Annotated in this window: 53 protein-coding genes and 1 tRNA gene (2 of these 54 cut by a window edge); 25 read left to right on the top strand and 29 right to left on the bottom strand. The window is 61.3% G+C overall.

The window, feature by feature from the left end:
* Positions 1-693 carry the start of a PAS-domain containing protein gene (locus tag ACMU_RS01620; RefSeq protein ID WP_035255489.1) on the bottom strand. The gene continues 882 nt to the left of window position 1, outside the view, so only the first 693 of its 1,575 coding nucleotides appear in the window; the start codon lies at positions 691-693; its stop codon lies beyond the left edge, outside the window.
* A 94-nt stretch (positions 694-787) separates the two neighbouring features.
* The gene (gene regB, locus ACMU_RS01615) at positions 788-2,158 is read right to left on the bottom strand and encodes a sensor histidine kinase RegB (protein WP_035255488.1); all 1,371 of its coding nucleotides are present in this window, start codon (positions 2,156-2,158) and stop codon (positions 788-790) included.
* Positions 2,159-2,251: 93 nt separating this feature from the next.
* Here regB and ACMU_RS01610 point away from each other — a divergent pair, with 93 nt between their 5' ends.
* The 3 genes from ACMU_RS01610 (at position 2,252) to ACMU_RS01600 (ending at position 3,805) form a co-directional block, all read left to right on the top strand.
* Positions 2,252-2,878: an SCO family protein gene (locus ACMU_RS01610; protein WP_035256049.1), complete on the top strand. Its 627-nt coding sequence runs from the start codon at positions 2,252-2,254 to the stop codon at positions 2,876-2,878.
* Between the two features lie 76 nt (positions 2,879-2,954).
* Entirely contained in the window at positions 2,955-3,506 is a 552-nt protein-coding gene (locus ACMU_RS01605) for an ActR/PrrA/RegA family redox response regulator transcription factor (RefSeq protein WP_035255487.1), read from the top strand.
* The gene (locus tag ACMU_RS01600) at positions 3,503-3,805 is read left to right on the top strand and encodes a hypothetical protein (protein WP_035255485.1); all 303 of its coding nucleotides are present in this window, start codon (positions 3,503-3,505) and stop codon (positions 3,803-3,805) included. Before ACMU_RS01605 ends, ACMU_RS01600 begins: the two co-directional genes overlap by 4 nt.
* On the opposite strand, the gene ACMU_RS01595 is transcribed toward ACMU_RS01600, so the two are convergent.
* Together ACMU_RS01595 and ACMU_RS01590 are read right to left on the bottom strand one after the other, a co-directional pair.
* On the bottom strand, positions 3,802-4,281 hold the full coding sequence (locus ACMU_RS01595) for a GNAT family N-acetyltransferase (RefSeq protein WP_035255483.1): 480 nt from the start codon (positions 4,279-4,281) through the stop codon (positions 3,802-3,804). The two genes, ACMU_RS01600 and ACMU_RS01595, sit on opposite strands and share 4 nt — an antisense overlap.
* On the bottom strand, positions 4,278-4,874 hold the full coding sequence (locus ACMU_RS01590) for an HD domain-containing protein (protein WP_035255481.1): 597 nt from the start codon (positions 4,872-4,874) through the stop codon (positions 4,278-4,280). The genes ACMU_RS01595 and ACMU_RS01590 overlap by 4 nt, the downstream gene beginning before the upstream one ends.
* A gap of 222 nt (positions 4,875-5,096) precedes the next feature.
* On the opposite strand from ACMU_RS01590, the gene ACMU_RS01585 reads away from it, so the two are divergent.
* Entirely contained in the window at positions 5,097-5,408 is a 312-nt protein-coding gene (locus ACMU_RS01585) for a hypothetical protein (RefSeq protein WP_035255479.1), read from the top strand.
* Between the two features lie 78 nt (positions 5,409-5,486).
* Positions 5,487-6,872, top strand: coding sequence for an adenosylhomocysteinase (gene ahcY / locus ACMU_RS01580; RefSeq protein ID WP_035255478.1), 1,386 nt, complete (start codon positions 5,487-5,489; stop codon positions 6,870-6,872).
* Positions 6,873-6,930: 58 nt separating this feature from the next.
* On the opposite strand, the gene ACMU_RS01575 is transcribed toward ahcY, so the two are convergent.
* Entirely contained in the window at positions 6,931-7,167 is a 237-nt protein-coding gene (locus tag ACMU_RS01575; RefSeq protein WP_152544475.1) for a hypothetical protein, read from the bottom strand.
* Positions 7,168-7,378: 211 nt separating this feature from the next.
* Positions 7,379-8,020 carry a glutathione S-transferase family protein gene (locus tag ACMU_RS01570; protein ID WP_035256047.1) on the bottom strand — a complete coding sequence of 214 codons (642 nt, stop codon included), beginning with the start codon at positions 8,018-8,020 and terminating at the stop codon, positions 7,379-7,381.
* A 211-nt stretch (positions 8,021-8,231) separates the two neighbouring features.
* Between ACMU_RS01570 and ACMU_RS01565 the strand changes: the two genes are divergently transcribed.
* Positions 8,232-8,573 (top strand): DUF2853 family protein, encoded by a 342-nt coding sequence (locus tag ACMU_RS01565; protein ID WP_035255476.1) that lies wholly within the window; start codon positions 8,232-8,234, stop codon positions 8,571-8,573.
* A gap of 171 nt (positions 8,574-8,744) precedes the next feature.
* Here ACMU_RS01565 and ACMU_RS01560 read toward each other — a convergent pair whose 3' ends face one another.
* From ACMU_RS01560 to tsaD, 5 genes are read right to left on the bottom strand one after another with little or no spacing between them, the layout of a single operon-like run.
* Positions 8,745-9,140, bottom strand: a complete 396-nt coding sequence (locus ACMU_RS01560; RefSeq protein ID WP_035255474.1) for a DUF1761 domain-containing protein — start codon at positions 9,138-9,140, stop codon at positions 8,745-8,747.
* 57 nt (positions 9,141-9,197) lie between these two features.
* Positions 9,198-9,617, bottom strand: a complete 420-nt coding sequence (locus ACMU_RS01555) for an EVE domain-containing protein (RefSeq protein WP_035255472.1) — start codon at positions 9,615-9,617, stop codon at positions 9,198-9,200.
* Positions 9,617-9,889: a YciI family protein gene (locus ACMU_RS01550; protein ID WP_035255471.1), complete on the bottom strand. Its 273-nt coding sequence runs from the start codon at positions 9,887-9,889 to the stop codon at positions 9,617-9,619. Before ACMU_RS01550 ends, ACMU_RS01555 begins: the two co-directional genes overlap by 1 nt.
* Complete coding sequence (locus tag ACMU_RS01545) at positions 9,890-10,840, bottom strand: NAD(P)H-dependent glycerol-3-phosphate dehydrogenase (RefSeq protein ID WP_236626164.1); 951 nt, start codon at positions 10,838-10,840, stop codon at positions 9,890-9,892.
* A complete protein-coding gene (gene tsaD, locus ACMU_RS01540) occupies positions 10,837-11,922 on the bottom strand; it encodes a tRNA (adenosine(37)-N6)-threonylcarbamoyltransferase complex transferase subunit TsaD (RefSeq protein ID WP_035255469.1) in 1,086 nt (361 codons plus the stop codon). The genes ACMU_RS01545 and tsaD overlap by 4 nt, the downstream gene beginning before the upstream one ends.
* 81 nt (positions 11,923-12,003) lie before the next feature.
* On the opposite strand from tsaD, the gene ACMU_RS01535 reads away from it, so the two are divergent.
* The 4 genes from ACMU_RS01535 to ACMU_RS01520 all read left to right on the top strand — a co-directional run bounded on the left by ACMU_RS01535 (position 12,004) and on the right by ACMU_RS01520 (position 16,557).
* Positions 12,004-12,732 (top strand): uroporphyrinogen-III synthase, encoded by a 729-nt coding sequence (locus ACMU_RS01535; RefSeq protein WP_051587782.1) that lies wholly within the window; start codon positions 12,004-12,006, stop codon positions 12,730-12,732.
* 44 nt (positions 12,733-12,776) lie between these two features.
* Complete coding sequence (locus tag ACMU_RS01530) at positions 12,777-14,030, top strand: COG4223 family protein (protein ID WP_152544474.1); 1,254 nt, start codon at positions 12,777-12,779, stop codon at positions 14,028-14,030.
* Positions 14,031-14,041: 11 nt separating this feature from the next.
* On the top strand, positions 14,042-15,592 hold the full coding sequence (locus ACMU_RS01525) for a heme biosynthesis protein HemY (protein ID WP_035255467.1): 1,551 nt from the start codon (positions 14,042-14,044) through the stop codon (positions 15,590-15,592).
* 101 nt (positions 15,593-15,693) lie between these two features.
* Positions 15,694-16,557: an SDR family oxidoreductase gene (locus tag ACMU_RS01520; protein WP_035255465.1), complete on the top strand. Its 864-nt coding sequence runs from the start codon at positions 15,694-15,696 to the stop codon at positions 16,555-16,557.
* On the opposite strand, the gene iolG is transcribed toward ACMU_RS01520, so the two are convergent.
* Both iolG and ACMU_RS01510 read right to left on the bottom strand, forming a co-directional pair.
* Positions 16,547-17,533 (bottom strand): inositol 2-dehydrogenase, encoded by a 987-nt coding sequence (gene iolG / locus ACMU_RS01515; RefSeq protein WP_035255463.1) that lies wholly within the window; start codon positions 17,531-17,533, stop codon positions 16,547-16,549. The two genes, ACMU_RS01520 and iolG, sit on opposite strands and share 11 nt — an antisense overlap.
* Position 17,534: 1 nt before the next feature.
* Complete coding sequence (locus ACMU_RS01510) at positions 17,535-18,665, bottom strand: Gfo/Idh/MocA family protein (RefSeq protein ID WP_035255462.1); 1,131 nt, start codon at positions 18,663-18,665, stop codon at positions 17,535-17,537.
* Positions 18,666-18,767: 102 nt separating this feature from the next.
* On the opposite strand from ACMU_RS01510, the gene ACMU_RS01505 reads away from it, so the two are divergent.
* From ACMU_RS01505 to iolB, 9 genes are all read left to right on the top strand, one after another.
* The gene (locus ACMU_RS01505; protein ID WP_035255461.1) at positions 18,768-19,589 is read left to right on the top strand and encodes a MurR/RpiR family transcriptional regulator; all 822 of its coding nucleotides are present in this window, start codon (positions 18,768-18,770) and stop codon (positions 19,587-19,589) included.
* Between the two features lie 122 nt (positions 19,590-19,711).
* A complete protein-coding gene (locus ACMU_RS01500; protein WP_035255460.1) occupies positions 19,712-20,659 on the top strand; it encodes a sugar ABC transporter substrate-binding protein in 948 nt (315 codons plus the stop codon).
* A gap of 79 nt (positions 20,660-20,738) precedes the next feature.
* The gene (locus ACMU_RS01495) at positions 20,739-21,863 is read left to right on the top strand and encodes an ABC transporter permease (protein ID WP_035255459.1); all 1,125 of its coding nucleotides are present in this window, start codon (positions 20,739-20,741) and stop codon (positions 21,861-21,863) included.
* 1 nt (position 21,864) lies between these two features.
* On the top strand, positions 21,865-22,641 hold the full coding sequence (locus ACMU_RS01490) for an ATP-binding cassette domain-containing protein (protein WP_035255457.1): 777 nt from the start codon (positions 21,865-21,867) through the stop codon (positions 22,639-22,641).
* Entirely contained in the window at positions 22,638-24,563 is a 1,926-nt protein-coding gene (locus tag ACMU_RS01485) for a bifunctional 5-dehydro-2-deoxygluconokinase/5-dehydro-2-deoxyphosphogluconate aldolase (protein WP_035255455.1), read from the top strand. The genes ACMU_RS01490 and ACMU_RS01485 overlap by 4 nt, the downstream gene beginning before the upstream one ends.
* Positions 24,560-26,386 carry a 3D-(3,5/4)-trihydroxycyclohexane-1,2-dione acylhydrolase (decyclizing) gene (iolD, locus tag ACMU_RS01480; protein WP_035255452.1) on the top strand — a complete coding sequence of 609 codons (1,827 nt, stop codon included), beginning with the start codon at positions 24,560-24,562 and terminating at the stop codon, positions 26,384-26,386. The genes ACMU_RS01485 and iolD overlap by 4 nt, the downstream gene beginning before the upstream one ends.
* A gap of 103 nt (positions 26,387-26,489) precedes the next feature.
* The gene (iolE, locus tag ACMU_RS01475; RefSeq protein WP_035255450.1) at positions 26,490-27,389 is read left to right on the top strand and encodes a myo-inosose-2 dehydratase; all 900 of its coding nucleotides are present in this window, start codon (positions 26,490-26,492) and stop codon (positions 27,387-27,389) included.
* The gene (locus ACMU_RS01470) at positions 27,389-27,586 is read left to right on the top strand and encodes a hypothetical protein (protein WP_035255449.1); all 198 of its coding nucleotides are present in this window, start codon (positions 27,389-27,391) and stop codon (positions 27,584-27,586) included. Before iolE ends, ACMU_RS01470 begins: the two co-directional genes overlap by 1 nt.
* Positions 27,579-28,400: a 5-deoxy-glucuronate isomerase gene (gene iolB, locus ACMU_RS01465; protein WP_035255448.1), complete on the top strand. Its 822-nt coding sequence runs from the start codon at positions 27,579-27,581 to the stop codon at positions 28,398-28,400. The genes ACMU_RS01470 and iolB overlap by 8 nt, the downstream gene beginning before the upstream one ends.
* A gap of 610 nt (positions 28,401-29,010) precedes the next feature.
* Here the strand turns inward: iolB and ACMU_RS01460 are convergent.
* From ACMU_RS01460 to ACMU_RS01440, 5 genes are all read right to left on the bottom strand, one after another.
* Positions 29,011-29,649, bottom strand: coding sequence for a GntR family transcriptional regulator (locus ACMU_RS01460; protein WP_051587780.1), 639 nt, complete (start codon positions 29,647-29,649; stop codon positions 29,011-29,013).
* Positions 29,650-29,667: 18 nt separating this feature from the next.
* On the bottom strand, positions 29,668-30,486 hold the full coding sequence (locus ACMU_RS01455; RefSeq protein WP_035255446.1) for a sulfite exporter TauE/SafE family protein: 819 nt from the start codon (positions 30,484-30,486) through the stop codon (positions 29,668-29,670).
* Between the two features lie 4 nt (positions 30,487-30,490).
* The gene (locus ACMU_RS01450) at positions 30,491-31,807 is read right to left on the bottom strand and encodes a TRAP transporter large permease (RefSeq protein WP_201769856.1); all 1,317 of its coding nucleotides are present in this window, start codon (positions 31,805-31,807) and stop codon (positions 30,491-30,493) included.
* Between the two features lie 8 nt (positions 31,808-31,815).
* The gene (locus tag ACMU_RS01445) at positions 31,816-32,322 is read right to left on the bottom strand and encodes a TRAP transporter small permease subunit (protein WP_051587778.1); all 507 of its coding nucleotides are present in this window, start codon (positions 32,320-32,322) and stop codon (positions 31,816-31,818) included.
* A gap of 67 nt (positions 32,323-32,389) precedes the next feature.
* A complete protein-coding gene (locus tag ACMU_RS01440; protein WP_035255440.1) occupies positions 32,390-33,460 on the bottom strand; it encodes a TRAP transporter substrate-binding protein in 1,071 nt (356 codons plus the stop codon).
* Positions 33,461-33,742: 282 nt separating this feature from the next.
* On the opposite strand from ACMU_RS01440, the gene ACMU_RS01435 reads away from it, so the two are divergent.
* Positions 33,743-34,588 carry a polysaccharide deacetylase family protein gene (locus ACMU_RS01435; protein ID WP_236626163.1) on the top strand — a complete coding sequence of 282 codons (846 nt, stop codon included), beginning with the start codon at positions 33,743-33,745 and terminating at the stop codon, positions 34,586-34,588.
* On the opposite strand, the gene ACMU_RS01430 is transcribed toward ACMU_RS01435, so the two are convergent.
* Both ACMU_RS01430 and ACMU_RS01425 read right to left on the bottom strand, forming a co-directional pair.
* Positions 34,585-36,174: a gamma-glutamyltransferase family protein gene (locus tag ACMU_RS01430; protein ID WP_328286648.1), complete on the bottom strand. Its 1,590-nt coding sequence runs from the start codon at positions 36,172-36,174 to the stop codon at positions 34,585-34,587. The two genes, ACMU_RS01435 and ACMU_RS01430, sit on opposite strands and share 4 nt — an antisense overlap.
* A 461-nt stretch (positions 36,175-36,635) precedes the next feature.
* A tRNA-Leu gene (locus ACMU_RS01425) sits at positions 36,636-36,722 on the bottom strand.
* A 145-nt stretch (positions 36,723-36,867) separates the two neighbouring features.
* On the opposite strand from ACMU_RS01425, the gene ACMU_RS01420 reads away from it, so the two are divergent.
* Positions 36,868-37,848 (top strand): complex I NDUFA9 subunit family protein, encoded by a 981-nt coding sequence (locus ACMU_RS01420; protein ID WP_035256041.1) that lies wholly within the window; start codon positions 36,868-36,870, stop codon positions 37,846-37,848.
* Here the strand turns inward: ACMU_RS01420 and ACMU_RS01415 are convergent.
* Positions 37,845-38,648 (bottom strand): undecaprenyl-diphosphate phosphatase, encoded by an 804-nt coding sequence (locus ACMU_RS01415; protein WP_035255437.1) that lies wholly within the window; start codon positions 38,646-38,648, stop codon positions 37,845-37,847. The two genes, ACMU_RS01420 and ACMU_RS01415, sit on opposite strands and share 4 nt — an antisense overlap.
* A gap of 208 nt (positions 38,649-38,856) precedes the next feature.
* Between ACMU_RS01415 and ACMU_RS01410 the strand changes: the two genes are divergently transcribed.
* The 3 genes from ACMU_RS01410 (at position 38,857) to ACMU_RS01400 (ending at position 47,043) form a co-directional block, all read left to right on the top strand.
* A complete protein-coding gene (locus ACMU_RS01410; protein WP_035255436.1) occupies positions 38,857-40,287 on the top strand; it encodes an NAD(P)-dependent oxidoreductase in 1,431 nt (476 codons plus the stop codon).
* A gap of 54 nt (positions 40,288-40,341) precedes the next feature.
* Positions 40,342-44,880, top strand: coding sequence for a glutamate synthase large subunit (gltB, locus tag ACMU_RS01405; RefSeq protein ID WP_035255435.1), 4,539 nt, complete (start codon positions 40,342-40,344; stop codon positions 44,878-44,880).
* Between the two features lie 201 nt (positions 44,881-45,081).
* The gene (locus ACMU_RS01400) at positions 45,082-47,043 is read left to right on the top strand and encodes a sensor histidine kinase (protein WP_035255434.1); all 1,962 of its coding nucleotides are present in this window, start codon (positions 45,082-45,084) and stop codon (positions 47,041-47,043) included.
* A gap of 3 nt (positions 47,044-47,046) precedes the next feature.
* Here the strand turns inward: ACMU_RS01400 and fdhF are convergent, their stop codons facing one another.
* From fdhF to ACMU_RS01385, 3 genes are read right to left on the bottom strand one after another with little or no spacing between them, the layout of a single operon-like run.
* Positions 47,047-49,773, bottom strand: coding sequence for a formate dehydrogenase subunit alpha (gene fdhF / locus ACMU_RS01395; protein ID WP_035255433.1), 2,727 nt, complete (start codon positions 49,771-49,773; stop codon positions 47,047-47,049).
* Positions 49,774-49,785: 12 nt separating this feature from the next.
* The gene (locus ACMU_RS01390; protein ID WP_035255431.1) at positions 49,786-50,163 is read right to left on the bottom strand and encodes a hypothetical protein; all 378 of its coding nucleotides are present in this window, start codon (positions 50,161-50,163) and stop codon (positions 49,786-49,788) included.
* On the bottom strand, positions 50,160-51,851 hold the full coding sequence (locus ACMU_RS01385) for an NAD(P)H-dependent oxidoreductase subunit E (protein ID WP_035256040.1): 1,692 nt from the start codon (positions 51,849-51,851) through the stop codon (positions 50,160-50,162). Before ACMU_RS01385 ends, ACMU_RS01390 begins: the two co-directional genes overlap by 4 nt.
* 109 nt (positions 51,852-51,960) lie before the next feature.
* Here ACMU_RS01385 and ACMU_RS01380 point away from each other — a divergent pair, with 109 nt between their 5' ends.
* Complete coding sequence (locus ACMU_RS01380) at positions 51,961-52,188, top strand: sulfurtransferase TusA family protein (protein WP_035256035.1); 228 nt, start codon at positions 51,961-51,963, stop codon at positions 52,186-52,188.
* On the opposite strand, the gene ACMU_RS01375 is transcribed toward ACMU_RS01380, so the two are convergent.
* The 5 genes from ACMU_RS01375 to ACMU_RS01355 all read right to left on the bottom strand — a co-directional run.
* Positions 52,185-53,762, bottom strand: a complete 1,578-nt coding sequence (locus tag ACMU_RS01375; RefSeq protein WP_328286647.1) for a molybdopterin-binding protein — start codon at positions 53,760-53,762, stop codon at positions 52,185-52,187. The genes ACMU_RS01380 and ACMU_RS01375 overlap by 4 nt on opposite strands.
* A complete protein-coding gene (gene mobB, locus ACMU_RS01370; RefSeq protein ID WP_035255429.1) occupies positions 53,759-54,250 on the bottom strand; it encodes a molybdopterin-guanine dinucleotide biosynthesis protein B in 492 nt (163 codons plus the stop codon). Before mobB ends, ACMU_RS01375 begins: the two co-directional genes overlap by 4 nt.
* Entirely contained in the window at positions 54,247-54,870 is a 624-nt protein-coding gene (mobA, locus tag ACMU_RS01365) for a molybdenum cofactor guanylyltransferase MobA (RefSeq protein WP_035255427.1), read from the bottom strand. The genes mobB and mobA overlap by 4 nt, the downstream gene beginning before the upstream one ends.
* Positions 54,867-55,739, bottom strand: coding sequence for a formate dehydrogenase accessory sulfurtransferase FdhD (locus ACMU_RS01360; protein ID WP_035255425.1), 873 nt, complete (start codon positions 55,737-55,739; stop codon positions 54,867-54,869). Before ACMU_RS01360 ends, mobA begins: the two co-directional genes overlap by 4 nt.
* A gap of 80 nt (positions 55,740-55,819) precedes the next feature.
* A protein-coding gene (locus ACMU_RS01355) for a sigma-54-dependent transcriptional regulator (RefSeq protein WP_035255424.1) crosses the window boundary here: on the bottom strand, positions 55,820-56,935 show its 3' portion. Its footprint extends 234 nt past the window's final position; 1,116 of the gene's 1,350 nt are visible here — the last part of the coding sequence; its start codon lies off the right edge, out of view; the stop codon is at positions 55,820-55,822.

Raw genomic sequence — 56,935 nt, 5'->3', positions numbered from 1 at the left:
GCGTTGCGAACCATCGGGCAGGTTCACGGCCAGTCGGCGGTGGTTTACACCGGTCGAAAATGTGCTGGGGTCGGTATCCCGGAACACGTGGGGCAGGGGCCATGTCAGCACGTCGTCGTCATCCGACATCTCAGCGGCAAGATCCAGATACGCCTGGCTTGCCCATGACACGTTTCCGGCATCATCCAGCTGCCATGCCAGAATTGGCATTTCCTGCGACAGGTCGCGCAGGGTCTGAAGCTCGGTATTCAGCGCGGCAAGGCTTTGGTCATCGATACCGGCGTCATCCTCGGCCCGCTCGCTTTCCAGCAGTGAGATGCGCGCCACACCGTTCAGCCACCGGGCCCGCAAAATGCCGGTTCCCGCGCGATCCTCCAGCACGACAAGCCCGTTTTCGGCAAGCGCGGTCATCTCGGTCAGAAAACCGGGATATCGCGGCAGGATCAGCGACAGGAATCTTTGCCAGTCGTTCAAACTGCCCTGACCAAGTTCCAGCAGACGCCGCGCACGCGGGGTGGCGTCCATCAGGACGTCGCCATCGAAAAGAAAAACGGTATCTTCGCCCATGATTTCCGGCGTGACACGTGCACGCAGAAACGGTGCCGGCAGTATCGGCAAAACCATCAACGCCGCAACAGCAGCCAAAAAAGAGACCCCAACAACTACGATCGGCACAACAAGGTTTTCAAACATCCCTAACCCTTTTTGCCCAACCCGCTTGCGTTCAAGAGTTTGGGCAGAATGGTTAATCGGCAGTTAACCCAGTACCGAAAATTGTTGGTAACCGCTAGATTCTGAACTTTTTCTTAACCGAGGTTTCGGTGTCTTCGTCTTGCACGGCGATGGCATGGCGCGGCCATGTCACGCTGACAATTGCACCTTTGCGGCCATCCACAAGGTCCGATCCGTTGGCGAAATCCAACGCGGCACCGGTTCGTTCCAGAAGTGTTTTTGCAATGAAAAGGCCCAGGCCCATACCTTCGTACCCTGGGCGTCGTCCGCTTTCACCGCGCCTGCGGCCAAGGAACGGATCGCCAATCCGGCCAAGCTCTTGCGGCGGATAGCCGGGGCCGTCGTCGGAAATGCGCATGCCGATCTCGTCGTCGCTCCAATGCGCCTCGATCCAGACATTGCGCTGGGCGAAATCAACCGCGTTCTGCACAAGGTTGCGCAGGCCGTGGATCACTTCGGGGTGGCGGTGGATCAACGGCTCGTCGGCGCGGCCGGGGTCTGACGGGCGCAGGTTGAAATGCAGTTCTTTGCCGCGCTCGCCGTGAGGCTCGGCCGCAAAGGTGATGATATCGGACAAGGGCGAGGCATGCAGGTTCTGTTCGTCCTTTCCGGCCCGCCCCATACCACGCAGGATGTCGCGGCAACGATCGGCCTGCTCGCGGATCAGGATCGCATCGTCACGCAGAACCGGTTGATCCTCCAGCTCTTCCGCCAATTCATTGCTGACCAGCTTGATCGTGGCCAGCGGCGTGCCAAGCTCATGCGCGGCGGCGGCCACCACGCCACCAATATCGGTCAGCTTCTGCTCGCGGCCCAACGCCATCTGCGTGGCCAGCAACGCGTCAGTCATCGAGTTCAGCTCGGACGTAATGCGGCTGGCATAGATCGACAGGAACACAACGCCAATGACGATGGCCATCCAGAATCCGAAGGTAAAGACATTTGGCAGGATCTGTTCCACACCGGCCGCGTCGCGCAACGGCACGAACCAGAACGCAATGGCCGAGACCATGGCCAGCGTTGCCGTTCCAAGGAACACCGTTGGCAACAGCCGCAGCGCCGCGGCCGAAATCGTGACCGGCGTCAGCACAAGCAGGCTGAACGGGTTGCTCAACCCTCCGGTCAGTGCCAGCAACGTTGCCAATTGCGCCGCATCGAACAGCAGGAACACGGTCGCCTCGCCCTCGGACAGCCGCCGGTTTTCAGGATAAACAGCGACCGAAAGAAGGTTGGCGATGATCGCGGCGCCAATCACCAACGAGCACCAACCCAGAGGGATCTGGTATTCCAGCCACAATGTTCCGGCGGCAACGGCGGTGGTTTGTCCGATGATCGCAACCCAACGCAGCGCAGTCAGCGTGCGCAGGCGAATCCACTGGTTGCGGCCTTCGGTGGAAAGGCCATCAAGGTCGATATATTCTGACATCTTCGCGAGCAGCCCCCGGTGTGGCAAGTTGAGCTCTTGTTTTACCGCGAAATTGCAGAGATCAAAGAGCGTCCCGCCAGAAAGGATATGCAAATGACCCGCCTTTATGCCTCTGTTGCCGGTGTTGCTGTGGCTGCAATGCTGGGTGCGACGGCCTATGTTGCGCTGAAACCTTCGGGCGATGACGTCTTCGCCCAATGTCGCGCGGGCTCTGTTGCCGGTGGTTCGGGCAGCATCGGCGGGCCGTTCACCCTGGTCAGCGAAACTGGCGAAACAGTGACCGATGCCGATGTGATCACCCGGCCCTCGCTTCTTTACTTTGGCTATACTTTTTGCCCGGATGTCTGCCCCGCCGACAATGTCCGCAACGCCGAGGCGGTGGACTTGTTGATCGAACAGGGCCACAAAGTGCAGCCGGTATTCATCTCTGTCGATCCCGAACGCGACACGCCCGAGGTTATGGCCGAGTTCACCGAATACATGCACGAAGACATGCTGGGCCTGACCGGCTCGCCCGAGCAGGTGAAAGCGGCCTCGACCGCGTATCGAACCTTCTATCGCAAGCAGCCTTCGGATGACGAGTTTTACCTGGTCGACCATTCGACCTTCTCGTATCTCGTTTTGCCCGAGCATGGGTTTGTTGAGTTTTTCCGCCGCGAAGAAACGCCCGAGGCGATGGCCGAGCGTATCGGATGTTTCGTGGACGCAGCTGGGGCGTAGTGTCGCGACCGTTTGACGGGTGCCGTGTGACTCCTTAGAACAAGTCTAAGGCCTTGGAAAAAGGGGAGTCATATAAATGACGGAACGCGCGCTGAATGATATCGGACCAGACCGGTCACTGCTGCTGGTTGACGATGATGAACCCTTTGTGCGCCGTCTGGCGCGCGCCATGGAAAAACGCGGGTTTGAGACGGAAACCGCCGAATCCGTGGCACAAGGCAAGGCGATTGGCACCGCGCGTCCGCCTGCTTATGCGGTGGTGGACCTGCGTCTTGAAGATGGCAATGGACTGGAAGTGGTCGAGTTGCTGCGTGAAAAGCGCCCCGATGCCCGTATCGTGGTTCTGACCGGATATGGCGCCATCGCTACGGCCGTGTCGGCGGTAAAGATGGGCGCGACGGATTACCTTGCCAAACCTGCGGATGCCAACGACATTACCGCCGCGTTGCTGTCCGTTGGCGATGCACCGCCCCCGCCCGAAAACCCGATGTCTGCAGACCGGGTCCGGTGGGAACATATTCAGCGCGTTTACGAGCTGTGTGATCGTAACGTGTCGGAAACCGCGCGGCGTTTGAACATGCATCGGCGGACTTTGCAGCGGATATTGGCCAAACGCTCGCCACGATGAGGTGGGTACTGGCGTTGCTGCTTATTGCTGGCTGCGCAACACCTCAAACGGCGCGGTTTTCAGGTGAATTGGTGCCTGTTTCATCCGGTTTCACCGTGTCTCGGACCAATGGGTTAGAGATCGGGTTTGGTCGGGCGGCAGAAGGCGCGATTGCAGCGATGGAAAAGCTGCGCGGGCCGGGTATCGTGCAGGGCACAACCTGCCGGGTGATCGTTTGGCCCGACGGATTACAGGCCCACTTTACCTCGGATTTCAGCGGCTGGAAATTGGGTGACGCCTCGGCCGGTCGCCTGTGTTAAAGCTCGTAACGCGCCAGAACCTTGTCCACCACCGTCCCGTCCTGCAGAACATGGCCGATCTTGCGGCCATATTCCTCGAACCCACGGCTTTTGTAATAGGTCAGACCACCGATGTTGTCGGTGCGAATTTCGGCACTAATCCAGCCCAAACCGGCCTTCTTGGCCACATCGCAGGTATCCCGAAACAGGGCCGATCCGATGCCCAGCCCGGTTTTGCCCACCTGTGAGAACGTGGCGATGCTGACAGCGTCTTGAGGCAATTCATCAGTGGGTTCGATCCACTGAAACCCCAAAATCTCGCCACTATCGTCCTCGGCCACGATCCAGTGGCTGCCCGGGGTTTGCATCCACATGCGCAAATCCGCGCCCGTAACAGGCTGTGTGAGGGCCGTGGTGCCACCAACGGCAATGATCGTGTTCAACAACTCGGCCATTGCACGGGTATCCAGTGCGCCGGCTTTGCGGACATGAATCATGCCATCTGTTCCATCAGCGTGGCGTGGCGGGCCGTGAACGCGTTGCGTACCTCGACAGGTGGGCGCAGATGCAGGGACAGTTCATGCACGATCTCGGGTTTTGGGCGGCCAAAGAACTTGTTCGCCTCCGCCTCGGCGAACCCGGCCAATTGCACGGCCTCTAACCATGCCGACACCTTGTCGGCCCGTTTGATCGCCGCCTTGACCGTTTTCGGAAGCTGCGCGGGCAGGCCGAACCGGATGTGGATCGCGGCGGTCAGCCGGTCATCCAGCGCGCCATAATCCGGGCCAACGGCGGCCTTCACGGGTGAAATCATGTCGCCGATCACGTATTCCGGGGCGTCATGCAAAAGCGCAGCCAACCGCCATTTGACAGGCGCGGCGGGCACCATGCGGGCATAAATCTCTTCGACCAGCAAAGAGTGCTCGGCCACGGAATAGGCGAATTCGCCCAAAGTCTGTCCGTTCCAACGAGCCACAAATGCCAGACCATGCGCGATATCTTCGATTTCGATGTCGACGGGCGTGGGATCAAGCAAATCCAATCTGCGACCAGAAAGCATGCGTTGCCATGCGCGGGGTTTTTGGGTCATCCGACAATCCAAAAGTCATGTTTTTCAATTGCCTATCCAAAAGGACATGCGGTGTAAAATGTCCACAGTTTTGTGCCGTGACGTAAAAGTGTACCAGCATTTTTTGGCTCGTTAGGGTATCATGCACATATCATAGAGTACGATCAGACCCCTGAACCCACGGCTGGACCGTTGGGAAAAGGTCCCAGCGCTCCGCCGGCACATGTCGAAAGGAGACAGCTTATGTTCAAGCGTCTATTCACCGCGGCTTTGCTGCTGGGTGTGGCCGGTACGGCACCGCCAGTGCTTGCGCAACAACTCACTTGTGCCACCCGCGATTCCGTCGCGGAACGGCTTAGCGACAAGTATAAAGAACACGTTGTGGCCGGTGGGCTGCAAAACAGTGATCGACTTGTTGAGGTATGGGCATCGCCCGAAACAGGCACTTTCACAATCATTATGACGACAGCTGAAGGTCTGTCTTGCATCGTGGCCAGCGGCACCAATTACCACCATTCAAAGCTGGCACCGGAAACCCCGGATAGCAAAAGCTGACATACTGGTGCATTGCCGCATCTGACGTCCGGTGCTAAGAGCCGATCAACGTAAATTGTTTGATCGGAGCCGGGCAAAATGGCCGCTGACTATACTGTAAAAGACATCGCTCTGGCCGAGTTCGGCCGCAAAGAGCTGGACATTGCTGAAACCGAAATGCCGGGCCTGATGGCGCTGCGCGAAGAATACGGTGAAAGCAAGCCCTTGGCCGGTGCGCGCATCGTGGGCAGCCTGCACATGACCATCCAAACCGGTGTTCTGATCGAAACGCTGGTGGCTCTGGGTGCCGATGTGCGTTGGGCGTCGTGCAACATCTTCTCTACCCAGGATCACGCGGCAGCAGCCATTGCCGCGGCAGACATTCCGGTATTCGCGATCAAGGGCCAGTCGTTGGAAGAGCACTGGGATTACCTGGACAAGTCGTTCCAGTTTCCCGAAGGCCCCAACATGATCCTGGACGATGGCGGCGACGCCACGCTGTACATCCTGCTGGGTGCACGCGCCGAGGCAGGCGAAGACCTGGGTGTGCCGACCTCGGAAGAAGAGGAAGTAATCCACGCACAAATCGCCAAACGCATGTCCGAAACCCCGGGTTGGTTCACCAAGATGCGCGATCAGATTCAGGGCGTTTCCGAGGAAACCACCACCGGCGTGCATCGTCTTTACGAACTGGTCCGCAACGGTCAGCTGCCTTTCCCCGCGATCAACGTGAATGACAGCGTGACCAAGTCCAAGTTTGACAACAAGTACGGCTGCAAGGAATCGCTGGTGGATGGCATCCGCCGCGCCACCGACACGATGATGGCCGGCAAGGTTGCCGTTGTCTGCGGGTATGGCGATGTGGGCAAAGGCTCGGCGGCTTCGCTGCGTGGCGCCGGTGCCCGCGTGAAGGTGACCGAGGTTGACCCGATTTGCGCCCTGCAGGCCGCGATGGACGGGTTCGAAGTTGTCACGCTGGAAGACGAGGCACCCAATGCCGACATCTTCATCACTACCACCGGCAACAAAGACGTGATCCGGATCGAGCATATGCGCGCGATGAAGGACATGGCGATTGTCGGCAATATTGGTCACTTTGATAACGAAATTCAGGTCGCCAGCTTGAAGAACCACAAATGGACCAACATCAAAGATCAGGTGGACATGATCGAGATGCCGTCGGGCAGCCGTATCATCTTGCTGTCCGAGGGGCGTCTGCTGAACCTCGGCAACGCCACCGGCCACCCGTCCTTCGTGATGTCGGCCAGCTTCACCAACCAGGTTCTTGCGCAGATCGAGCTGTTCACCAAAGGCGACGAATACGCCAACGAAGTTTACATCCTGCCCAAGCATCTGGATGAGAAAGTCGCGCGCCTGCATCTGAAAAAGATCGGCGTGAAACTGACAGAGCTGGACAAGGATCAGGCGGACTATATCGGTGTGAAACCAGAAGGCCCGTTCAAGCCGGAACACTACCGCTATTAAGCCGCATAGTTACGCGACAAAAGAAAAGCCCGGGCCAGTCAAGCCCGGGCTTTTTCTATCAGGCCGAAGGGCCGACGGCGATGGCAGTGGCTGTGTCGTCGCCCGGCGCAAGAACGCTTTTCAGCTTTTCTGGCGGGACGGTGGTGACAAATGCCACCAGCCCAACAGCCAAGGCAAATACAACCCCGGTGACCGTGATCAAGGCCTTCATTGAACTTGGCTTGCGTTCTTTCACAACGTCGGCAGCCGGTGCGGCCGTGGCCGTCGGCGATGCCGTGCCCAGCGGTCCGCGCATCTGCTCGATACGCTGCAATCGCTCCTTAAAAATTTCCTGGTTGGATGTCATGTCTTGTGACCCGAATGGTTGAACGGTGGTGTTAACGTCGCGTCAAGTTTTGCTGGGCAAATCGGGTCCAAATAAGGCGGAGAGGGGGCTTTTAAGTTAAGGTTTTAAGGACTTTCCGGCAAAATGGGCACAGCCTGTATAGCCAGCGCCCATTCTTTGATCAAACCAGCTGATTTAGGCGGCGATCCAGTTCAGCACCGGTTTCTGCCCACGCCGGAATCGCCGCGCCCAAACGCAGATACCAATCCATGATGTTGGGATAGTCGTCATAGGGCACAAATGACCGGGGCATCTGGCTCAGCGGTGCGGCCAGGTCGAAATCGGCCAGCGTGGGTGCGTCGCCAGCGGCAAATTGGTTTTCGGCCAGATGCGCGTCCAGAATGGCCGCAAATCGGCGCAACTCCGCCTCGGCATAAGCAACTCGCGTGGTATCGGGCGCGGCGCCGGTCAGCTTGGTCACAAAGTTTTCTTCGAAATATACCGGCGCGGACTGCCGAAAATGCTCGGCCGCCCAGAACATCCACTTTGTCACATGATGCCGTGCCTCACCTTCGGGCCACAGCGTCGTGTCGCCGGCCTTGTCGCACAAGTAGATCATGATGGCCGCGGCCTCCCACAAGACCAGATCGCCATCCACCAGCACCGGCAGCTTGCCGTTGGGGTTCAGTTTCAGCATCTCGGGCGTGTGCGATTCCTGCGCCAGCAGGTCCACCGAAACCCATTCGACGTCGATGCCCAGATGCTTGGCCACTGCGCTGACCCGCCGGCAGCTGCCTGACCGGGAATCGAAATAATACCTCATGTTTGGCTCCAATTTTTTGTCCTGCACCTCACCTGGGCGTTTGCCCGGCCAAAACAACGCGCCAATACCGGACCACTGCGATCCGAAAACGGACCAACCCAGTTCGGCCCGTTGCGGGGAACGTGGGGCGGTTTTTTTCATTTGTGGCGCGGCGGTTTTCCCTTAACGTTGCCGAAAGACGAGGGAAAATGACCATTTAGGGAGAGTGAAAATGGGCAAACGTGACGACCTGATCGCGCAGTACGCGGATGATTTGAAAAGCAAATGCGGCATGACACCGGATATGGACCTGCTAACCAAGGTTACCATCGGGTGCGGCCCGGCAATCTATAACGCCGACGCTTCTACCGTTGCCGCCACGCAGGAATCCGAGCTGGAGACCGTCAAAGACAATTTCCTGATCAAGAAACTGGGTCTGTCCGATGGTCCGGAACTGATGGAAGCCATCAATTCGGTGATCGAGACCTATGGTCGTTCCGAGCGCAACAAGTATCGCGCCGTTGTCTATTACATGCTGACCAAGCACTTCGGCAAAGAGGCCGTTTACGGCTGATAAACCGCCGGATTTAGGGCAGATTGTTCCTATTTAGAATTTGCCGAATGTCCGGGCAAAGCGTAGCCTCTAAAGGTCAGACTAGGACGGTCAGGCCCAATTGAGCTACGTGAGTGGTGCAACCACGTAGGGTGGTGAGGGGCTTCGACCGGTTCGAAGCCCCTCGTTTTTTCAAAACAATGCCAGAACCAGCCCGATGACCGCGCAGCCGATGGTGGCATAGCCGCCATCGATCAGCAGCAGATTGCGTGGGCGTCCCGAAAAACCATAGTTGGTTGCAATCCAAGGCACGACGATGAACAGACCCAGGCCCAATCCGGCGATCAGGCCCTTCACGGCACCGTCGATCCCCGCAAGTGCAAAGATATGCCGCATCATACCGGCCACAACGACGGTTGAAATAAACGCCGCAACGAACACGGCCGCGCCTGCGCCATTGGCTGGACGGCCGTTTTCGTCCGCCTCCAGACCGGCTGCTGCCATCCACGGTTTGGCCAGTACCATGTACCAAACCGATCCAAAGGCATAAGCCGCGATTGCTGCTACGATCACAGATACAATTTCCATGTTTCCTCTCCCATGGTTTTTCTGTGCCGCAACTATGCCGGGTATCGGGGAATCCGGCTAGGGGTCTATCCCTGCCATCCGGCAAATGCGTTGCCATTCGGCATCGCGGACCGGTTGCACGGAAAGGCGCGTGTTATTCACCAGAACCATGTCCGCCAGCGCGGGTTCGGTCTTGCACATGTCCAGCGTAACAGGCGTTTTCACCGGCCCAATCGCCTTGATATCCACGCATTCCCAACGCGGATCGTCGGTGGTGCTGTCGGGGTGGATCTCGGCGCAAACCTCGACAACCCCAACGATCGCCTTCTCTTTCATCGAGTGATAAAAGAACCCGCGATCGCCCAGCTTCATCTCGCGCATATTGTTGCGCGCCTGATAGTTGCGCACGCCGTCCCATTCCTCACCCGCATCGCCCTTGGCCACCTGGTCATCCCAGCTCCAGGTGTTTGGTTCTGATTTGAAAAGCCAATATGCCATCAGCCCAAAACCCGGTTCCAGGCCGAAATAGTGACGTTTTCAAACAGATCGGCCAACTTGTAGGGGTCATTTGCGGCCCAGGCTTCGGCGGCGGCCATGTCAGGCTGTTCGATTACAACAAGCGAGCCGTTCATGCCTCCGCTTTCGTCCAGAAACGGACCGGCCAGAACAACCGGAGTCGATTTCAGGTAGGCCACGTGGTCATCACGATTGGCTTTGCGCACCTCAAGGTGGCCGGGCTTGTCTTTGCAGATCACAGCAAACAGGGGCATTCATTCCTCCTTCAATGGACGGGCCAGCAACGCTTGCATGGCCTGTTGGATCGAGCAGTCGCCAGCCAGTATAGCGGCGATCATCAGGGTGATGGGCATGTCTGTGCCCGTATCCTTGGCAATCTTGGTCAGCGCCAGCGCGGTGGCGGCGCCCTCGACGGTGATGGAGTGATCGAACGTCTCGCCGCGCCCAAGGGCCAGACCAAAGCGGTAATTACGCGATTGATCTGACGTGCAGGTCAGCACAAGATCCCCCAGCCCGGAAAGCCCCGTCAAGGTCTCGGGCCGCGCGCCGCGATGCGTCGCCATACGGGTTATCTCGGCAAAGCCTCGGGTCACCACGGCCGCACGGGCGGACGGGCCCAGCCCTGCACCCATGGCAATGCCCGCGGCGATGGCAATGACATTCTTCAACGCCCCACCCAATTCGGCCCCGGTTACATCATCGGTCAGGTAAAGGCGCAACGTGTCGGTCGACAATTCAGCCTGCAACGTCTGTCCGGCGGTGCGATCCGCACATGCCAATGTCAACGCCGTCGGCAGCCCCGCGGCAATATCCACGGCAAAGCTGGGACCGGTCAGAACAGAGACTGTTTCGCCGGAAAAAGCCTCTGACAGCATCGAAGTTGGCCCACGTCCGGTGGCGATTTCGATCCCTTTGCAACAAGCAACGTGGCGCGCATTGCGAACACTGCCAGGTGCATCTTTCGTGGCAAAGGTCAGCGCTTGCGTCGGTACGGCCCACAACACGGTATCGGCCTGAACCGCTTCCAGCGGGGCAACTTCGACGGCATCCGGCAAGGTGATCCCCGGCAGTCGTGGCACGTTCCGTGTTGCCGCTATCGCCTCGACGTCGCGCCCATGCAGGGACACCATGCGCCCACCACGTGCAAGCGCGCAGGCTAAAGCGCCCCCAAAGGCGCCCGCGCCTATGACGGCTATCCGGCTCACGCCTTCGCACCCTTCTTGCCAGACCCCAGCATTGCCGGGCTGGTCTGGTCCAGCGGCCATCGAGGCCGCGCGGCAAGCGTCATGTCATCCCGCAATCCGGCCTTGAACCTTTCATACCCGGCCCACGCAATCATCGCGGCGTTGTCGGTACACAGGGCAAGCGGTGGCGCCACAAATCGCAGGCCGCGATCTGTACAGATCGTCTCTAACCCGGCGCGAATGGGCGTATTCGCGGCCACACCGCCAGCAACCGCCAGAGCGGTAATGCCTTCGCCGGCTACCTTATCCAGCGCCCTTGCGGATTTCTTCACCAGCACATCGGTCATCGCCGCTTGAAACCCGGCGCACAGATCAGCGCGATCCGAGGCACGCAGCTTGCCGCCCTGCATAACCTCGTCGCGTGCACGCAGCACAGCGGTCTTGAGCCCCGAAAAGGACATGTCGCAACCGGGACGGTCCATCAGCGGCCGGGGAAACCGAAAGCGCGCCGGATCACCCTGCGCCGCCTCGGCCTCAACCGCAGGCCCGCCCGGTTGGGGCAACGCCAAAAGGCGCGCCACCTTGTCAAAGGCCTCACCCGGGGCATCGTCGATGGTTCCGCCAAGCCGGGTGAAGTTGTCGAACCCTTCAACCAGCAGAAACTGACAATGCCCACCAGAGACCAGCAGCATAAGATAGGGAAAAGCCAACCCGTCGGTCAGTCGCGGTGTCAGGGCATGCCCGGCCAGATGGTTCACACCGACCAAGGGCAATTCCGCCCCTGCCGCCAGACCCTTGGCAAACATCACCCCCGACATGACTCCGCCGATCAGGCCCGGCCCGGCAGTCACCGCCACCGCGTTAAGCTGATGAAGGCCGGTTCCGGCCTGAAGAAGCGCCTCGCGCGCGCAGATATCCAGCTTTTCCGCATGGGCGCGGGCCGCGATTTCCGGCACAACGCCTCCAAACGCTGCGTGCAGCGCCGCCTGGTCAGCCACCACAGATGACAACACCGATGCGGCGCCGTCTGTTATCTGCAACACGGCCGCGGCCGTGTCGTCACAACTGCTTTCCAGCCCTAGAATGGTTGTGCTGCTGCTCATTGCCCCGCCGTTGCGCGCCCCTTCTCCTCGGGGTAACACCGGGGGCAGGCCGTTGCAATCCGCCACGAAAGGGCCTTTGCCTTGACCATCACGCTTCTTATCACCCGCCCCGCAGACGGCGCCCGGCGCTTCGCTGCCGGGTTTGCGGATATGGGCGGGGTGCAGGTCATCGTGTCGCCGGTGGTTGGCATTCGCTCCATCAGCGCGGCGGCCCACCTGCCCGCCGACGGTCTGTTGATCCTCGCGTCGCGTGCCGCAGTGCAGCGTGCGCAGGAGGTTTTTGTGGGGCGGCGGAACTCCGCCTACTGCATCGGGGCCGAGACAGCGCGCTTTGCGACACGATCCGGGATCGAGGTGTTGGGAACCGCGCCGACCGCGGCCCATCTTGTCGCCAAAATGCGCAACCATCCGCCCGGGAAACCCTTGCTTCATTTGCGCGGTCAGCACAGCACCGGAGCCATCGCAAAGCATCTTTCCGCCGCCGGAATTGCCTGCGATGAAACCGTCGTTTACGCCCAGATTCCGCGTGAATTGAGCCTGAAAGCGCACGAAATCCTGCAAAAGCCGTTTCCGGTCATCATGCCCCTGTTTTCGCGTTTTGCCGCACGCAGCCTGGGCGATCAGCTGCCAGCCATGCCAATTGCTCCCGCCCTTGTCGCGATCAGTCAGGGCGTCGCCGATGCGTGGTCTGGACCGTCGCCGCGCCTGACTCTGATCGCAGAGTCGCCCGATGGCGCGGCCATGCACCGCGGCGTTGCGGACGCTATTGTCGCAGTGCAGCGACTTGAGGCGGGTCCGGGCAAAAGTTAAGGTCGTGCCGACGCAGATTTCGCGCAGTTGAAAGGTTGGTTGCGGTGACGGCAGACACAAATCCCAAGGAAAACCCCGAGGAAACGCCGGAAATCCTCGATTCCGAGGCCGAAACAGGTGTCGAATCGGCTGAAGCCGACGGGCGGGCTGAAGGTGCGGTTGAAGTCGACGAGTCAGAGCCGCAAGAGCCAGCGCAAGACCGTGATGACGCAGACGTGACCGAGGATGCCGCACCGACAGAACCGGTTGCCACGGCAGAGCCCGTTGCGCCGCGCCGCCGCGGTGGTTTTCTTGGAACTGTTCTTGGTGGCGTTCTGGCCGCAGGGATCGGGTTTGCCGGTGCGCAGTATCTGGGCCCGTTGAACCTGTCGGGTGGCGATGCTGACAATGGACTGGCCGAAAAACTGGCCGCCCAGGACACCCGCCTTGCCGAAATGACACAACAGCTGGCCGCCCTGTCCGCTGCGCCGGGTGACAACGAAGTCTCCAGCGCGGCCTTGGATGCCTTGGCTACACAGCTGCAAGAAGTCAATCAGGACGTCAGCGCACAGTTGAAGGACATCACGTCCGCAACTACCAACATGGCTGTCGCGCTTGACGGGCTGGAGGGTCGTGTTTCTGCCCTTGAAAAACGCCCGGTTGCAGAAACGGCCGACCTGTCCGGCGCGGTGACTGCCTACGAGAACGAGTTGGCCCGCCTGCGCAATCAGGTACAGGCCATGCAGAACGAGGCCGAAAGCTCGGCCATTGCATTCTCGCAGCAGGCCGACCAGGCAGCCGCACGCGTCAAGGCCGCCAATGCGAACGCGGCCAAGTTGGAATCGCGTGCCGGTCTGATGCAGATCCGCGCGGCCATGGACAGCGGCGCACCCTTTGCCGACGCCGTTGCGGCGATCACGATCGTCGACGTTCCAAAGCCTTTGCAGAACCTTGCCGCCAAGGGCGTGCCAACGATGCCCGAACTTGTTGAAGCCTTCGCCGACCCGGCCCGTGAGGCCTTGGCCGAGTCGCGCCGTGTTCTGGCCGGTGGCAACGCGGCGAACCGGTTTGGCGCCTTTTTGCAGACGCAGGTTGGCGTGCGTTCAACCGTCCCGCGTGAGGGGGACAGCCCGGATGCCATCCTGTCCCGGGCCGAGGGCGCGGTGCGCGCAGGTGATCTGAGCCTTGCCCTGACCGAGCTGAAGGCCCTTCCACAAGAGGGTCAGGACGCAATGCAGCCTTGGAAGCGACTGGTTAACCAGCGCCGCAACGCCCTGAATGCCGTGACAGCGCTGGGCGACGCCCTGGCGCAGAATTAAGGGGGCTGAACATGCTCTGGACCCTTGCCAAGATCCTGATCTTTGTTGCCCTCGTTGCCGTCATCGCGATGGGCGCTGGCTTCCTTATGGAGGCCAAAGAGGGCCTGCGCATCGTTGTCGCCGGTTGGGAAGTGACCCTTGGCCCCATGCAGGCGATTATCGCCGGATTGTTGGCTTTGGCTGCTGTTTGGCTGCTGCTGCGTTTGGCCGGGCTGCTGGCGGCCCTGTTGGCGGCCTTGCCAAAATTCGTCGCCGGGGACGATACCGCGTTGAACCGGCTTATTCACGGCAACCGCAATCGTGAACAACGTGGATTCAAGGCGCTGGCTGACGGAATGATCGCGCTGGCATCTGGTGACGGGCGCGAAGCCATTGTTAAGGCCGCGCGTGCCGAACGGTTGCTGCGCCGGCCCGAGCTGACCAACCTTCTGATCGCTCAGGCGGCCGAGATTTCCGGGGATCGCACCAAGGCATTAGAGACATACAAGCGTCTGCTTGCCGATGACCGCACCCGGTTCGTCGGCGTGCGCGGGATCATGAAGCAAAAGCTGTCGGATGGTGACACAGAGACGGCGCTAAAACTGGCGGAAAAGGCATTTGCCCTGAAACCTGCCCACGCGGAAACGCAGGATGTTTTGTTGAAACTGCAAGCCGGCAATGCCGACTGGAAGGCCGCGCGCAAGACGCTGGACGCCAAGCTGCGCCACGGCCACTTGCCGCGTGATGTGCATAAACGTCGCAACGCTGTTCTGGCCCTGTCCGAGGCGCGCGATGTTCTGGCCGAGGGCGAGTCCATCGAGGCGCGGGAAACCGCGATCGAGGCAAACCGCCTGTCGCCGGATCTGATCCCCGCCGCCGTGATGGCCGCACGTGGGTATATCGAGAACGGCAAGCCGCGCTATGCCACGCGACTGGTCAAAAAGGCGTGGGAGGTGCAGCCGCATCCGGATCTGGCCGCCGCTTTTGCCGAGATTGTGCCTGATGAAACGCCTGAACAGCGTCTGGTCCGGTTCAAACCGCTGACCGCCCAGCACGAGGGGCATCCCGAAACACGCATGCTTTTGGCCGAGCTGTACGTGGCCGCCGAAGACTTCCCCGCAGCGCGCAAAGCACTGGGCGATCTGGCCGAAACCGATCCCACTTCGCGCGTACTGGCACTGATGGCTGCGGTGGAACGCGGACAAGGGGCCGAGGATCGTGTGGTGCGCGCCTGGCTGACCGCCGCGGTGACCGCGCCGCGCGGCCCGCAATGGGTCTGCGACAATTGCGGGGCCGTGCACGGCGCTTGGGCACCGGTTTGTTCAACATGCGACAGCTTTGACACGCTCACGTGGAAGACACCGCCCGAATCCAACATCGCCCTGCCGCAATCGGCGCAGATGCTGCCGCTAATCGTGGGAGAGCCGCCCGCATCGGATCTCGCAGAAATCGAAGAAGCTGACGCCGAACCGGTGGACGCTGAACCAGTAGAAGCCGACGCGGACGAGGTTGGTCCATCGGACGAGCAGGTTCCGATAATTCTTGATGCCGAACCGGCAGACAAGAATTCGCGCCCGCACTAACCGAAATTTCTTTGCCGCTTCTTGACGGAACGTCGTTTGACACCATTTTAATGACCAACGGGTCATTAAACCCATCGTCAAATTCAAGCTTGGTAAACGCCATGGAAAAAACTGCAAAAACCGTATTTGTCGCCGGGGCCACCGGCTATTTGGGCCGCTATCTTGTGGCCGAATTCCTGTCTCGGGGATGGCACGTCCGCGCGTTGGTGCGCAGCGCCCAAAGCGCCCGGATTGAAGGATTGGGTGCCAAAGACCTGATCGAAGCCCAAGCGACCGACCCCGCAACATTGAAAGGGGCCATGCAAGGCGTTGACCTTGTGGTGTCCAGCCTTGGCATCACGCGGCAAAAGGACGGGCTTGGCTATATGGATGTGGACTTTCAGGCCAACGCGAACCTTTTGAATCAGGCCATTGCTGATGGCGTGCCCCGCTTTGCTTATGTGCATGTTCTGGGCGCTGAAAAGATGGTGCATGTGCCGCTGACGCAAGCCAAGCAAGCCTTTGTAGATCTGTTGAACGCCGCACCGATCCAGGCGACCGTGGTTTCGCCATCCGGCTATTTTTCGGACATGTCCGATTTCCTTAGAATGGCCGAATCCGGGCGTGTTTGGCTCTTTGGCGACGGGCAGAAACGATTGAATCCGATCCATGGCGCTGACCTGGCTCGGGCAGTCGCCGATGCCGCGATTGCGGGGCGCCGCACCATGGATGTCGGCGGGCCCGACATTCTGACCCACAAAGAGCTGGCGCAGATGGCGTTTGAAGCGGTTGGCAAGCCAGCCCGCATCACCATGCTGCCGGATTGGATCCGCCGCTTGGTTCTGCGTGTCCTGCCTTGGGTTACGCCGCGCCATATCCATGGCCCGGCGCAGTTCTTTCTAACGGCGTTTGGCATGGACATGGTCGGCAAGGCCGTTGGCAAACATCACCTGGCCGACCATTTCGCCGAAACTGCTACAGCGTGACAACCTGCCCGGTCTGGGCCGAGGTCAAAGCGGCCTCTGCCAGTTTCAGCGCCTCCAACCCGTCCTGGCCGCTGGGCGAAAAAGCTCCACCGGTGGCCAGCGCCGCCAGAAACGCCGACAATTCGGCCTCGTACGCGGTGGTATAGCGGGTCATGAAGAAATCATGCAGCGGCGGCTTGGTGTACCCGGCGCTGGTGGCGATCTCGATATCCGCCGGGCGCTGATTCTCGGCCTGCACCATGCCGTCGGCACCGTGCACCTCGATCCGCTGATCATAGCCATAGGCCGCGCGGCGCGAGTTCAAAATGGTGGCCTGTTTGCCGCTGACGGTGGTCAGCACCACGGTGGCGGTGTCGTAATCGCCCAGATCGCGCATCGCCGGATCCACCAGAACCGCGCCGGTGGCAAAGACGCTGGCGATATCCTCGTCCAGCAGGAACCGGGCCATATCGAAATCGTGGATCGTCATGTCGCGGAAGATCCCGCCCGAGACCTTGACGTATTCCGCCGGCGGCAGGCCGGGGTCGCGGCTGGTGATGGTTACCTGTTCCACCGCGCCAATGCGACCGTCGTCGATGGCTGCCTTCAGCGCGACGAAATGCGGGTCAAACCGCCGATTGAACCCGATCATCAGCGCCGCGCCGGTTTCCTGCACCACGTTCAGGCAGTCCTTGACCCGTTGCAGGGACAAATCCACCGGCTTTTCACAGAACACCGCCTTGCCGGCGCGGGCAAACTGCTCGATCAGATCGGCATGTGTGTCGGTGGGCGTGCAGATCACCACGGCATCCACATCGTCCGACGCCGCGATCTGGTCGATATCGCGCACCTCGGCCCCGTAATCCTGCGCCAGCTTCGTGGCCGCAGCGGGAAAGGCATCGGCAACCGCCACCAGTGTCGCACCCGGCGTGCGGGCAATGGCGCGGGCGTGGACCTGGCCGATACGGCCGGCGCCCAGCAGAGCAATGTGAGACATGTCAGACCTCCTGAAGGAAAACGCGACGCCCGTCACGGGCGGATTGTGCCATGGCGTGGATGACTTTTTCAAACTCCAAGGCCGCTGTGAAATCGGGATAAGGGGGGGTGCCAGATGCGATGCCGTCCAGCAGGGCTGCGGCCTCGATGATCTTCAGGTCACCAAATCCCAACTGATGTCCCGGCGCCGGGCAGAAATTGCCGAACGGGGCGTGTTCCGGCCCGGTCAGAATGGTGCGGAACCCCTGCTGAGCTTTTGGGCCCTCGTTGGTGTAAAGCTGCAATTCGTTCATTCGCTCCTGCTCGAAACAGATCATGCCCTTGGTGCCGTGTACCTCCCACGCCAGCTTGTTCTTGCGTCCCCACGCGCTGCGCGACGAAGCAACAGAGCCATGGACGCCGTTGGCAAACCGCACCAGAGCGGTGGCGGTATCCTCGTTCTCGACCGCGCCACGCCCGGTGCCGTCGGGCAGGGGCCGGGTTTCATGGACCGTTTGCATGTCTGCGACAAGGCTGTCGATGGGTCCGCACAGGCCATAGGCCATCGAGATCAGATGGCACCCCAGATCACCCAGCGTGCCCAGCCCCGCATCGGCAATCCGCGCGCGCCAGGTCCAGGGCAGGTCGGGATCGGCCTGATAATCTTCGTCAACCCAGCCGCGGAAATGCACCACGCGGCCGATCACGTCATCGGCGATCAGGCGTTGGGCGTGCCGAAAGGCCGGGTTGTGGATGTAGTTATAGCCCACCATCGTGGTCACCCCGCGCGCCTTGGCGGCGGCCTCCATCATCCGGGCCTCGTCCAGCGTCAGCGCCATCGGCTTCTCGCACCACACATGTTTGCCAGCTTCGATAGCGGCAAGGGCCATGTCCCGGTGCATCTGGTTAGGCGTGGTGATCGACACCACGTCAATCGCCGGATCGCTGATCATTGCACGCCAATCCGCGGTGGCATTGGCAAAGCCAAACTGCACCGCCGTTGCGCGGGCTTTTTCCTCGGGCATGTCGCATAAGGTGTGCAGGGAAATTTCCTGCCCGACACCCATGACGGCCTTGACATTCCGCCACGCAAGCGCGTGGGTCTTGCCCATGAAACCGGTCCCGATCAAACCGACATTCAAAAGATTGCCCATGCGAGCCCTCCGAATCTTCTGCAAGATTGTTCTTGGAACTTTTATTCCATCTCGCCTATCCTATCTCGCAGGAATTCTGTCAACCCGAATTAGGAGACACCCATGAACAGCCGCCCCGCGCCAACCAGCATCGAGGGTTTTCACCACCGGCTTCAGGAGGTCTCGACCGATCTGCCCAAGCGTATGAAACAATGCGCGGAATACATTGCGGCCAACGCGGATCGCATCGCGGTGTCTACCGTTGCCGAGTTGGCGGAAGGCGCGGGCGTGCAGCCTTCGGCGATCATGCGGTTCTGTCAGGTCATGGGATTCGCCGGGTTTTCAGAGATGCAGCGCCTGTTCCGGACCGAGTTCGCGCCGGGTCTGCCGGATTACTCGACCCGTCTGCTAAACCTGCGTGAACGTGGGGCGGGCAGCCCCTCGGCCTTGTTGGCCGAGTTCGTGGATGCCGGCCGAACGTCGCTGGAAAACCTTTTACATACAGTGGATTCGCGCGTTTTGGACGAATCCGTTGCCACGTTGGCCAAGGCACGATTGATCCATGTGGTGGGTCTGCGTCGGGCATTTCCGGTGGCCACCTATCTGACATATGCCTTCGAAAAAATGGAAATCCCGGCGATGTTGCATGACGGGATGGGCAAGCTGGACCATCGCAATGCCATCACCGAAGGCGATGCGATTCTGGCCATAACCTTTGCACCCTACAGCCAGGAAACCGTTGATCTTGCATTAGACAGCGTTGCGCGCGGTCATCCCGTGGTGGCCATTACCGATACGGTGATGAGCCCCCTGCATGCCCCCGGCGTATTGCCGTTGTCGGTGTCCGAGGTTGATTTCGGTGCCTTCCGCGCGCTTTCTGCCACGCTTTCCCTTGCGATTACGCTCGCTGTGGCAGTTGGCGCGGCCCGCGACGAAAAATTATAGAATTTTCCACTTGCTTTCCATTCTATTTGGAATGAATATTCCATCCGTAGCGGGCGGCGGTGATTCCGCACCCGTGCGCTGCCCCCATGGGCAGTTTGAGGACTTAGGGAGGAATTCAAACTATGAACGCATTGATGAAGAAACTGGCGCTGGCCACAGCGATGGTTGCTGCGCCCTTCATGGCGCTGGCCGATGGGCACGCGAGCCAGAAATACATTCTGGTCAGCCACGCCCCTGACAGCGACAGCTGGTGGAACACCATCAAGAACGGTATTGCCCTGGCAGGCGACCAGATGGGTGTAGAGGTAGAGTATCGCAACCCGCCCACCGGTGACCTTGCCGACATGGCCCGGATCATCGAACAGGCCGCTGCGTCGGGCCCCAACGGCATCATCACCACGCTGGCTGACTATGACGTTCTGTCGGGTCCGATCAAGGATGCAGTCGCCTCGGGCGTTGACGTGATCATCATGAACTCGGGCACCCCCGATCAGGCCCGCGAAGTGGGCGCGCTGATGTATGTGGGTCAGCCGGAATATGACGCCGGTTATGCCGCTGGTCTGCGTGCCAAGGGCGACGGCGTTGGCTCGTTCCTCTGCGTGAACCACTACATCAACTCGCCCTCGTCGACCCAGCGTTGCCAGGGTTTCGCCGATGGTCTGGGTATCGATCTGGGCAACCAGATGATCGACAGTGGCCAGGACCCGGCCGAGATCAAGAACAAGGTTCAGGCCTATCTGTCGGCCAACCCGAACACCGACGCGGTTCTGACGCTGGGCCCGACCTCGGCAGACCCGACCCTGCTGGCGCTGGATGAAAACGGCATGGCCGGTGACATCTATTTCGGCACGTTCGACCTGGGCGACGAGATTGTCAAAGGCATCAAGGCCGGTGTCATCAACTGGGGCATCGACCAGCAGCCGTTCCTTCAGGCTTACCTCCCCGTGGTGGTTCTGACTAACTACCATCGCTATGGCGTTCTTCCCGGCAACAACATCAACTCGGGCCCCGGTTTCGTGACCGCGGACGGGCTGGAAAAAGTTGAAGCCTTCGCCGGCGAGTATCGCTGAACCATCCAAATCAGCCGGGGCGGCCAGTGCTTTGAGGGCTTTGGCCGCCCCTTTTCTGACCATCGGAGCCCATCGTCCAATGTCTGAGACACAACCCACCGCCGCAATGGCCGACGAGCGCATCAAGCAACGCTCGCGCCTGCGCGAAGCGATGATCCGGCCCGAGCTGGGTGGGATCGTCGGTACCATCGCCGTCTTCACCTTCTTTATGCTGTTCGCCTTCGACAGCGGCATGTTCAACAGCCAAGGCATCATGAACTGGAGCCAGGTTTCGGCTCAATTCATGATCATCGCCGTGGGCGCCTGCCTGCTGATGATCGCGGGCGAGTTTGACTTGTCTGTCGGCTCGATGATCGGCTTTGCCGGCATGATGATCGCCATTTTCAGCGTCACGCTGGGCTGGCCGGTCTGGATGTCGATCCTGATCACCTTTGCCATCTGCATCGCGCTGGGCGCGGTAAACGGGTTCATCGTGATCCGCACCGGGCTGCCCAGCTTTATCGTGACGCTGGCCTTTTTGTTCATCCTGCGCGGCTTCACCATCTATTTCCCGCAAACGATCGAGCGCAAAACCATCATCGGCGGCATCAAGGACGTGGCCGAGGGCGACTGGCTGGCGCCGGTCTTTGGCGGCAAGCTGTTTCCGGGCCTGTTCAACTGGTTCGGCGAGATCGGCATCGTCGACACGTTCGAACGCGGCACCCGCGCCGGGCAACCGGTGGTTGATGGCCTGCCAATGTTGATTGTCTGGGCGCTGTTGCTGGTGGTGTTTGGCCATGTCCTGCTGACCAAAACCCGGTTCGGCAACTGGATCTACGCCGCTGGCGGTGATGCCGAGGCAGCGCGCAACTCGGGCGTGCCCGTGGCGCGCGTGAAGATTCTGATGTTCATGTTCACCGCCTTCTGCGCCACGGTTTTTGCCACCTGCCAGGTGATGGAGTTCGGCTCGGCCGGTGCTGACCGCGGCCTGTTGAAAGAGTTCGAGGCGATCATCGCCGTGGTCATCGGCGGCGCGTTGCTGACGGGGGGCTATGGCTCGGTCATCGGGGCGGCCCTGGGCGCGCTGATCTTCGGTGTGGTTCAGCAGGGGCTGTTCTTTGCCGGGGTCGAAAGCTCGCTCTTCCGGGTGTTTTTGGGTGTCATCCTTTTGGGTGCCGTGATCCTGAACACCTATATCCGCCGCATCATCACCGGGGAGAAGTGACATGAATCCCATCATCGAAATGCGCGACATTCAGAAACATTTCGGCAGCGTTATCGCCTTGGCCGGGGTTTCGGTGGATGTCTTTGCCGGCGAATGTCACTGCCTTCTGGGCGACAATGGCGCAGGCAAGTCGACCTTCATCAAAACGATGTCAGGCGTGCATAAACCAACGGCCGGAGAGATCCTTTTCGAAGGCCAGCCGATGAACTTTGCCAACCCCCGCGACGCGATGGATGCCGGCATTGCCACGGTGCACCAGCACCTTGCAATGATCCCGCTGATGTCGGTCAGCCGCAACTTCTTCATGGGCAACGAGCCGGTACGCAAAACGCTGGGTATCCCGTTCTTTGACCACGAACAGGCCAATGACGTGACCATGGAAGAGATGCGCAAGATGGGCATCAACCTGCGTGGCCCCGATCAGGCGGTGGGCACATTGTCGGGCGGCGAACGTCAAACGGTGGCGATTGCGCGCGCGGTCTATTTCGGCGCCAAGATCCTGATCCTGGATGAACCCACCAGCGCGCTGGGCGTGCGGCAGACCGCCAATGTTCTGGCCACCATCGACAAGGTGCGCAAACAGGGGATCGGGGTTGTGTTCATCACCCACAACGTGCGTCATGCAATGGCGGTGGGCGACCGGTTTACCGTGCTGAATCGGGGTAAAACACTGGGCACCGCCAAGCGGGGCGAGATCAAGCATGAAGAGTTGCAGGACATGATGGCCGGTGGCCAGGAAATGGTGCAGCTCGAAGGAAGCCTCGGAGGCACCGTATGAAACCACTCGACGTCATCACGATTGGCCGCTCTTCGGTTGATCTTTACGGCGCACAGGTTGGCGGCCGGTTGGAGGACATGTCGTCCTTCAACAAATACCTTGGTGGCTCGCCCACCAACATGGCCGCAGGCACCGCGCGTCTGGGGATGAAATCGGCGCTGATCACCCGTGTGGGGGACGAGCATATGGGCCGCTTCATCCGCGAGCAGCTGGCGCGCGAAGGCGTCGATGTGCGTGGCGTCAAGACAGACCCCCAGCGGCTGACCGCCCTGGTGTTGCTGGGGATCCGCGACGAGGATCAGTTTCCGCTGATCTTCTATCGCGAAAACTGTGCCGACATGGCGCTGTGCGAGGATGACATCGACCCCGACTTTATCGCGCAATCGCGCGCGGTGGTGGCCACGGGCACCCATCTCAGCCACCCGCAGGTCGAGGCCGCAACGCTCAAGGCCCTGCGCCTGGCGCGGGAAACCGGCGCGCAAACCGCGCTGGACATCGACTATCGCCCCAACCTGTGGGGCGTGGCGGGCCATGGCGACGGCGAAAGCCGGTTTGTCGAAAGCGACAAGGTTACGGCCAAGCTGCAATCCACCCTGCACCTGTTTGACCTGATCGTCGGCACCGAGGAAGAGTTTCACATCGCCGGCGGCACCACCGACACCATCGCGGCCCTGCGCGCGGTGCGTGCGGTGACCGGCGCCACGCTGGTCTGCAAACGCGGGCCGATGGGCGCCTCGGCCTTTACCGGCGATATCCCCGATACGCTGGATGGCGGCCAGACCGGCCCCGGTTTCCCGATCGAGGTGTTCAACGTGCTGGGCGCGGGCGACGGGTTCATGTCGGGCCTTTTGAAGGGCTGGCTGGATGGCGAAGACTGGCCGACAGCGCTGGGCTATGCCAATGCCTGCGGCGCCTTCGCCGTCAGCCGCCACGGCTGCACCCCCGCTTATCCCAGCTGGGCCGAGCTGCAGTTTTTCCTGAACCGCGGTGTCAAGGAAAAGGCGCTGCGCAAAGATGCCGAGCTGGAACAGTTGCACTGGTCCACCAACCGTACCGGCGACTGGTCCTCGATGCGGGTCTTTGCCTTTGACCACCGCATTCAGATGGAAGACATCGCCGGGGCCACCGATGCCAAGATCGGCGCGTTCAAACAGCTGTGCCTGCAGGCCACCACGCAAGTGGCGCAGGGCCGTCCGGGCTATGGCCTGTTGTGCGACAGCCGCCTTGGCCGCGACGCGCTCTATCAGGCAGCCGGGCAGGGGCTGTGGATTGGTCACCCGGTGGAATGGCCCGGCTCGCGCCCGCTGACACTGGAACCCGAGATCGGCCCCGATTTCGGTGGCCTGTCCGAATGGCCCGCCGAACATGTGGTCAAGGTGCTGTGCTTTTACCACCCCGACGACAGCGACGCGATGTGCGCCGAGCAAGAGGCGGTGATCACCCGCCTGTTCCACGCCGCCCGCCGCAACCGGTTGGAGTTTCTCTTGGAGGTTATCCCCTCCAAGGTTGGCCCCGTTGCCGATGACACCACCGCGCAGGTGATACAGCGGTTCTATGATCTGGGCGTTTACCCCGATTGGTGGAAGCTGGAGCCGATGACCACGCCCGCCGCGTGGGACGCCACGGTCGACGCGATCACCCGCAACGACGCCAACACGCGCGGCATCGTGATTCTGGGCCTGGGCGAGACCGAGGCCAAGCTGATCAAAAGTTTCGACGTGGCCGCGCGCTATCCGCTGGTCAAAGGGTTTGCCGTGGGTCGCACCATCTTTGCCGACGCTGCCGCGGCCTTTATGGCCGACGACATCGCCCCCGAGGATGCCGTGCAGGATATGGCTGCAAAATTCGCCCGCCTGTGTCAGGCTTGGGACAACGCGCGTGCACCAGTATCGAACGCCCGCGTCGAGGGAGAAGTTGCATGAACACGATCCGTCTGACCGCCGCGCAGGCGTTGGTGCGCTATGTCTCGGCGCAGCTGAACGAGGATGGCGAGCCGTTTCTGGCGGGCTGCTGGGCAATCTTTGGCCACGGCAACGTCGCCGGTCTGGGCGAGGCTCTGTACGCCCACCGCGACAGCTTTCAGACTTGGCGCGGCCATAACGAACAGACGATGGCCCATGCCGCGATTGCCTATGCCAAACAGTCGGGCCGCAAACGCGCGATGGCCGTGACCTCGTCCATCGGGCCGGGGGCCACCAACATGGTCACCGCCGCCGCGCTGGCCCATGTGAACCGCATTCCGGTGCTGTTTATCCCCGGCGATGTCTTTGCCACGCGCGGCCCCGATCCGGTGCTGCAACAGGTCGAGGATTTTGGCGATGGCACGGTGTCGGCCAATGATTGCTTCCGCCCGGTCAGCCGCTATTTTGACCGGATCACCCGGCCCGAGCATCTGCTGACCGCGCTGCCCCGCGCCTTTGCCACCATGACCGACCCCGCCGATTGCGGCCCGGTCACGCTGGCCTTCTGTCAGGACGTGCAGGCCGAAGGCTATGACTGGCCTGTCAGCTTCTTTGAACCCAACATCTGGCACCAGCGCCGCCCGCGCCCCGACACCGGCGAACTGGCCCGTGTGACCGCCGCGATCGAGGCCGCGCAAAACCCCGTCATCGTTGCCGGGGGCGGGGTGCATTATTCGGATGCCTGCGCCGAGCTTCTGGAATTTGCCGAACGGTTCCAGATCCCCGTGGTCGAAACGCAGGCGGGCAAATCTGCCCTGCCTTGGGATCACCCGCTGAACATGGGCCCCGTTGGCGTGACCGGCGCGGCCAGCGCCAACACCGTCTGCGAAACCGCCGATCTGGTGCTGGGTGTTGGCACCCGGTTTCAGGATTTCACCACCGGCTCGTGGGCGCTGTTCAAGAACCCCGCCCGCACGCTGATCAGCCTGAACACCGCCGCCTATGACGCGATGAAACACGGCGCGCTGCCGCTGATGGCCGATGCGCGCGTTGGTCTGGGCGAACTGACGCAGGCGCTGGGCGACCGGCGCTTTACCGCGCCCTCTGGGGCGTTGAAAACCAATTGGTTCGCCGCCGTTGACCCGCTGACCGACGCCCCTGAGGAAGGCAACGCCCTTCCGACCGACCAACAGGTGATCGGCGCCGTGCAACGCGCCTCGGGCCCCGACACCGTGGTCATGTGCGCCGCCGGCACCATGCCCGGTGAACTGCACAAGCTGTGGAAAGCCCCGCGCCCCGGCGCCTATCACATGGAATACGGGTTTTCCTGCATGGGGTACGAGATCGCCGGCGCCATGGGCATCAAGATGGCCCAGCCCGACCGCGACGTGATCTGCATGATCGGCGACGGTTCGTACATGATGGCGAACTCGGAACTGGCCACCGCGGTGATGATGGGGATCAAGTTCACCATGGTCATCACCGACAATCGCGGCTTTGGCTGTATCAACCGGCTGCAAATGGGCACCGGCGGGGCCGAGTTCAACAACCTGCTGGACCACGCCCACCACGTGAACCCCTCGAATATCGACTTTGCCGCGCACGCGGCATCGATGGGGGCGGCGGCGGTCAAGGTCTCGACCATTGCCGAGCTGGAGGAGGCGCTGACCCGCGCCGCCGACGCCGATGGCCCCTTTGTCGTGGTGATCGACACCGATCCCTACCCATCGACACCCGATGGTGGCACGTGGTGGGAGGTTGCGGTGCCCGAAGTCTCGGACCGCGACGAGGTGACCGAGGCCCGCAAAGGATACGAGGCCGCGCTGCGGGCCCGTCTGAACTGATACGACATGGGCCGCGCCTGACGCCGGGTGGTTTACCACCCCCGGGAGGAAGGTCGGGCGCGGCCGGACCAGACCAGATGCACATACCAATGGGATACCCAACATGATCCTCTATGGAACCAACCCCATCGCCTGGGCCAATGACGACGACCAAACCCTGGGCGCCGACATCCCCACCGAACAGATCCTGTCCGAGGCGCGCGATATCGGCTTTGACGGCATCGAAAACGGCCATCGCTGGCCGCAGGATGACCCCGAGGCTTTGCGCGCCTTTCTGGGCGAATACGGTCTGAAATACATCTCGGGCTGGCACTCGCTGAACCTGCTGGTCAACGATGTCGAAACCGAAAAGGCCAATATCCAGCCGACGCTGGACAAGCTCAAGCACAACCATTGCGCTGTGTGCATCGTCGCCGAAACCTCGAACTCGGTTCAGGGGCTGGACGTGCCGGTGAACGACAAACCGGTGCTGGACGCGGCCGGAATGACCAAGTTCGGGGCAGATGTAGAAGAGATTGCGCAGTATTGCGCCGCGCAGGGCATCACACTGGCCTATCACCATCACATGGGCACCGTGGTCGAAACCCCCGCCGAGATTGACGCGTTTATGGCCGCCACGGGGCCTGCCACCAAAATGCTGTTCGACGCGGGCCATTATTATTTTGGCAGCAACGGTCAGGACCCAGCGCCCTTTCTCGCCAAATACGCCGACCGCGTGGCGCATTTCCATGCCAAGAACGTGCGGCCCGACGTGATGAAGCGTGTGCGCGGCGAAGGCCTGACCTTTATGGACGGCGTGCGCGCCGGCGTCTTCACGGTACCCGGCGACCCCGAGGGTGGCGTTGCGTTTGACCCGCTTTTGGCACAGTTGAAAGACGCGGAATACCAGGGCTGGCTGGTGATCGAGGCCGAACAGGACCCCGCCCGGCGCAACCCGTTCGAATACCAGTCGCTGGGCCTGAAAACCCTGCGCGCAGCGGCCGTCAAGGCGGGGCTGGTCTGATGTTCGACACCTCGCACCCTTGGCTGCGACCGCTTTGGGTGCGGGTGGCGATCGTGGCGTCCTGCGCGGGCTGGACGCTGTTTGAATTCATGCGCGGCTCGCCCTTTTGGGGGATGCTGTTCCTCGCGGCAGGGGCTGTCGCGTTTCACGGATTTTTCCTCGCCAAAACCGGCGATGACGGAGACAAAGATGACTGATCTTCTGCGCAAACCCACCGGCACTACCGGCAAGGTGCACGACATCACCGTGGCCAGCGCGCGCGGCCCGCAATCGCCCGATTGGGGCTATGTCGGGTTTGGCCTGTTTCGGCTGAATGCCGGTGAAACAGTGACGGAACCGACGGCCCAGACCGAGGTGATCCTGGTGCTGGTCGAAGGCAAGGCGCAGGTCACCGCCGATGGTCAGGATTTCGGCGAACTGGGCGCGCGGATGAACGTTTTCGAACAGATCCCGCCGCATTCGGTCTATGTGCCCAATGACACCACCTGGCAGGCCACCGCCACCACCGATTGCACCCTTGCGGTCTGCACCGCGCCCGGTCATGGCGGCCACGCCGCCCGCGTTCTGCCCACGCCCGAAAAGCTGACCCGCGGCAAGGGCGCCAACACCCGCTATATCTTCCCCATCGCGATGGAGGAAAGCGACGTCGCCGACAGCCTGCTGGTGACCGAGGTCTTCACCCCTCAGGGCAACTGGTCGTCCTACCCTCCGCACCGCCATGACGAGGATGACTTCCCCCGGATGACCTATCTGGAGGAAACCTATTACCACCGCCTGAACCCCGATCAGGGGTACGGCCATCAGCGCGTGTTCACCGATGATGGCAGCCTGGACGAAACAATCAGCCCCAACAGCCACGACGTGGTGCTGGTGCCCCGCGGCCACCACCCCTGCGCGGCGCCCTATGGCTACGAGATGTATTACCTGAACGTCATGGCCGGCCCCCGCCGCAACTGGCGGTTCGAAAACCATCCCGATCACGACTGGATCGCCCAACGCGACGCCGACTAAACGGCGCAAGCCTGTTCTGGTCTCTCAGCACGCCGGGCACTTTGCCCGGCTTGTTGCGTTGCCGGTCGGCGTCGCGGTTGAATTTTGGGAAACCTGGTGCCCAGAAGAGGATGGGAGAACGTGTATTTTCTGTTGTTTTACAGTGGCTTGATCGCGAACTGCGGCGTGTATTCCGGCGGTAGGTCGTATGAGCATTGGCGTGGAGCGGACTTGCGGCCGGAGTATGGATTAGAGAAGTGAACCGTGATCGACAACGTGGGCGGCGCGCAGACATTTTCTGCGCTCTGCTCAGAAGGCAAATATGTTCTCTTTCCGGACTTATGCAGGAACCGCTTTTGCTGACATAGCACCTGTTGCGATAGAGCGAGAATGCATCAATGCAGACATCTGGCGCTGTGAACGTTGATACCAGGAGCGTGTTTATCTGCGCCGTTTCAAAAAGTGTGCGACGCGTTCCCAATCGTTGTTCTGGCGAACTTCGCATATTGCGCAATACGCCGAAAAACGGACCCACTTCGCATCAAAATCGCACAACGCACAACCACCGCTATGGGCACTATTGCGAACAAGCCAAGCTCACCATCATACAAATCGAAGCCACAACAGATGCTCAGGATCGGGCTTTGGAAAACGACAGCTTCGCACCCTCCAGATGCCGACGAAGCGCTTCCTGGGTACCTGCCTTGTTGCGCGTTGCCAGAAGTTGGACAATGACGGCATGTTCGCGATTTGACATCTGTAGTCTTTCAACCCGAAACAGCTGGGTTTTGCGGAACGGGGCCAGTTTGATACGCATGTCATGCGCCATGGCAGACAAGTCTTCGTTGCCGCAGCTTTTGTATATCAAAGAATGAAAATCCAGATTGATTGCTTCGTAGTCGCGCGAGGCATTTTGCGCCGCCATTTCGGACATGCGAAGATGCATGCGTTCAAGGCGGTTCAATTCGTCTTCGCGAATGCGCTCTGCGGCCAGCCCTCCGCAAAGGGCCTCCAACTCCGCCATGGCCTCGAACATCATGTCGATCCGATCGGTATCCAGGTCGCGCACGATGACGCCCTTGTACGGCAACCTTTCCACAAGCGAGCGGGACGCGATGTTTTGCAAAGCCTCACGCACCGGCGTCCGCGAAACGCCAAAACGGGCAGCGATCGATTGCTCACTCAATCGCGTGCCGGGTGTCAACTCACCTTTCAGGATCTCTTCTTCCAGAATGTCGGAAATCATCTGGCTGTGAACGCCCTTGAGCATCTGCGTCCCTTCTATGACCTACAAAACACTAACAAACATCCTTGCGGCGGTCAGCGCAAGAAAGGCCGCGAAACCACGTTTGACCCAGGCGGGCTCTACCTTGTGGGCCAGTCGCGCACCGACGGGGGCCAGATACATTGTAATCGGGATGATCAACAAGACCGCCGGTACGCTTACATATCCAAGTGAAAACGGCGGACGTCCCGCCACGCCTGCGCCGGAGACAAGGAAACCGATGGCGGCTGGACCCGCGATCAGAAGGCCCATCGCTGCCGAGGTTCCCACGGCCTTTTTGACAGGAACAGAATAGGCGCTTAGGACCGGCACCCCCAACGTGCCGCCACCGATCCCCATCAACGATGAGGTCAGGCCTATCCCGCCGGCGATGGCTGCATTTGCGGACAACCGGGTTGGCAACTGATCCGCAATTACCAAAGGCGAGCTGCGCAGAAAGTTTATCGACACCAACACGGCAACCACTGCGAAAATCAGCGTGAGCGTATCGGGATCAATATAGCGTGCCAACAATCCTCCGGCCAAGGCGCTGAGCGCAACAAACGGCCCCCAGCTTTTCAGGATTGGACCAAGGACATACCCTTTACTGTGATGTGCGCGGGCAGAAGACACCGCAGTAAAGATGATCGTTGCAAGCGATGTCGCCACCGCCATATGCATTGCCAGTTCAGCGGGAAACTGGATGAACCCGAACATCCAGACCATGACCGGAACCAGAACAATCCCACCACCGACCCCAAGAAACCCTGCCAAAAGCCCGGCGACAACCGATGCCATCACCAGACCGAGGGCCAAGGGCGCATATGTGGCGAACAGCTCCATGCCCTTACCAACCAATGGCTTTTGGCAACCACGTGGCAATTCCCGGAACATTGAACAACAGCAAAAGCGCAACGGCCTGAATGGCAATGAACGGCATCACGCCTTTGTAGATCACCCCTGCTGTGACACTTGGCGGCGCAGACCCTTTCAGAAAGAACAGCGCCCAGCCAAAGGGTGGTGTCAGGAACGAGGTTTGCAGGTTCAACGCAATCAGTGCCGCCAGCCAGATCATGTCAGTTCCCTGCTCTATGAAGAATGGCAGCAGCAAAGGCAGGGCGATATAACTGATCTCGATCCATTCGAGAAAAAAGCCCAGCACAAACAGCAGCAGCATCAGGAAGATCAGTGCGCCGGTCTCGCCGCCAGGAAGAAGGTACAACATATCCTTGACCAGGTCCTCACCCTGCAACCCTCGGAACGCGATGGCAAAGACCTGGGCCGCCACGAGGATGAAGAAAATCATCGCAGAAATACGGAGCGTCCCATGGGCCGCCTGCCAGATCATCGGGATCGTCAAACGCCCATACAGCGCTGCGATGATGATCGAGAAAACAGCCCCCACGCTGGCGGCTTCAGTCGGGGCGGCGATCCCGCCGATGATCGACCCGAGCACACCTCCGACCAGAAGCAAAGGAGGCGACAGGGACAACACGGCTTTCTTTGCGAGCGGCCAGCCACTGAGGCCCTGACGCTCTTTTTCGGGAATGGGCGGCATCAGGTCGGGGCGGATTTTTCCGTAGACGATAATGAAACCGATATAGAGCCCAGCCAGCAGCAGACCCGGCATCACCGCAGCCGCAAAAAGAGTGCCGACACTTTCGCCCATGATATCGGCTAACAGTATCAGCACCAGCGACGGCGGAATGATCTGACCCAATGTCCCGGAAGCGCAGATTGCACCGGAGGCAAGCCCCGGGTCGTATCCCCGGCGTAGCAGAACCGGCAGCGTCAGCATGGTCAAAGTCGCGACCGTTGCGCCCACGATACCGGTCGAGGCACCCATAAGGATCCCGACGATGATCAGCGCAATCGCCATACCGCCATTAAGCCGGCCCGAAAGGCGCCCGACGACTTCAAGCATGTCTTCGGCTACGCGGGACTTTTCCAGCATGACGCCCATGAAAACAAAGAGTGGGATCGCGACAAACTCGTACTTTGTAACAACACCATAGATGCGCGAAGGCACGAGGTTGAACAGGAACTCGCCAAAGCCGAACCAACCAAAAATGAAACCGGCCACGGCAATCCCGATGCCAACAGGAATGCCTGCGATCAGCAGCAACATAAACCCAAGGATCAGCCCGAGGGCGAGCAATTCCATAAGAGGCATCAGTCTGTGCTCCGGATAGCATTGAGGGATCGAATGGCATTGGCGGCGCATTGCAATGCCAACAATGCAAAGGCGATGGGCAAAAAGCCCTTTAGCGCCCAGCGGCCGGGCAATCCGCCGGGGTCAGGCGAACCTTCGAGTAGTGAAAAAGAGTTTTCGACAAAGCCGGTCGAGTACCGGATCAACAACAGGGCCACAGCAGCGCCCAGGACCATGGAAACAAAGTCTATCCAATGGCGCGCTTTTGGCGACATTTTATCGTAAAGCATGTCCACGCGCACATGCCCCTTTTCGAGCATAAGCACGACAATCCCCAACATGGCTGTCGGAACCAGAAGGTGCCATTCCAACTCCTGCATCCAGACCGGCGCGTTTCCGATGACGTAACGTCCGGCGACATTGCAGAAAACAAGCGCAACAAGCGCAAGAAGAAGCACAGATGCGATATGGCTTATCAGCCGTGTCATTGCGTCGATGAAATCAGCGAAACGCAGGGCAGCGGTCATAGGGGGACTCATATTTTCAAGGGAAAAGCAGGCTCGGCAACGACAAGCTGCCGAGCCGTGATGTTGGTCAGCGCAGCTCGGAATGCCACACTTTTTCAGAGGCTTCCGCCCAGACATCGTGGCTTGCTTTGAAGGCGAAGTAATTGTCCATCACCTTTTTGAAGAGCGGATCAGCGGCACCCATCTCTTCGTAGACAGCCGTCATTTCGGTACGCAGTGCCTCGACGACATCCGTTGGCAGGGTGCGCACCTCGGTGCCGTTTGCCTTGAACTCCTGCAGCGCGGCGGCGTTGTTTGCCTCGCCCCAGCTATGCGAGATCACGTTGCACGCGGCAGCGCAGTTGCTCACGATGGCTTGCAGATCCGCAGGCAGCGTTTCCCACGCAGCTTTGTTGATCGTCAGCTCGGTCACCGTGGTCGGTTCGTGCCAGCCTGTTGTGTAGTAGTACTTGGCGGCATTGTTCAGACCCATGACCTTGTCCATCGCAGGGCCAACCCATTCGGCCGCATCAATGACGCCACGCTCAAGAGCTGGGAAAATTTCCCCGCCGGGCAGCAGCTTCACATCTACGCCGATGCGGGAATAAGCTTGCCCAGCAAGTCCCGGTACACGCAGCCGCAAGCCTTTCATGTCTTCGATCGAGTTGATCTCTTTGTTGAACCAACCGGTCATCTGCACGCCAGTCGCACCAATGGGCATGGCAACCAGACCAAGCGGTTCATAAACCTCGTTCCACAGGTCAATCCCGTCCCCGATGTAGAACCATGCGTTTTTGCCTTGGGTCGACATTCCAAACGGTACAGCGCCAAAGAACTGCGCCGCGGGCAACCGTCCAGCGCCAAAGTAGGATACCCAGGCGTTCATCTCGACGATGCCCTGACGGGCGGCATCAATGCCTTCGAATGCGGGCACCAATTCGCCTCCATTGAAGACCTGAATGTCCAGCCGACCATCGGACATGGCCTTCACACGGGCCGCGAAATCTTTCAGCGAGCCTGGGCCATTGGAGTAAAAGGGCGCCCCTGCGGGAAAGGCGGTTGTCATCTTCCATTTAAAGCTGCCGCTGCTTTGTGCCACGGCGGGTGCTGCAAGGGTACCGGCCACACCGGCCGTTGCAAGAAAGGCGCGTCTGTCCATGAGAGCTCTCCTAGATCGTATACAAAATGCGCCTTCGGCGCGAGCTTATGGATTAAATTCGTTAAAGAAACTAAAATTGTACACAATCTTGCAGCCGCTCAATTGGCCTCGGCTTTCATCAACAGCGACAGAATTGGTGAAGCCTTGGGCAGGCCGCGCGTTGCTACGCACCAAAAAGGAGCAGGTTTTGGACTTTGCCACTGCAGGCATGCAGGAACACTCTGAACCCACGTAAGGTGATTCTTGATGCAAATTAATCAACACGACCGCTACCCATTCAGCATGATCACAGAGCGCCAGAGCTATCGGTGGCCGGGGGGCAAGGGGCTTGCCGTATATCTGGGCATGAACCTGGAAGTTTTTTCTTTTGGTGACGGGCTTGGGGCAATGCTTGCCCCCGGTGGCCCACAACCGGATGTGCTCAACTATGCATGGCGCGATTATGGGAACCGCGTCGGTGCGCCTCGTTTGATTGAACTGTTCGACCGTTTAAAACTGCCCTGCACCGCGCTGGTTAATTCTGAAACCTATCGGCTGACCCCGGGGCTGGCGGAGATTTTTGCCGCACGGGGCGACGAGATTGCAGGCCATGGGCGCACCAATGCGGAACGACAGGGTGTGTTGGCTGAAGCGGAAGAAAGAGAGCTGATCGCGCAGGCAACCAACGAGCTGACACAACGCCATGGCATTGGTCCGAAGGGATGGCTTGGCCCTTGGATTTCGCAAAGCCACACAACGCCTGATCTGTTGCAGGAAGCTGGCTATGAATACCTGTTGGACTGGTGCCATGACGATCAGCCGACATGGATGAAGACCCGCAATGGCCGGATCCTTTCGGTCCCTTATCCGCAAGAGCTGAACGACATTCCGCAGATTGTTGGCCGCCAGCGCGAAGGCAACGAATTTGCAGACATGATCATCGACGCGTTCGACGTCATGCTGGAAGAAAGCAAATCCCGTCCGCTGGTGATGGGGATCGCCCTGCATGGATATCTCATGGGCCACCCGCATCGGATCAAACACCTTGAACGGGCGTTGCGCCATATGCAGCACCATTCCGGGGATCAGGTCTGGTGGACGACGGCGGGTGCCATCAACGACCATATCCGCCAGAGCGTCGCGCCTTAGATCGCAAGCGCAGCTCCGTCTGACCTTGGGTCGGTGGCGGCCTCTGTCTGGCCATCGGGATGAGCAACGACAGCGCCTGCCTGCCCCATCAACGGATCACATGGCCGCACAACATCCACCGTGTGACCGGCGTTTTCCATTGCGGCAATCAGTTCGGGGCCAAAATCTTCTTCCAGTTTCAAGCTGGTCGACTCTTCCCCCCAGGACTTTCCCAACAGCCAGCGGGGACGGCAAATCGCGTCTTGCAGGGGCACCCCAAAATGCGCGTAGCGGCTGAAGACGGCCGCCTGGGTTTGCGGCTGGCCTTCGCCGCCTTGTGTGCCATAGGCCATCACGCGGCCATCGTTCAATTCAGCCATCGCCGGGTTCAACGTGTGAAATGGCAGACGCCCCGGAGCCAGGCCACGCAGGCCGTCGTCCAACAGAAAATCGGCTCCCCGGTTCTGGAACATCACCCCCGTCTCCGGGCAGACGACAGCCGAGCCGAATTCCCAGAACAGCGATTGAATAAAGCTGACCACCGTGCCGTCCCGGTCGACCGCGCCCATCCAGATCGTGTCTCCGTCCCTGGGCGTTTCGGGCCATGACCTTGCGTGGGCAAGATCAATCGCCCCGGCCATGTCATCCAGCGCGGCATCGCTCAAAAGGTCCTGCGCATCGCTTTGCATCAGACCCGGATCACCCAATTCGCGGTTGCGCATGAGGTAAGCCTGTTTGATGGATTCAACCAAGCCGTGGATATGCTCGGGGCTTTCAGGGCGTTGCGGGTCAATTCCCAGGCGATCAAATGTGCCCAGGATGGCAAGCGACGCCACGCCCTGCGTCGGCGGCCGCGTGTTGTACAGGGTGCCCCAACTTGTCTTGATCTGAAGTGGGTCTTGCCTTTCGGGCGCGTAGCTCTCGAAATCTGACAAGCAAATCGGGCTGCCGATTTCTGCTAGAAACCCGGCATGGGTTCGCGCCAGGTCACCCTTGTAGAAGCTGTCGCATCCCTCTGCCGCCAGGGTTTCCAGGGTTCCCGCCAACGCCTCCTGGCGCAAACGCCATCCAGGTGACGGCGCGGCGCCATTGTTCAGGAACACCTCGGCGAACCCGGGCTGGTCTTTAACCTGGTCCAGCTTGGCTGACGTCATCTCGGCCTGATGTCGGCTCATTGCAACGCCAGCGCGGGCGTGGTGGATCGCAGGAGCAAGAAGATCGGCCAACGCCCAACGTTTCGCTGCCGGCACCATGGACAACGCCATTTGCCATGTACCGACTGCACCGGGCACGGTAACAGCTGCCAACGGACCCCGCGCAGGCAATGCGTCGGTTATACCTCTCTCTGCATACCAGTGACGCGTCGCTTTTGCACCGGCCCCGCCGCATCCAGCGATGGTTACGGGCGCTTCGCCGCGGCGCTTGATCGTCCAAAAAGCATCCCCGCCAAGCCCGTTCATATGCGGGTACACGACTGCAATCGTGGCTGCGGCACACACCATTGCTTCGATGGCGGTTGCACCTTCCGCCATTGCCGTATGACCAGCAAGGCTCGCCAAACGATGCGGCGCGGTCATGGCCTGGGCATATCCAAGAGATGTTTCCACGTGTTGCTCCTGATTTTGCGCGTGGCGTCAGCGGACTTGCAGGCATTCCAAAACAACGATGATGTTTCACCGTCAATTTTTTCATCTGTCCTATTTGACGCCCCTGCCGAAATGAAGGCTGTCTGCTGCATTTAGTTTCGACCATCCGGAAACGGCGCAAGCTTTGAGCACATTCCAACGCTCACGTTGTCTCTCATTCGAAAGGCAAAATTTGTGAAGCTTAAGTTGCTCCCTGAAATTCGGACTCTGACACAAGGTCCAGTTTTTGCAGCGTCGGGCTTTACCAAGCCTTGTTCAATTAAGGACCACTCAACAGCAGCCTTCCCCAACGTTGCCTGTCTTTGCGCGTTTCAGGTAAGGCAATCCAACGACGGTCTCATGAACGCCACACCAACATGTGGAGCGATTGTGCAGTGGTTTTCACACCAACACCATGAAAGCATAACGATTTCGATTGAATATGGTGCCCAGGAGAGGACTCGAACCTCCACGTCCATACGGACACTAGCACCTGAAGCTAGCGCGTCTACCAATTCCGCCACCTGGGCAGGTGTCGTGAGGGCGGGATTTAAAGGCCGCGCCGGGTGGGGTCAAGCGCCTTTTTCAAAGTTTTTGCCGTGACACCATATCCGCTTGTTTGACAGGGCCTCTTTGCGATAATCAGGCACAGAACGAATGGATGGAGGCCCGGCCATGGCCAAGCTGGTAACAATCTACGGCGGATCTGGATTTGTGGGGCGTTATATCGCCCGGCGGCTGGCAAAGGACGGCTGGCGCGTGCGCGTTGCGGTGCGCCGCCCCAACGAGGCGGGCTTTGTGCGCACCTATGGTGCCGTCGGCCAGGTAGAGCCCATCCTGTGCAACATTCGCGACGACGCGTCGGTCGCGGCGGCCATGACCGGCGCCGATGCGGTGGTGAACTGTGTCGGTATCCTGAACGAGCATGGCAAGAATCGCTTCGACTCCGTGCAGGTCGAAGGGGCCGAGCGTGTGGCGCGCTTGTCAGCTGTTGAAGGTGTGGCGCGTCTGGTGCACCTGTCGGCCATTGGCGCCGATGCGGATGCCGAAAGCGACTATGCCCGCACCAAGGGCGAGGGCGAGGCCGCGATTCTGGCCGCGCGCCCCGATGCCGTCATCCTGCGCCCCTCGGTCATCTTCGGGGACGAGGATCAGTTCTTTAACCGGTTCGCCTCGCTGTCGCGCCTTGGTCCGGTTCTCAAGATCGTCGGTGGCGACACCAGGTTTCAGCCCGTCTATGTAGACGATGTGGCCGCCGCGGCCGTGGCTGCCATCGAAACCGATGCGGCTGGCACTTATGAGCTTGGTGGCCCCGAGGTCGACACACTGCGTGGCCTGATCGGCGACATGCTGAAGATCGTGCAGCGCCGCCGTCTTGTCATCAACCTGCCCTTCTGGGTTGGTTCGATCATCGGGTTCAGCTTTGACATGGCGCAGGTCTGCACCGGTGGGCTGTTCAACAACGGCATCCTGACCCGCGATCAGGTACGCAACCTGCGCAACGACAACGTAGTGGCCGACGATGCCAAGGGTCTGGCCGATCTGGGCGTAACCCCCACCGCGATGGAGGTTGTTCTGCCGACCTACCTGTATCGTTTCCGCAGCGGCGGGCAGTACAACGCCATCAAGGACAGCGCCAAGAACCTGCGCGCCTAAGTATAGGCATAAATCAACAGCACCACGCCCAGGATCACCCGATAGATCACGTAGGGCGTGAAGCTGACACTGCGCAACAATCGCATCATCAGAACCAGCGCCAGCAGCGCCGCGATGAAGGCAAAGAATGCCGCAATTGCGCCGTCCCGCGCGGCGGCGGCATCGGCCGTGGCCACAACCTCGGCCCCCAACAACGCGCCCGACGCGATGATCGTAGGAATCGACATCAGCATCGCCAACCGCGCGCCATCGGCCCGTGTGTATCCCAGTTGCCGCGCCGCGGTGATGGTAATGCCCGACCGCGACGTGCCGGGGATCAGCGCCAGCGCCTGCCACAGCCCCATGATAACGGCGTGTTTGAACGACCAGTCGGCGGCCTCGTGTTCATGCTTGCCGGTTTTGTCGGCCCAATACAGCACGATCCCGAAGATCAGCATCGTCCACCCGATCACGGCAACAGACCGCACCGCTTGATCCAGCCCCGTCGCCTTCAAAATCAGCCCAAACAGGATAACCGGGACCGTCGCCACTGACAGCAACAGCACCAGCCGCGCAGCCTCGGTTGACGTGCGCCCGGTCAGCAGATGACCCACCCCGATCACGCATTTGCGCGTGTCGGCGTGGAAATACAGCATCACGGCGAACAAAGTGCCCACATGCACGGCCACGTCTATCACCTGGCCCTGGTCCGCGTTTCCGGTCAGATTCGGCAACAGCACCAGATGGCCGGATGACGACACCGGCAGAAACTCGGTAACGCCTTGAATAATGGCGACAAGCAGAAGATAGGTTAAATCCATGTCGTATTCTCGTATTTATGCCGAACCCGTTTAAATCCAATGGGTTGGCCTATTTTAGGTCACGCTTGTTTACTTTATTGGAGAAAAAATCCGGAGAGATTGGATTGATTTATCGCACTTTTCCTATATTAGGTCAGCGTTGCTGACTTTATATCTCTCCCTTATCTCTGTATAGCACGACGCCTGACGACCTTGGAAGGATTTGGAAATGGCAAAACAAAAGATGTTGAAGTTTGTCGATCTTGGCCGGGAAATGCCGACCAAACGCGCGGCAGACGGCCGGACCCAGGATTTCCTTGAAATCTATGGCGACTTTATCGAGGCCAAGGCCGAAGAACAGGCCAGCCGCTGTTCGCAATGCGGTGTGCCCTATTGTCAGTCGCACTGCCCGCTGCACAACAACATCCCCGACTGGCTGCGCCTGACCGCCGAGGGTCGTGTCCAGGAGGCCTATGAGCTCAGCCAGGCCACCAACACCTTCCCCGAGATCTGCGGCCGCATCTGCCCACAGGACCGTCTGTGCGAAGGCAATTGCGTGATCGAACAATCGGGCCACGGCACCGTGACCATCGGCGCGGTCGAGAAATACATCACCGACACCGCCTGGGCCGAGGGTTGGGTGAAACCCGCAACACCCTATGCCGAGCGCGAGGAAAGCGTGGGCATCATCGGCGCCGGCCCCGGGGGCCTTGCCGCCGCCGATCGTCTGCGCCGCGCCGGCATTCAGGTCACCGTCTATGACCGCTATGACCGCACCGGCGGGCTGATGACCTATGGCATCCCCGGCTTCAAGCTGGAGAAAGAGGTGGTCATGCGCCGCCACGAACAGCTTGAGGCCTCGGGCGTCACGTTCGTGCTGAACTGCAACGTGGGCGAAGACATCTCGTTCGCCGATATCCGTGCACAGCATAACGCCGTGCTGATCGCCACCGGCGTCTACAAGTCGCGCGACCTGCAAGGCCCCGGTTCGGGTGCGGCGGGTATCGTGCGCGCCATCGACTATCTGACCGCCTCCAACCGCAAGAACTTTGGCGACGACGTGCCGGAATACGACTCGGGCGAGCTGAACGCCGAGGGCAAGCGCGTGGTGGTCATCGGCGGTGGCGACACCGCGATGGACTGTGTACGCACCGCGATCCGTCAGGGCGCGACCAGCGTCAAATGCCTCTATCGCCGCGACAAGGCCAACATGCCCGGCTCGCAGCGTGAAACCCAGAACGCCGAAGAGGAAGGCGTGGAATTTGTCTGGCTGTCGGCGCCCAAAGGCTTTGCCGGTGATCCGGTGACCGGCGTGATGGTGCAGAAAATGCGCCTGGGCCTGCCCGATGCCTCGGGCCGCCAAAGCCCCGAGGTGATCGAAGGTGCGGACTATGTCGAAGACGCCGATCTGGTGATCAAGGCCCTGGGGTTCGAGCCCGAGGATCTGCCCGCCCTGTGGAACGAACCCGCGCTGGAGGTCACCCGCTGGGGCACCGTCAAGGCCGATTTCCGCACCCACGAAACCGCCATGCCCGGCGTGTACGCCGTGGGCGACATCGTGCGGGGTGCCTCGCTGGTGGTCTGGGCCATCCGCGATGGCCGCGAAGCCGCCGACGCCATTGTGGGGCAGCTGACCCAAGCTGCCGTCGCCGCCGAGTAACACCAAGATACGCAGCGGGGCCTGCCCCCGCGCCATCCAGGAAAGGATGATGACATGACGAAATTCGACGCCGAATGGCTGCAGAACGAAGAAGCCAAACGCGCCTATATGGCCGAACACGGGCTTTACCGCGAAGACGATGAACATTCGTCCTGCGGTGTGGGCCTTGTGGTGGCCATCGACGGCAAACCCAGCCGCCAGGTGGTGGAAAGCGGGATCAACGCGCTCAAGGCGATCTGGCACCGCGGCGCGGTCGATGCCGACGGCAAAACCGGCGACGGCGCCGGCATCCACGTGCAGATCCCCGTGCCGTTCTTTTACGATCAGATCCGCCGCACCGGCCACGAACCGCTGACCGATCGCCTGATCGCCGTGGGTCAGGTCTTTCTGCCCCGCACCGATTTCGGCGCGCAGGAAACCTGCCGCACGATCGTCGAGGCCGAAGTGCTGCGCATGGGGTATTACATCTATGGCTGGCGCCATGTGCCCGTGAACACAGAGGTTCTGGGCGAAAAAGCCAACGCCACCCGCCCCGAGATCGAACAGATCATCATCTCGAACGCCAAGGGCGTGGATGAAGAAACGTTCGAGCGTGAGCTGTACGTGATCCGCCGCCGGATCGAAAAAGCAGCCGCTGCCGCTGGTATTGGCGACATGTACCTGTGCTCGCTCAGCTGCCGTTCGATCATCTATAAGGGCATGATGCTGGCCGAGCAGGTGGCCGAGTTCTATCCCGATCTCAAGGATGAACGCTTTACCTCGAACTTCGCCATCTATCATCAGCGTTACTCGACCAACACCTTCCCGCAATGGTGGCTGGCGCAACCGTTCCGCATGCTGGCCCATAACGGCGAGATCAACACCCTGAAGGGCAACGTCAACTGGATGAAAAGCCACGAGATCCGCATGACCTCGGCGGCGTTTGGCGAATATGCCGACGATCTGAAACCGATTGTCAGCCAGGGGTCGTCGGATTCCGCCGCGCTGGATGCGGTGTTCGAGGTGATGGTGCGCGCCGGTCGGAACGCGCCGATGGCCAAGACGATGCTGGTGCCCGAAAGCTGGTCCAAGCAGGCGGTTGAGCTGCCGCAAAGCTGGCGTGACATGTATTCCTACTGCAACTCGGTGATGGAGCCGTGGGACGGCCCCGCCGCGCTGGCCATGACCGATGGCCGCTGGGTCTGCGGCGGGCTGGACCGCAACGGCCTGCGCCCGATGCGCTATGTTGTGACGGGTGACGGTCTGCTGATCGCCGGGTCCGAGGCCGGCATGGTGCCCACCGACGAAGGTTCGGTTGTAGAAAAAGGCGCGCTGGGCCCCGGTCAGATGATCGCGGTTGATACGGCCGAGGGCAAGCTGTTCCACGACACCGAGATCAAGGACCAACTGGCCGCCAGCCAGCCCTTTGGCGATTGGGTCGGCAAGATCACCGAGCTGGACAAGGCGCTGGCCGAGGTGGACGAGAAACCGATCTATGAAGGCGCCGAACTGCGCCACCGTCAGATCGCCGCCGGCTATTCGATGGAAGAGCTGGAACAGATCCTTCTGCCGATGGCCGAGGATGGTAAAGAGGCCATCGCCTCGATGGGTGACGACACGCCGTCTGCGGTGCTGTCCGAGAAATACCGCCCGCTCAGCCATTTCTTCCGTCAGAACTTCAGCCAGGTCACCAACCCGCCCATCGACAGCCTGCGCGAATACCGGGTGATGTCGCTGAAAACGCGGTTCGGCAACCTCAAGAATGTGCTGGACGAAGACAGCAGCCAGACCGAGATTCTGGTGCTGGAAAGCCCGTTTGTCGGCAACGCCCAGTTCGACGAAATGGTGGCGCAATTCAACGCGCAGATGGTGCTGATCGACTGTACCTTTGCCGCCGATGGCGATGCCGACGCGCTGCGTGCCGGTCTGGCCCGTATCCGCGACGAGGCCGAAGACGCCGTGCGTTCGGGCGCCGGTCACATCATCCTGACCGATCAGGCGCAGGGTGCTGACCGCGTGGCCATGCCGATGATCCTGGCGACATCTGCGGTGCATTCCTGGCTGACCCGCAAGGGCCTGCGCACGTTCACCTCGCTGAACGTCCGCTCGGCGGAATGCGTTGATCCGCATTACTTCGCCGTTCTGATCGGCTGCGGTGCCACCACCGTCAACGCCTACCTGGCCGAAGACAGCCTGGCCGACCGCATCAGCCGCGGCCTGTTGGAGGGCACCCTGACCGAGGCCGTGGCCAAATACCGCGATGCGGTTGATTACGGCCTGCTGAAAATCATGTCCAAGATGGGCATCTCGGTCATCTCGTCCTATCGCGGCGGCCTGAATTTCGAGGCCGTCGGCCTCAGCCGCGCCATGTGTGCCGAATACTTCCCCGGCATGCACTCCCGCATCTCGGGCATCGGTGTCAGCGGCATCCAGCGCAAGCTGGAACAGGTGCACGCGCTGGGCTTCAAGGGCGGGGCCGACGTGCTGCCCATCGGTGGCTTCTACAAGGCGCGCCGGTCGGGCGAGAAACACGCCTGGGAGGCGCAGACCATGCATATGATGCAATCGGCCTGCGACCGCGCCAGCTATGAGATGTGGCAGAAATACTCGGCCGCGATGCGGGCCAACCCGCCGATCCACCTGCGCGACCTGCTGGATATCAAACCCATCGGCCGCCCCGTGCCGATCGAAGAAGTGGAATCGATCACCTCGATCCGCAAGCGCTTCGTCACACCCGGCATGTCGCTGGGCGCCCTCAGCCCCGAGGCACACCGCACCCTGTCGATTGCCATGAACCGCATCGGCGCCAAGTCGGATTCCGGGGAAGGCGGCGAAAGCCCCGAGGATTTCACCCCCGAACCCAATGGCGACAACGCGTCGGCCAAGATCAAACAGGTGGCCTCGGGCCGTTTCGGTGTCACCGCCGAATACCTGCTGCATTGCGAAGAGCTTGAGATCAAGGTCGCCCAGGGCGCCAAACCCGGCGAGGGCGGCCAGTTGCCCGGCATGAAGGTCACCGACCTGATCGCCAAGCTGCGCCACTCGACCAAGGGCGTGACCCTGATCAGCCCGCCGCCGCACCACGATATCTACTCGATCGAGGATCTGGCGCAGCTGATCTATGACCTCAAACAGATCAACCCGCGCTGCAAGGTCACCGTGAAACTGGTGGCCTCGTCCGGCGTCGGCACCATCGCCGCCGGCGTGGCCAAGGCCAAGGCCGACATCATCCTGATCTCGGGCCATAATGGCGGCACCGGCGCCTCGCCCGCCACGTCGATCAAATATGCCGGTCTGCCGTGGGAAATGGGCCTGACCGAGGCGCATCAGGTTCTGGCGATGAACAACCTGCGCGACCGCATCACGCTCAGAACCGATGGCGGCCTGCGCACCGGGCGTGACATCGTCATGGCCGCAATGATGGGGGCCGAGGAATACGGCATCGGCACCGCCGCGCTGATCGCGATGGGCTGTATCATGGTGCGCCAGTGTCAGTCGAACACCTGCCCCGTTGGCGTGTGTACGCAGGACGAACGCCTGCGCGACAAGTTCACCGGCAATGCCGACAAGGTGGTGAACCTCATCACCTTCTACGCCCAGGAAGTGCGCGAGATCCTGGCCCAGATCGGTGCCCGGTCGCTGGACGAAGTTATTGGCCGCGCCGATCTGCTGACGCAGGTCAGCCGGGGTTCGGCGCATCTGGACGACCTTGACCTCAACCCGCTGCTGATCACCGTCGATGGCGCGGCTGACATCGTTTACGACCGCGACCGCGAGCGTAACGCCGTGCCCGACACGCTGGACGCGCAGATCGTCGCCGATGCGGCCCGGTTCCTGCAGGATGGCGAGAAAATGCAGCTGTCTTATGCGGTGCAGAACACCGACCGAACAGTGGGCACCCGCATCTCCAGCCACATCGTGCAGAACTTCGGCATGCGCAACGCGTTGCAGCCCGACCACCTGACCGTCAAGCTGACCGGCAGCGCCGGGCAGTCGCTGGGCGCGTTCTCGGCGCCGGGTCTGAAGATCGAGGTATCGGGCGACGCCAACGACTATGTGGCCAAGGGCCTGTCGGGCGGCACCGTTGTGGTGCGCCCGCCGATGCGCTCGCCACTTGTGGCCGCCGAAAACACGATCATCGGCAACACGGTGCTTTATGGTGCCACCGACGGCTACCTCTTTGCCGCCGGGCGCGCGGGCGAACGTTTCGCGGTGCGCAACTCGGGCGCCAAGGTGGTGATCGAGGGCTGCGGCTCGAACGGTTGTGAATACATGACCGGCGGTGTCGCGGTGATCCTGGGCAGCATCGGCGCCAATTTCGGCGCCGGCATGACCGGTGGCATGGCCTATCTTTACGATCCCGACGGCTCGGTCCGCGCCATGATGAACATGGAAACCTTGGTCGCCAGCCCGGTCGCCCATCCCCATTGGGAGGGACAGCTGCGCGGGCTGGTCGAACGCCACGCGGCCGAGACCGGCTCGATCAAGGCCGCCGATCTGCTGCAGCACTGGGATATTGAATGCGGCAATTTCGTTCAGGTCTGCCCGATCGAGATGCTCGACAAGATCCCCCATCCGCTGTCCTCGGACGCCGAGGCCGTGCCGGCCGAATAACGGTTACGGATGGGTAAACAACGATGGGGCGGTGCCGCGGGTGCCGCCTCAATTCTTTAAACTTCGGCGACTTCTGATGCGCGAAACTTTAAAAACGACGTGCAACTTTGCCTTGGGGTGCAGCGGGGCGAGTTTCGTAACGCTTGGCACACCTACCCCCCTCCGGCTAGGCTGAGGACATTTCCATTGCTGGAGAGGTTCATGAGCTCGGTCCGCCTGCGATTACTGGTTCTCGCCTTGGCACCGCTTATCCTGTTGATGCCTTTGCTGTTGTTGCTGGGCATGACACGCTGGACTGCTGACTACGATAAGTTGTTGATTGCAAACGTAGAAAGCGACCTTCGGGTGGCCGAGCAATACCTGACACGCATCATGGCCGGCACGCGGGACGACCTGCGCGGCATCGCGGAATCGGTCGAATTTGCGCGGGTTCGCAATCAGGACGGCACAACGCAGGCGCTGTTCTACCGGAACAAGCGGCACGAGCTGGAGCTCGATTTTCTCTATTATTTACAAGGAGATGCCGCCGAACATGTGGCGGCAAAATGGCCGGTAATCCGGCGCGCATTCGGCGGGGTTCCCGACAGTCAGATCGACATTTTCTCGTCACAAGATCTGGCGGTTTTCTCTGACGACCTAGCCAATCAGGCGCGGCTGGACCTGATCGAGACCGAGGCCGCCGTACCCACAAATCGCTTGGTCGAGGATCGCGGCATGGTCGTACATGCCGCCAGCCCCGTTGCCGGAGGTGGTGTGCTGGTAGGGGGTATCCTATTGAATCGAAACCTACAATTCATCGATACGATCAACGCGCTGGTCTATCTGAACGCCGTAACGGGCGGCGACCGACAGGGCACCGCGACGCTGTTTCTGGATGATGTGCGCGTGTCGACCAATGTGCGCCTGTTCGAAGATGTCCGCGCGCTTGGCACTCGTGTTTCCGCGGTAGTGCGCGGCGCGGTTCTGGACGAAGGTCAGACATGGCTGGCCCGCGCTTTTGTGGTGAATGACTGGTACATCTCGGGTTATCTGCCGTTGATCGACAGCTTCGGCGAGCGGGTAGGGATGTTGTATGTCGGCTTCCTTGAAGCGCCATTTTCTGCAGCAAAAAGAGAGGCTTACCTGTGGATGATGGTGGCCTTTGCCGGGGTTTTGGCATTGTCGATTCCGGTGTTTCTGTGGATGGCCAAGGGCATTTTTGCACCGCTGGAACGCATGACCGAAACCATGCGCCGCGTGGGGCGCGGCAACCTGTCGGCGCGCAACGGCAAGATCAGCGCCAAGGACGAAATCGGGCAGGTCGCCGGGCATCTGGACGACCTGCTGGACCAGGTGCAGGACCGCGACCGCCGCCTTCGCGCATGGGCCGACGAACTGAACCAACGGGTCGAAGAGCGCACCTCGGAACTGCGAGAGGCCAATGACAAGCTTGAAGACACGTACCGGCAATTGGTGATGAGCGAAAAGCTGGCATCCATCGGCGAAATCACCGCAGGCGTGGCCCATGAAATCAACAACCCTGTCGCAGTGATTCAAGGCAATGTGGACGTGATCCGTGACACGCTGGGCCAGAAGGCGCAGCCCGTGGTGACCGAGCTGAACCTGATCGACCGGCAGGTGACCCGGATCGAGGCGATTGTTGGCAAGCTGCTGAAATTCGCACGGCCCACCGAGTTTTCGGATTACGAAGAAACCGTTTCTTTACAACCTGTTGTTGCAGATTGCCTGGTGCTGGTGGAACATGTTCTGTCTCATGGTGGCATCGAGGTGGCGACGCAGTTTCGCGATGCGCCGATGGTGCGCATTGACCCTGGCGAGATGCAGCAGGTGGTGATCAACCTGATCGTCAACGCCGCCCAGGCCATGGGCAGCGACGGGCAACTGAACCTGGTGTTGGGCCCCGAGCGGCGCGATGGGCGCGAGGGGGTCTGCCTGCGGGTGCGCGACACCGGGCCGGGCATACCGGATGACCGCGCCGCGACAGTCTTTGACCCCTTCTTTACCACCAAACAGGGCGAGGGGACGGGGCTGGGCCTGTCGATCTCGCAGAGCCTAATCCAGAAGGCCGGCGGGTTGATCACCCTGCATCAACCCGAAGGCGGCGGTGCCGAATTCCGTGTCTGGCTGCCTGCCTATGACGCGGTAACCGAAGCCGCGCAATAGACCCTACGCAGCGGTGACGCGCACAGCGGCGAACTTGAACTCGGGGATCTTGCCGAAAGGATCCAGCACCGGGTTGGTCAGGATATTTGCCGCCGCCTCGACATAAGCAAATGGCAGGAAAACCATGTCGGGCGACACCGCACGGTCGGCCCGCGCCATGACCTGCACCGTTCCGCGTCGGGTGGTCAGGGTGACCATACCGCCCGGTTCCACCCCCAGCTTGCGCAGTGTAGCGGGGTGCAACGAGCAATTCGCTTGCGGCTCGACCGCGTCCAGAACCCGGCTGCGCCGTGTCATCGACCCGGTGTGCCAATGTTCCAGCTGCCGCCCGGTGGTCAGAACCATCGGATACTCGGCATCGGGCGCCTCGTCCGGGGCCACCACGTTGGCCGGCGTGAACCGCGCCCGTCCACCGTCGCGCGGGAAGCCATCGCCGAACACAATCGCCTGGCCGGGATCCGTGGGGCTGAGAGAGGGATAGGTCACCGCCCCCTCGGCCGCCAGCCGGTCCCAGGTGATGTTGTCCAGCGAGGGCATGCCGCGCGCCATCTCGGCATAGACATCGGCGGGGCTGTCATAGTGCCAGTTCAGCCCGCATTTCTGCGCCAGCGCCACGGTGATCGCCCAATCTTCGCGCGCTTCGCCGGGCGGCGGCACCGCGGGGCGGCCCATCTGCACCTGCCGGTTGGTGTTCGTCACGGTCCCCGATTTCTCGTAAAACGCCGAGGCCGGCAGGATCACATCGGCATAATTCGCGGTTTCGGTCAAAAAGATATCCTGCACCACCAGGTGATCCAGCCGCGCCAGCGCATCGCGCGCATGGTCGACATCGGGGTCGGACATGGCCGGGTTTTCGCCCTGCACATACATCGCCTTGATCTTGTCGGCGTGGATGGCATCGATGATCTCGGTCACGGTCAGGCCGGCTTTCCCCGACCAATCGTCGCTGTTCCAGATCGCCTGAAACTCGGCCCGGATCGTGTCGTCGGTCACCGATTGGTAATCGGGCAAAAACATCGGGATCAGGCCCGCGTCCGAGGCACCCTGAACATTGTTCTGCCCCCGCAGTGGGTGCAGCCCCGTGCCCGGCCGCCCCACCTGCCCGCACATCAGCGCCAGGCTGATCAGGCAACGCGAATTGTCGGTACCGTGGATGTGCTGGCTGACGCCCATCCCCCAGAAGATCATGCCCGCCCTGGCCCCGGCAAAGTCGCGGGCCACGGCGCGGATCGTGCCCGCGTCGATCCCACAGACAGGCGCCATCGCCTCGGGCGTGAACGCCGCCAGATGCGCCTTTTCGGCCGCCCAGTTTTCGGTGTAGGCGTCGATATATTGTTGATCGTAAAGGTTTTCTTCCACAATCACATGCATGATCGCGTTCAGCAGGCTGACATCGGCGCCGGGCCGGAATTGCAGCATATGCGTGGCGAACCGGCTAAGCGCCTGACCGCGCGGGTCCATCACGATCAGCTTGCCGCCGCGCTGGGTGAATTGTTTGAAATAGGTGGCCGCAACCGGGTGGTTTTCCACCGGGTTGGCACCGATCACGATGGCCACATCGGCGTTTTCGATCTCGTTAAACGTGGCGGTCACCGCGCCCGAGCCAACATTCTCGATCAGGGCGGCCACGGATGAGGCGTGGCACAGCCGCGTGCAATGGTCGACATTGTTATGGCCAAAGCCCTGGCGGATGAGTTTCTGGAACAGATACGCCTCTTCGTTGGTGCATTTGGCGCTGCCGAACCCGGCCACCTCGACCCCGCGCCCGCGCAGCCCGGCGGCGGCGGCGTCCAAAGCCTCGTCCCAGGTTGCCTCGCGGAAATGGGTGGCCCAGTTGCCGGGATCCACGTTCAGCCCCTTGGCCGGCGCATCGTCGCGGCGGATCAGCGGGCGGGTCAGCCGGTGCGGGTGGTGGATATAGTCGAAACCAAAGCGACCCTTGACGCAAAGCCGCCCCTCGTTCGCGGGGCCGTTCAGCCCCTCGACATGTGTGATCCTGTCATCCTTGACCTTCAGCGACACCTGACAGCCCACCCCGCAGAACGGGCAGATGCTGGCCACCTCGCGGTCAAAATCGGTGCTGTCGCCGGTGACGGTGGCCGGCAGCAACGCGCCGGTTGGGCAGGCCTGCACACATTCGCCGCACGCCACGCAAGAGCTGTCGCCCATCGGGTCATCCATGTCGAACACCGGATAGGCATCGTGGCCGCGACCGGCCATGCCGATCACGTCGTTCACCTGCACTTCACGGCAGGCGCGCACGCAGAGCCCGCATTGGATGCAAGCATCCAGGTTCACCGACATCGCCACATGGCTGTTATCGAGCAGGGGCACGGTCTGCGCGTCCTTGGGCGGCAGGCGACTGCCTGTCACACCGTTGGCCGCGGCCATGTCGTGCAAATGGCTGCCCGCGTCATGCGGCTGGTCGGGCTGGTCGGCCATCAGCATCTCAACCACCATCTTGCGCGCGCGGGTGGCGCGGTCGTTGTTGGTGGTCACCTGCATCCCCTCGGCCACCGGCCGGATGCACGAGGCGACCAGCGTGCGCTCGCCCGCAACCTCAACCATGCAGGCGCGGCAATTGCCGTCGGGGCGATAACCGGGCGCAGGTTTGTGACACAGGTGCGGAATGGTCAGGCCACGGCCATGCGCGGCCTCCCAGATCGTGGTGCCTTCGGGCACGGTCACGGTGTCGCCATCCAGAGTGAAAGTGATCTGCGTGTCGGTCATCGGTTCACGTCCTTAGCTGAGGGCCACGGTCAGGCTGCTGCCCAACAACAACGCCGTCATCGGTGCGCCGAACAGGCGTTCCGGCCGGCTCTGGGTCACCACGGTGTTCAACAGGAATGAGACGCCGCTGACCGCAACCGGCAGCCAGATCAGCCAGGCAAACCCCGGCACCAGACCGGTTTGCGCCACCCCGGCATGCTCTGCGACAACCAAGGCGAGGAAGGCCAGTATCATGGCCTGAAGAGCCGACCCCACGCGCATCGCCGCGGGCAACTGGCCGGTCACCTGCCCCCCCATCGTCATCACGCCCCAGGGCGCACCCAGAACCAGCGCCAGATGCAGCCCTATAATGGCCAGCGTGGCCAGCATATAGATCGTCACGGCGATCATCCCGACACCTCGTCGCCGAAATGCTGCAGCGTCAGCCGGATCGGGTTCGGCGCCGCCTGACCCAGCCCGCAGATCGAGGCATCGGCCATCGCATCACACAGATCGTTCAGCAGCCCCGCATCCCACCAATCGGCCTGCATCAGTTTCACCGCCTTCTCGCAGCCCACCCGGCAGGGCGTGCATTGGCCACAGCTTTCATCCTCGAAAAACCGCAGCATATTCAGCGCCGCGGCCTTGGCGCTGTCTTGATCGCTCAGCACCACGACGGCGGCGGAACCGATGAAGGTGCCGTGGTCTTGCAACGTGTCAAAATCCAGCGGCACGTCGTTCAGGCTGGCCGGTAGCAACCCCGACGACGGCCCGCCGGGTTGATAGGCCTTGAACACATGGCCCGGCGCCATACCCCCGGCAGCCGCGATCACATCCGCGATGGTTGATCCGGCGGGCAGCAGGTGCACACCGGGATTTGCCACGCGGCCCGACACCGAATAGCTGCGCAACCCTTTGCGGCCATTTTTTTCGACGCCGCTCAGAACCTCTGGGCCTTCGCGCATCACGCGGGCCACCCAATGCAGGGTTTCGACGTTGTGCACCAGCGTCGGGCGACCAAAGAGGCCAACCTCGGCCACAAAAGGCGGGCGGTGGCGCGGGATGCCGCGCTTGCCCTCTATGCTTTCGATCATCGCGCTTTCTTCGCCGCAGATATAGGCGCCCGCACCGCGGCGCAGTACGATGAACCCGGGCGGGGTCAGGCCGGCCGCCTCAAGCGCTGCAATCTCGCGTCGCAAGATCTCAAGCACCGCCGGGTATTCGTCGCGCATATAGATATAGACCCGGTCCGCCTGCACCGCATGCGCGGCGATCAGCATCCCCTCGAACATCAGGTGCGGGGTCCGTTCCAGGTAATAGCGGTCTTTGAACGTGCCAGGCTCGCCCTCGTCCCCGTTCACCGCCATCAGGCGCGGGCCGGGATAGGAGCGGACAAAGCCCCATTTGCGCCCCGACGGAAACCCCGCCCCGCCCAGCCCGCGCAGGCCCGAGGCCAGAACCGTGGCCTCGACCGCGTCCCAGTCATCGGCGGCGATCAGGCGTGCCAGCGTGTCATAGCCACCTTCGGTGCGATAGTCGGCAAGGGTCTGGTAGGGCGGGATATGCGCATGCGTGTCGCCACCCGCAATGGCCTGCCGCACCTTTTCCGGGGTGGCGTGGTCGATATGGTTATGACCAATCTCCAGCACCGGCGCCGTGTCGCAACGGCCCATGCAGGGCGCGCGCAGCACGCGCACCTGCGACGGGTCCAACCCATCGCTGAGCGCGGCACGCAACTGTTCGGCCCCGGCCATCTCGCACGAAAGGCTGTCGCACACCCGGATGGTCAGGGCCGGCGGCGGCGCTTCGCCCTCTTTCACCACATCGAAATGGGCATAGAAACTGGCGACCTCGTACACCTCGGCCTGCGACATGCGCAGCTCATGCGCCAGCGCGGCCAGATGCGCGGCCGACAAATGGCCATGCGCATCCTGAATCAGGTGAAGAAACTCGATCAGCAGGTCCCGGCGACGCGGACTGTCGCCCAGCAGCAACTGAACTTGGTCCAGAGCTTCATCCGTGTATTGGCGACCTTTCGGCGTGTTGCGGCCTTTCGCACCACTGCGCCCGGCTTTCCAGATGCCTGCATCCTGCGTCATCGTCGTTCCTTGTCTTTCCTGACCACCCTGTTGCCCCACCGGCATTGAACACGCAATCAGCGGCGCCTTCATCGTGGACACATTCGCGGAAAAAAACTATGTGGAATTGATGGATTTTGACAAGGAATTGGATGCCGTGGGGCTGTTATGCCCTCTGCCCGTGCTGAAGGCGCGCAAATGGTTGCAGGACATGCAACCAGGGCAGGTGTTACGGCTGCTTGCCGACGACCCGGCAGCGATCATTGATGTGCCGCACTATTGCAACGAATCCGGGCATGAGTTTCTGGGCAGCCAGGATGATGGCGCCAATCAGGTCTATCTGATCCGCAAGACCTAAAGGCCGAAACCTGCATAGGGCAGGAACCGAACCGGCGTGCCATGGGCCACGTCGATCGCTTCGTCAGGTAATTCGACCAGGCCCGTGGCCCAGCTGAGCCCGCTGATCCGACCCGACCCTTCAGAGGCAAAGACTTCGGCTGCGCCCTCGGCATTCAGGCGTGCGCGCAGGTATTCGCGGCGGCCCGGTTTCTTGCGTTTGGAAAAACCCGCTGGAACGGTAAACGCCATCGGTTGAACCCAGCCTGCACCGGACATCAACGACAACGCCGGGCGGCCAAAGATCAGGGCACAGACAAGTGCGGCCACCGGATTGCCGGGCAAGCCAAAAACCGGCACGCCCTGCCACATCGCCAGCGCCAGCGGGCGGCCCGGTTTCAGCGCGATACGCCATGCAGACAAGGTGCCCTGATCACGCAACAGTTTCGAGACATGGTCCTCGTCCCCGGCCGAGGCACCCCCCGAAGTCAGGATGACATCCGCCGTCTGCGCAGCGTCGGTCAGGCGTTCTGCGATGACATTTGGGTCATCTGCCACATGACCCAAATCCACGGGCGTATACCCCCAGCCCTTGGCAAACCCAAGCAACATGGGGCGGTTTGCGTCCCAAATCTGGTGTGGCTCGGCGGGTTGGTCAGGCGAGGCGATGATCTCGTCACCGGTGGACAGAACGCCAACTCGAAGGGGCCGATGCGTTTGCACGGCGCCGACGCCAAGGGCGGACAAAAGGGCCAAATCGGGCGCACGCAACCGGTGCCCCTTGGGCAGAGCCAGCGCGCCAGCCCGTACATCCTCGCCGGCGTTGCGCGTGTTGGCACCCGGTTTCACGGGGCCGTCAAAGACCACGGCGGCGCGGTCGACGGCAGTGTCTTCTTCCAGAACAACGGTGTCGACGCCGCTTGGCAACACGGCGCCGGTCAGTATGCGGATCGCGGCACCGTGAGGAACCTTGCCAGCATAGGGTTGCCCGGCGGCGGCGCGGCCATCGACCAACGGCAGGCGCTGTGGGCCTTCACCAGTGGCCGCGTGGGCAAAGCCATAGCCATCCACCGCCGAGTTCGGCTGCGGCGGGTTAGACCGGCGCGCCACGGCGTCGGCGGCCAGAACCCGACCCATGGCTTGTGACGTTGAGAGGGTCTCGGTGCCGGCAACAGGAGCCAAAGCGGCCTGCAGCCGGCCCAGCGCCGTTTCAACCGGCACCCAGTCGACACCTTGCGGCATGGCAAAACAATCGTCGCGCAAACGAGGTGGTTCGGCCAAGGCAGGTAGTGCCGCACGCAGGGCCACGGCGTGATTTGCACCTAACGGCGCGGTTGCGATCAGCGGATCCAATGCGCCGCGCAGCGACACGGCAAAAAGCGCCTGTGCCATAAGCAGGGCACGGTCCTGCGGGGCATCCGCCTCGGCCGAGAATATCGTGGTATCGACCAACACCGTGTTTTCTGTCGGCGCGGTCGAACAGCGCAGGATACCTGGCGCAGCATCGGGCAGGGAACCGCGAGCGTAGCGTGCGGTTTCGGCATCGACCATCGCAAGCCATCCATCATCGGACACAAAGACACGCGTGACGTTCACAACCCAACCTCGGCAAGAATGAAATCGGCAATCGCGCCAGTGTCGTTCAGGTCGAATACCGGCAGGTTGCTTTCCACTGCGCAGTCGGCGGCGACTGCACGGATCGTGTCATTCTCGGACGCCAGCGTGGGTTTGCCGTTTTCGGTGCGAAATGCCTCCACCTTGGGGTGGGCATCGCGTTTATAGCCCTCGATCAAAACCAGATCGACAGGCGACAGATGGCCCAGAAGCTCGTCCAACGTGGGTTCTGGCGCGTCGCGCAATTCGGACATCAACGCCCAACGGTTGGGTGACGACAGCAACACCTGCTGCGCTCCGGCCTCACGATGGCGAAAACTGTCGCGACCGGGTTGGTCGACATCGGTGCGGTGGTGGGCGTGCTTGATCGTCGACACGGCAAAGCCGCGCGCAGTGATCTCGGCCACCAGCCGCTCGACCAGCCCGGTTTTGCCACCGTTCTTCCAACCGGTGATCCCGTAAATCTTCATAGCATTCCCTCGGCCCGGATCAGGTCGTCGGGCGTGTTGACATTAAAAAAGGGGTCATGGCCTTCGGACGGAAACAGCGCCTCGCGCCCATCAAATCGTTCGGTCCAAAGAACAACCTTGGACAGCCCCTCGGTGACGGCCGCACGCAGGTCTTCGCGCAAGGCGACAGGCCACAGGCCAAAGGTTGGGTGCCGGATCAGCCCGCTGCGCGACTTGCTGCGGGTTTTGGCATCACCTTTGGTTGCGGCCAGTACCAGCGGCGGGTCGCCGGCGGCGGCCTGCAGGCGGGCCACAAGGTCGGCGGGGAAGAACGGCGTGTCGGCGGCCACGGTGACCACGCGGTCGGCGCCAAGCGTCGCGGCCCAGTCCATCGCCGCCAGAACCCCGGCCAGAGGCCCCGGATACCCTGCGATGCTGTCGGGCAGAACCGGCAGGCCAAAATCGGCAAACCGCGCCGCATCGCCATTGGCGTTCAGCGCGATGTCGCCCACCTGCGGGGCCAGCCGGTCGATCACATGCGCCAGCAAGGGCCGCCCGCCCAGCGCCAGCAACGCCTTGTCGCCGCCGCCCATCCGCGTGGCCAGACCGCCGGCCAGGATCACGCCGGGAAGGGTGTTCATTCCTGCGCCCCTTTGCGGGCAGATCTTTTTGGCTCGGTCGGCACCGCCGCCGGGTCGGCGTCGCGGATCAACCGGTCGTCGCCCGACAGGCAGACAAAGCGTTGACCGCGCAGGCGGCCGATCAGGGTCAGGCCAACCTGGCGGGCAATCTCGACCCCCCAGGCGGTAAAGCCCGAGCGCGAGGCCAGCACCGGGATACCCATCAGTGCGGTTTTGATCACCATCTCGGAGGTCAGCCGCCCGGTGGTGTACAGGATCTTGTCGGCGGCCGGGATGTCGTGCAGGAACATCAGCCCGGCAATCTTGTCGACAGCATTGTGGCGGCCGACATCCTCCATATAGACCAGCGGCTTGTCCTCTTGGCACAGCACCGTGCCATGAATCGCACCGGCCTCAAGATAAAGGGAGGGGGTTGTGTTGATCTGCCGGGCCAGCGCGTAAAGCCAGCTGGTGCGCAGCGGCGCCTGCGGCAGGCGCAGGCCGTCGATCCCCTCCATCATGTCGCCAAAGACGGTGCCCACGGCGCAGCCGCTGGTGCGGGTCTTTTTCTGAACCTTTTCTTCATAGGTTGTCTCGCGCGTGGTACGGACCACCACGGTTTCGATGTCGTCCTCATAGTCGACCTGCGTGACCTCATCATCGTCGCGCAACATGCCTTGATTGCGCAGAAACCCCAGCGCCAAGTATTCGGGATGATCGCCAATGGTCATCGCCGTGACGACTTCCTGCCGGTTCAGATAGATTGTCAGCGGCCGTTCCTCGACCACGTGGATCTGGGTCGCGTTGCCCAAATGATCAACACCTTCAACGGCACGGGTTAGGCGCGGGTTCAACGGGTCGGGCAGCAGGGGGAAGGTGGGCCGGTCCAAGGGGGGCCTCCGGTTAAGGGGTTTAAGCCACGGGCATTTTGTCGGCTGGGAAGTGCGGGTGCAAGCAGATCTGCGTGGTGTCAGTCGGCCTCGTCCACGGTCCAGGCGGCCATTTTGCGGTCGATGGTTTTGCGTGACACACCAAGTCGTCGCGCGGCCTCGGCCCGGTTCCCATTGCACAGGTCCAGAACATGCAGAATGTGCCGTTGCATAACCAGATCGAGGTTTTCGATCGCCTGCGCGCCTGTCACTTTGCCACTGCCGGAAAACTCGTCGGGGAAAGCCCCGACGATGACCGAGCGTTCGATCAGGTTCTTCAACTCGCGCACATTTCCCGGCCAGTTGTGGCGGCGCAGTTTCAGCAACGTTTCTTCGTCCAGCGCAAGCGCGGGCAGGCCGAGACTGCGCGAGAACTGTTCCATGAAGTGGGCGGCGAGTTCGACGATATCCTCGGACCGCTCGTGCAGTGGCGGCATCTCTACCTTTACCACGTTGATGCGGTGATAGAGATCGGCGCGGAACCGCCCCTGCGCCACGGCTTGGTCCAGATCCGCATTCGTGGCAAAGAGAAACCGCAGATTCATCGGGATCTCGCGTTCCGCCCCCACGGGCCGCACCTTGCGGTCTTCAAGCACGCGCAAAAGGGCGGCCTGAATCTGATCGGGCATTTGAGCGATCTCGTCCAGGAACAGGGTGCCGCCATCGGCCAGCAACAGAAGGCCGGGTTTCAGGCGGTCATCCTCTTCCACGCGTCCAAACAGTTCCACCGCGATGCGGTCAGGGGCCAGCGCGGCGCAGTTCACGGCGACAAAAGGTTTCTCGGACCGGTCGGAAAGCCCGTGCAAGTGGCGCGCGGCCAGTTCCTTACCCGTTCCGCTTTCGCCGGTAAAAAGGATCGGCGTGGGCAACGGGGCAAGCCGCGCAAGGATTTCGCGCACCGATCCCAGTGCTTCGGACGTGCCCAGAAGCTTGCCGCGCGCGGCTTCGGCATGCAATTCGCGGCGCAGCAGCGCATTGTCACGATGCAGGTTCTTGCGATCCAGGGTACGCGCCACGGCGCCAAGAATTTGATTGGCGCGGAACGGTTTCAGCACAAAGTCGCTGACCCCGGCCTGCAGCGCGGCAATAGCGGTTTCAAGGTCGGCATAGGCGGTGATCAGGATCGTATCGGCAAAGAACCCGCGGCGGCGTTGGCT

The sequence above is a fragment of the Actibacterium mucosum KCTC 23349 genome, from assembly GCF_000647975.1.
GTDB lineage: Bacteria > Pseudomonadota > Alphaproteobacteria > Rhodobacterales > Rhodobacteraceae > Actibacterium > Actibacterium mucosum.
This window is presented reverse-complemented; position numbering and strand designations above follow the sequence as displayed.

What these genes read in the sequence shown, in the direction of transcription:
- regB (WP_035255488.1), bottom strand. Translation starts at nt 2,158, where the DNA reads ATGTCAGAATATATCGACCTTGATGGCCTTTCCACCGAAGGCCGCAAC.
- ACMU_RS01610 (WP_035256049.1), top strand. Translation starts at nt 2,252, where the DNA reads ATGACCCGCCTTTATGCCTCTGTTGCCGGTGTTGCTGTGGCTGCAATG.
- ACMU_RS01605 (WP_035255487.1), top strand. Translation starts at nt 2,955, where the DNA reads ATGACGGAACGCGCGCTGAATGATATCGGACCAGACCGGTCACTGCTG.
- ACMU_RS01600 (WP_035255485.1), top strand. Translation starts at nt 3,503, where the DNA reads ATGAGGTGGGTACTGGCGTTGCTGCTTATTGCTGGCTGCGCAACACCT.
- ACMU_RS01595 (WP_035255483.1), bottom strand. Translation starts at nt 4,281, where the DNA reads ATGATTCATGTCCGCAAAGCCGGCGCACTGGATACCCGTGCAATGGCC.
- ACMU_RS01590 (WP_035255481.1), bottom strand. Translation starts at nt 4,874, where the DNA reads ATGACCCAAAAACCCCGCGCATGGCAACGCATGCTTTCTGGTCGCAGA.
- ACMU_RS01585 (WP_035255479.1), top strand. Translation starts at nt 5,097, where the DNA reads ATGTTCAAGCGTCTATTCACCGCGGCTTTGCTGCTGGGTGTGGCCGGT.
- ahcY (WP_035255478.1), top strand. Translation starts at nt 5,487, where the DNA reads ATGGCCGCTGACTATACTGTAAAAGACATCGCTCTGGCCGAGTTCGGC.
- ACMU_RS01575 (WP_152544475.1), bottom strand. Translation starts at nt 7,167, where the DNA reads ATGCGCGGACCGCTGGGCACGGCATCGCCGACGGCCACGGCCGCACCG.
- ACMU_RS01570 (WP_035256047.1), bottom strand. Translation starts at nt 8,020, where the DNA reads ATGAGGTATTATTTCGATTCCCGGTCAGGCAGCTGCCGGCGGGTCAGC.
- ACMU_RS01565 (WP_035255476.1), top strand. Translation starts at nt 8,232, where the DNA reads ATGGGCAAACGTGACGACCTGATCGCGCAGTACGCGGATGATTTGAAA.
- ACMU_RS01560 (WP_035255474.1), bottom strand. Translation starts at nt 9,140, where the DNA reads ATGGAAATTGTATCTGTGATCGTAGCAGCAATCGCGGCTTATGCCTTT.
- ACMU_RS01555 (WP_035255472.1), bottom strand. Translation starts at nt 9,617, where the DNA reads ATGGCATATTGGCTTTTCAAATCAGAACCAAACACCTGGAGCTGGGAT.
- ACMU_RS01550 (WP_035255471.1), bottom strand. Translation starts at nt 9,889, where the DNA reads ATGCCCCTGTTTGCTGTGATCTGCAAAGACAAGCCCGGCCACCTTGAG.
- tsaD (WP_035255469.1), bottom strand. Translation starts at nt 11,922, where the DNA reads ATGAGCAGCAGCACAACCATTCTAGGGCTGGAAAGCAGTTGTGACGAC.
- ACMU_RS01525 (WP_035255467.1), top strand. Translation starts at nt 14,042, where the DNA reads ATGCTCTGGACCCTTGCCAAGATCCTGATCTTTGTTGCCCTCGTTGCC.
- ACMU_RS01520 (WP_035255465.1), top strand. Translation starts at nt 15,694, where the DNA reads ATGGAAAAAACTGCAAAAACCGTATTTGTCGCCGGGGCCACCGGCTAT.
- iolG (WP_035255463.1), bottom strand. Translation starts at nt 17,533, where the DNA reads ATGTCTCACATTGCTCTGCTGGGCGCCGGCCGTATCGGCCAGGTCCAC.
- ACMU_RS01510 (WP_035255462.1), bottom strand. Translation starts at nt 18,665, where the DNA reads ATGGGCAATCTTTTGAATGTCGGTTTGATCGGGACCGGTTTCATGGGC.
- ACMU_RS01505 (WP_035255461.1), top strand. Translation starts at nt 18,768, where the DNA reads ATGAACAGCCGCCCCGCGCCAACCAGCATCGAGGGTTTTCACCACCGG.
- ACMU_RS01500 (WP_035255460.1), top strand. Translation starts at nt 19,712, where the DNA reads ATGAACGCATTGATGAAGAAACTGGCGCTGGCCACAGCGATGGTTGCT.
- ACMU_RS01495 (WP_035255459.1), top strand. Translation starts at nt 20,739, where the DNA reads ATGTCTGAGACACAACCCACCGCCGCAATGGCCGACGAGCGCATCAAG.
- ACMU_RS01490 (WP_035255457.1), top strand. Translation starts at nt 21,865, where the DNA reads ATGAATCCCATCATCGAAATGCGCGACATTCAGAAACATTTCGGCAGC.
- ACMU_RS01485 (WP_035255455.1), top strand. Translation starts at nt 22,638, where the DNA reads ATGAAACCACTCGACGTCATCACGATTGGCCGCTCTTCGGTTGATCTT.
- iolD (WP_035255452.1), top strand. Translation starts at nt 24,560, where the DNA reads ATGAACACGATCCGTCTGACCGCCGCGCAGGCGTTGGTGCGCTATGTC.
- iolE (WP_035255450.1), top strand. Translation starts at nt 26,490, where the DNA reads ATGATCCTCTATGGAACCAACCCCATCGCCTGGGCCAATGACGACGAC.
- ACMU_RS01470 (WP_035255449.1), top strand. Translation starts at nt 27,389, where the DNA reads ATGTTCGACACCTCGCACCCTTGGCTGCGACCGCTTTGGGTGCGGGTG.
- iolB (WP_035255448.1), top strand. Translation starts at nt 27,579, where the DNA reads ATGACTGATCTTCTGCGCAAACCCACCGGCACTACCGGCAAGGTGCAC.
- ACMU_RS01460 (WP_051587780.1), bottom strand. Translation starts at nt 29,649, where the DNA reads ATGCTCAAGGGCGTTCACAGCCAGATGATTTCCGACATTCTGGAAGAA.
- ACMU_RS01455 (WP_035255446.1), bottom strand. Translation starts at nt 30,486, where the DNA reads ATGGAGCTGTTCGCCACATATGCGCCCTTGGCCCTCGGTCTGGTGATG.
- ACMU_RS01450 (WP_201769856.1), bottom strand. Translation starts at nt 31,807, where the DNA reads ATGGAATTGCTCGCCCTCGGGCTGATCCTTGGGTTTATGTTGCTGCTG.
- ACMU_RS01445 (WP_051587778.1), bottom strand. Translation starts at nt 32,322, where the DNA reads ATGACCGCTGCCCTGCGTTTCGCTGATTTCATCGACGCAATGACACGG.
- ACMU_RS01440 (WP_035255440.1), bottom strand. Translation starts at nt 33,460, where the DNA reads ATGGACAGACGCGCCTTTCTTGCAACGGCCGGTGTGGCCGGTACCCTT.
- ACMU_RS01435 (WP_236626163.1), top strand. Translation starts at nt 33,743, where the DNA reads ATGATCACAGAGCGCCAGAGCTATCGGTGGCCGGGGGGCAAGGGGCTT.
- ACMU_RS01420 (WP_035256041.1), top strand. Translation starts at nt 36,868, where the DNA reads ATGGCCAAGCTGGTAACAATCTACGGCGGATCTGGATTTGTGGGGCGT.
- ACMU_RS01415 (WP_035255437.1), bottom strand. Translation starts at nt 38,648, where the DNA reads ATGGATTTAACCTATCTTCTGCTTGTCGCCATTATTCAAGGCGTTACC.
- ACMU_RS01410 (WP_035255436.1), top strand. Translation starts at nt 38,857, where the DNA reads ATGGCAAAACAAAAGATGTTGAAGTTTGTCGATCTTGGCCGGGAAATG.
- gltB (WP_035255435.1), top strand. Translation starts at nt 40,342, where the DNA reads ATGACGAAATTCGACGCCGAATGGCTGCAGAACGAAGAAGCCAAACGC.
- ACMU_RS01400 (WP_035255434.1), top strand. Translation starts at nt 45,082, where the DNA reads ATGAGCTCGGTCCGCCTGCGATTACTGGTTCTCGCCTTGGCACCGCTT.
- fdhF (WP_035255433.1), bottom strand. Translation starts at nt 49,773, where the DNA reads ATGACCGACACGCAGATCACTTTCACTCTGGATGGCGACACCGTGACC.
- ACMU_RS01390 (WP_035255431.1), bottom strand. Translation starts at nt 50,163, where the DNA reads ATGATCGCCGTGACGATCTATATGCTGGCCACGCTGGCCATTATAGGG.
- ACMU_RS01385 (WP_035256040.1), bottom strand. Translation starts at nt 51,851, where the DNA reads ATGACGCAGGATGCAGGCATCTGGAAAGCCGGGCGCAGTGGTGCGAAA.
- ACMU_RS01380 (WP_035256035.1), top strand. Translation starts at nt 51,961, where the DNA reads ATGGATTTTGACAAGGAATTGGATGCCGTGGGGCTGTTATGCCCTCTG.
- mobB (WP_035255429.1), bottom strand. Translation starts at nt 54,250, where the DNA reads ATGAAGATTTACGGGATCACCGGTTGGAAGAACGGTGGCAAAACCGGG.
- mobA (WP_035255427.1), bottom strand. Translation starts at nt 54,870, where the DNA reads ATGAACACCCTTCCCGGCGTGATCCTGGCCGGCGGTCTGGCCACGCGG.